The sequence below is a fragment of the Agaribacter marinus genome (assembly GCF_030160655.1).
In the GTDB taxonomy this organism is placed as follows: domain Bacteria; phylum Pseudomonadota; class Gammaproteobacteria; order Enterobacterales; family Alteromonadaceae; genus Glaciecola; species Glaciecola marina.
This window is the reverse complement of the sequence record NZ_BSOT01000011.1, coordinates 115,343-173,013: the sequence shown is the minus strand read 5'-3', so window position 1 is coordinate 173,013 and position 57,671 is coordinate 115,343. Positions and strand designations below refer to the sequence as shown.

At 41.0% G+C, this 57,671-nt stretch carries 51 protein-coding genes (2 of these 51 running past the window's edge); 22 read left to right on the top strand and 29 right to left on the bottom strand.

What is annotated here, in order from left to right; genetic code table 11:
* Positions 1-1,024 carry the 3' portion of a cation:proton antiporter gene (locus QQK00_RS17905; protein WP_348521163.1) on the top strand. 206 nt of this gene lie to the left of the window's left edge, so 1,024 of the gene's 1,230 nt are visible here — the last part of the coding sequence; its start codon lies beyond the left edge, outside the window; it ends in the stop codon at positions 1,022-1,024.
* Positions 1,025-1,056: 32 nt separating this feature from the next.
* Here QQK00_RS17905 and QQK00_RS17900 read toward each other — a convergent pair whose 3' ends face one another.
* The 3 genes from QQK00_RS17900 to efp are packed head-to-tail and all read right to left on the bottom strand — an operon-like array spanning position 1,057 to position 3,301.
* A complete protein-coding gene (locus tag QQK00_RS17900) occupies positions 1,057-1,695 on the bottom strand; it encodes a gamma-glutamylcyclotransferase (RefSeq protein ID WP_284219053.1) in 639 nt (212 codons plus the stop codon).
* Positions 1,696-1,733: 38 nt separating this feature from the next.
* Positions 1,734-2,732, bottom strand: coding sequence for an elongation factor P--(R)-beta-lysine ligase (gene epmA, locus QQK00_RS17895; RefSeq protein ID WP_284219052.1), 999 nt, complete (start codon positions 2,730-2,732; stop codon positions 1,734-1,736).
* Positions 2,732-3,301 (bottom strand): elongation factor P, encoded by a 570-nt coding sequence (gene efp / locus QQK00_RS17890; RefSeq protein ID WP_284219051.1) that lies wholly within the window; start codon positions 3,299-3,301, stop codon positions 2,732-2,734. The genes epmA and efp overlap by 1 nt, the downstream gene beginning before the upstream one ends.
* Positions 3,302-3,335: 34 nt before the next feature.
* Between efp and epmB the strand changes: the two genes are divergently transcribed.
* Entirely contained in the window at positions 3,336-4,361 is a 1,026-nt protein-coding gene (gene epmB / locus QQK00_RS17885; RefSeq protein ID WP_284219050.1) for an EF-P beta-lysylation protein EpmB, read from the top strand.
* A gap of 116 nt (positions 4,362-4,477) precedes the next feature.
* On the opposite strand, the gene QQK00_RS17880 is transcribed toward epmB, so the two are convergent.
* On the bottom strand, positions 4,478-4,648 hold the full coding sequence (locus QQK00_RS17880; RefSeq protein WP_284219049.1) for a hypothetical protein: 171 nt from the start codon (positions 4,646-4,648) through the stop codon (positions 4,478-4,480).
* Between the two features lie 85 nt (positions 4,649-4,733).
* On the opposite strand from QQK00_RS17880, the gene QQK00_RS17875 reads away from it, so the two are divergent.
* A complete protein-coding gene (locus tag QQK00_RS17875) occupies positions 4,734-5,039 on the top strand; it encodes a hypothetical protein (protein ID WP_284219048.1) in 306 nt (101 codons plus the stop codon).
* A gap of 57 nt (positions 5,040-5,096) precedes the next feature.
* On the opposite strand, the gene QQK00_RS17870 is transcribed toward QQK00_RS17875, so the two are convergent.
* The 5 genes from QQK00_RS17870 to QQK00_RS17850 form a co-directional block, all read right to left on the bottom strand.
* On the bottom strand, positions 5,097-6,992 hold the full coding sequence (locus QQK00_RS17870) for an outer membrane protein assembly factor BamB family protein (protein ID WP_284219047.1): 1,896 nt from the start codon (positions 6,990-6,992) through the stop codon (positions 5,097-5,099).
* Positions 6,993-7,065: 73 nt separating this feature from the next.
* Entirely contained in the window at positions 7,066-8,250 is a 1,185-nt protein-coding gene (locus QQK00_RS17865) for an MFS transporter (RefSeq protein WP_284219046.1), read from the bottom strand.
* A 33-nt stretch (positions 8,251-8,283) separates the two neighbouring features.
* Entirely contained in the window at positions 8,284-8,619 is a 336-nt protein-coding gene (locus QQK00_RS17860) for a zinc ribbon domain-containing protein YjdM (RefSeq protein ID WP_284219045.1), read from the bottom strand.
* A gap of 111 nt (positions 8,620-8,730) precedes the next feature.
* Positions 8,731-9,984 carry a hypothetical protein gene (locus tag QQK00_RS17855; protein ID WP_284219044.1) on the bottom strand — a complete coding sequence of 418 codons (1,254 nt, stop codon included), beginning with the start codon at positions 9,982-9,984 and terminating at the stop codon, positions 8,731-8,733.
* A gap of 163 nt (positions 9,985-10,147) precedes the next feature.
* On the bottom strand, positions 10,148-11,038 hold the full coding sequence (locus tag QQK00_RS17850; protein WP_284219043.1) for a nuclear transport factor 2 family protein: 891 nt from the start codon (positions 11,036-11,038) through the stop codon (positions 10,148-10,150).
* 206 nt (positions 11,039-11,244) lie between these two features.
* Between QQK00_RS17850 and QQK00_RS17845 the strand changes: the two genes are divergently transcribed.
* Positions 11,245-13,383 carry a winged helix-turn-helix domain-containing protein gene (locus tag QQK00_RS17845; RefSeq protein WP_284219042.1) on the top strand — a complete coding sequence of 713 codons (2,139 nt, stop codon included), beginning with the start codon at positions 11,245-11,247 and terminating at the stop codon, positions 13,381-13,383.
* A 15-nt stretch (positions 13,384-13,398) separates the two neighbouring features.
* Here the strand turns inward: QQK00_RS17845 and QQK00_RS17840 are convergent, their stop codons facing one another.
* Together QQK00_RS17840 and QQK00_RS17835 are read right to left on the bottom strand one after the other, a co-directional pair.
* Positions 13,399-13,938, bottom strand: a complete 540-nt coding sequence (locus tag QQK00_RS17840; RefSeq protein WP_284219041.1) for a hotdog family protein — start codon at positions 13,936-13,938, stop codon at positions 13,399-13,401.
* Positions 13,939-13,978: 40 nt separating this feature from the next.
* Positions 13,979-15,337: a beta-ketoacyl-[acyl-carrier-protein] synthase family protein gene (locus QQK00_RS17835; protein WP_284219040.1), complete on the bottom strand. Its 1,359-nt coding sequence runs from the start codon at positions 15,335-15,337 to the stop codon at positions 13,979-13,981.
* Positions 15,338-15,545: 208 nt separating this feature from the next.
* On the opposite strand from QQK00_RS17835, the gene QQK00_RS17830 reads away from it, so the two are divergent.
* Complete coding sequence (locus tag QQK00_RS17830) at positions 15,546-16,523, top strand: fatty acid desaturase family protein (protein ID WP_284219039.1); 978 nt, start codon at positions 15,546-15,548, stop codon at positions 16,521-16,523.
* Between the two features lie 22 nt (positions 16,524-16,545).
* Here QQK00_RS17830 and QQK00_RS17825 read toward each other — a convergent pair whose 3' ends face one another.
* The 4 genes from QQK00_RS17825 to QQK00_RS17810 all read right to left on the bottom strand — a co-directional run bounded on the left by QQK00_RS17825 (position 16,546) and on the right by QQK00_RS17810 (position 21,054).
* Positions 16,546-17,403: a sulfurtransferase gene (locus QQK00_RS17825; RefSeq protein WP_284219038.1), complete on the bottom strand. Its 858-nt coding sequence runs from the start codon at positions 17,401-17,403 to the stop codon at positions 16,546-16,548.
* A gap of 95 nt (positions 17,404-17,498) precedes the next feature.
* A complete protein-coding gene (locus tag QQK00_RS17820) occupies positions 17,499-18,191 on the bottom strand; it encodes a cupin domain-containing protein (protein WP_284219037.1) in 693 nt (230 codons plus the stop codon).
* A 234-nt stretch (positions 18,192-18,425) separates the two neighbouring features.
* Positions 18,426-20,072 carry a hybrid sensor histidine kinase/response regulator gene (locus tag QQK00_RS17815; protein ID WP_284219036.1) on the bottom strand — a complete coding sequence of 549 codons (1,647 nt, stop codon included), beginning with the start codon at positions 20,070-20,072 and terminating at the stop codon, positions 18,426-18,428.
* A gap of 85 nt (positions 20,073-20,157) precedes the next feature.
* Positions 20,158-21,054, bottom strand: coding sequence for a LytR/AlgR family response regulator transcription factor (locus QQK00_RS17810; RefSeq protein WP_284219035.1), 897 nt, complete (start codon positions 21,052-21,054; stop codon positions 20,158-20,160).
* Positions 21,055-21,174: 120 nt separating this feature from the next.
* Between QQK00_RS17810 and QQK00_RS17805 the strand changes: the two genes are divergently transcribed.
* From QQK00_RS17805 to QQK00_RS17795, 3 genes are all read left to right on the top strand, one after another.
* Positions 21,175-22,383, top strand: a complete 1,209-nt coding sequence (locus tag QQK00_RS17805; protein ID WP_284219034.1) for an acyltransferase family protein — start codon at positions 21,175-21,177, stop codon at positions 22,381-22,383.
* 68 nt (positions 22,384-22,451) lie between these two features.
* On the top strand, positions 22,452-22,823 hold the full coding sequence (locus QQK00_RS17800) for a VOC family protein (protein ID WP_284219033.1): 372 nt from the start codon (positions 22,452-22,454) through the stop codon (positions 22,821-22,823).
* A 144-nt stretch (positions 22,824-22,967) separates the two neighbouring features.
* Positions 22,968-23,603, top strand: a complete 636-nt coding sequence (locus QQK00_RS17795) for a hypothetical protein (RefSeq protein ID WP_284219032.1) — start codon at positions 22,968-22,970, stop codon at positions 23,601-23,603.
* A gap of 51 nt (positions 23,604-23,654) precedes the next feature.
* Here QQK00_RS17795 and QQK00_RS17790 read toward each other — a convergent pair whose 3' ends face one another.
* The 6 genes from QQK00_RS17790 to nudF all read right to left on the bottom strand — a co-directional run bounded on the left by QQK00_RS17790 (position 23,655) and on the right by nudF (position 29,537).
* Positions 23,655-24,935 carry a YfiM family lipoprotein gene (locus QQK00_RS17790; protein WP_284219031.1) on the bottom strand — a complete coding sequence of 427 codons (1,281 nt, stop codon included), beginning with the start codon at positions 24,933-24,935 and terminating at the stop codon, positions 23,655-23,657.
* 236 nt (positions 24,936-25,171) lie between these two features.
* Positions 25,172-25,495 carry a DUF3718 domain-containing protein gene (locus QQK00_RS17785; protein WP_284219030.1) on the bottom strand — a complete coding sequence of 108 codons (324 nt, stop codon included), beginning with the start codon at positions 25,493-25,495 and terminating at the stop codon, positions 25,172-25,174.
* A 217-nt stretch (positions 25,496-25,712) separates the two neighbouring features.
* Positions 25,713-27,605, bottom strand: coding sequence for a DNA topoisomerase IV subunit B (gene parE / locus QQK00_RS17780; RefSeq protein WP_284219029.1), 1,893 nt, complete (start codon positions 27,603-27,605; stop codon positions 25,713-25,715).
* Positions 27,606-27,817: 212 nt separating this feature from the next.
* A complete protein-coding gene (locus QQK00_RS17775) occupies positions 27,818-28,387 on the bottom strand; it encodes a YqiA/YcfP family alpha/beta fold hydrolase (protein ID WP_284219028.1) in 570 nt (189 codons plus the stop codon).
* Positions 28,388-28,480: 93 nt separating this feature from the next.
* A complete protein-coding gene (locus QQK00_RS17770) occupies positions 28,481-28,912 on the bottom strand; it encodes a DUF1249 domain-containing protein (protein WP_284219027.1) in 432 nt (143 codons plus the stop codon).
* Positions 28,913-28,922: 10 nt separating this feature from the next.
* Positions 28,923-29,537, bottom strand: a complete 615-nt coding sequence (nudF, locus tag QQK00_RS17765; protein ID WP_284219026.1) for an ADP-ribose diphosphatase — start codon at positions 29,535-29,537, stop codon at positions 28,923-28,925.
* Between the two features lie 203 nt (positions 29,538-29,740).
* Between nudF and tolC the strand changes: the two genes are divergently transcribed.
* The 6 genes from tolC to QQK00_RS17735 all read left to right on the top strand — a co-directional run bounded on the left by tolC (position 29,741) and on the right by QQK00_RS17735 (position 39,031).
* Complete coding sequence (gene tolC, locus QQK00_RS17760) at positions 29,741-31,159, top strand: outer membrane channel protein TolC (RefSeq protein WP_284219025.1); 1,419 nt, start codon at positions 29,741-29,743, stop codon at positions 31,157-31,159.
* 255 nt (positions 31,160-31,414) lie between these two features.
* A complete protein-coding gene (locus tag QQK00_RS17755; RefSeq protein WP_284219024.1) occupies positions 31,415-34,399 on the top strand; it encodes a TonB-dependent receptor in 2,985 nt (994 codons plus the stop codon).
* A gap of 118 nt (positions 34,400-34,517) precedes the next feature.
* Positions 34,518-35,774 carry a glycoside hydrolase family 88/105 protein gene (locus tag QQK00_RS17750; protein ID WP_284219023.1) on the top strand — a complete coding sequence of 419 codons (1,257 nt, stop codon included), beginning with the start codon at positions 34,518-34,520 and terminating at the stop codon, positions 35,772-35,774.
* A gap of 50 nt (positions 35,775-35,824) precedes the next feature.
* The gene (locus QQK00_RS17745) at positions 35,825-36,568 is read left to right on the top strand and encodes a SapC family protein (RefSeq protein WP_284219022.1); all 744 of its coding nucleotides are present in this window, start codon (positions 35,825-35,827) and stop codon (positions 36,566-36,568) included.
* Positions 36,569-36,582: 14 nt separating this feature from the next.
* Positions 36,583-38,187: a tryptophan halogenase family protein gene (locus QQK00_RS17740; protein ID WP_284219021.1), complete on the top strand. Its 1,605-nt coding sequence runs from the start codon at positions 36,583-36,585 to the stop codon at positions 38,185-38,187.
* Between the two features lie 100 nt (positions 38,188-38,287).
* Positions 38,288-39,031, top strand: coding sequence for a FadR/GntR family transcriptional regulator (locus tag QQK00_RS17735; protein ID WP_284219020.1), 744 nt, complete (start codon positions 38,288-38,290; stop codon positions 39,029-39,031).
* A gap of 1 nt (position 39,032) precedes the next feature.
* Here QQK00_RS17735 and QQK00_RS17730 read toward each other — a convergent pair whose 3' ends face one another.
* The 5 genes from QQK00_RS17730 to QQK00_RS17710 all read right to left on the bottom strand — a co-directional run bounded on the left by QQK00_RS17730 (position 39,033) and on the right by QQK00_RS17710 (position 43,831).
* Complete coding sequence (locus QQK00_RS17730) at positions 39,033-40,328, bottom strand: TRAP transporter large permease (protein ID WP_284219019.1); 1,296 nt, start codon at positions 40,326-40,328, stop codon at positions 39,033-39,035.
* Between the two features lie 5 nt (positions 40,329-40,333).
* Positions 40,334-40,834 carry a TRAP transporter small permease gene (locus QQK00_RS17725; protein WP_284219018.1) on the bottom strand — a complete coding sequence of 167 codons (501 nt, stop codon included), beginning with the start codon at positions 40,832-40,834 and terminating at the stop codon, positions 40,334-40,336.
* A complete protein-coding gene (locus QQK00_RS17720; protein WP_284219017.1) occupies positions 40,831-41,862 on the bottom strand; it encodes a TRAP transporter substrate-binding protein in 1,032 nt (343 codons plus the stop codon). The genes QQK00_RS17725 and QQK00_RS17720 overlap by 4 nt, the downstream gene beginning before the upstream one ends.
* An 89-nt stretch (positions 41,863-41,951) precedes the next feature.
* Positions 41,952-42,794 (bottom strand): 5-dehydro-4-deoxy-D-glucuronate isomerase, encoded by an 843-nt coding sequence (kduI, locus tag QQK00_RS17715; RefSeq protein WP_284219016.1) that lies wholly within the window; start codon positions 42,792-42,794, stop codon positions 41,952-41,954.
* Between the two features lie 122 nt (positions 42,795-42,916).
* A complete protein-coding gene (locus tag QQK00_RS17710) occupies positions 42,917-43,831 on the bottom strand; it encodes a DUF4861 family protein (RefSeq protein WP_284219015.1) in 915 nt (304 codons plus the stop codon).
* Positions 43,832-44,014: 183 nt separating this feature from the next.
* Here QQK00_RS17710 and QQK00_RS17705 point away from each other — a divergent pair, with 183 nt between their 5' ends.
* Together QQK00_RS17705 and QQK00_RS17700 are read left to right on the top strand one after the other, a co-directional pair.
* Entirely contained in the window at positions 44,015-45,715 is a 1,701-nt protein-coding gene (locus QQK00_RS17705) for a DUF4955 domain-containing protein (RefSeq protein WP_284219014.1), read from the top strand.
* A 79-nt stretch (positions 45,716-45,794) separates the two neighbouring features.
* Positions 45,795-47,423, top strand: coding sequence for a sulfatase family protein (locus QQK00_RS17700; protein WP_284219013.1), 1,629 nt, complete (start codon positions 45,795-45,797; stop codon positions 47,421-47,423).
* Between the two features lie 36 nt (positions 47,424-47,459).
* Here QQK00_RS17700 and QQK00_RS17695 read toward each other — a convergent pair whose 3' ends face one another.
* Positions 47,460-48,410 carry an exopolyphosphatase gene (locus tag QQK00_RS17695; RefSeq protein ID WP_284219079.1) on the bottom strand — a complete coding sequence of 317 codons (951 nt, stop codon included), beginning with the start codon at positions 48,408-48,410 and terminating at the stop codon, positions 47,460-47,462.
* Positions 48,411-48,710: 300 nt separating this feature from the next.
* Here QQK00_RS17695 and QQK00_RS17690 point away from each other — a divergent pair, with 300 nt between their 5' ends.
* Positions 48,711-49,490 carry a hypothetical protein gene (locus QQK00_RS17690; protein WP_284219012.1) on the top strand — a complete coding sequence of 260 codons (780 nt, stop codon included), beginning with the start codon at positions 48,711-48,713 and terminating at the stop codon, positions 49,488-49,490.
* Between the two features lie 87 nt (positions 49,491-49,577).
* On the opposite strand, the gene QQK00_RS17685 is transcribed toward QQK00_RS17690, so the two are convergent.
* The gene (locus QQK00_RS17685) at positions 49,578-50,183 is read right to left on the bottom strand and encodes a hypothetical protein (RefSeq protein WP_284219011.1); all 606 of its coding nucleotides are present in this window, start codon (positions 50,181-50,183) and stop codon (positions 49,578-49,580) included.
* Positions 50,184-50,546: 363 nt separating this feature from the next.
* Between QQK00_RS17685 and QQK00_RS17680 the strand changes: the two genes are divergently transcribed.
* Positions 50,547-50,939 carry a BlaI/MecI/CopY family transcriptional regulator gene (locus QQK00_RS17680; RefSeq protein ID WP_284219010.1) on the top strand — a complete coding sequence of 131 codons (393 nt, stop codon included), beginning with the start codon at positions 50,547-50,549 and terminating at the stop codon, positions 50,937-50,939.
* Positions 50,940-50,950: 11 nt separating this feature from the next.
* Positions 50,951-52,612, top strand: coding sequence for a M56 family metallopeptidase (locus tag QQK00_RS17675; protein ID WP_284219009.1), 1,662 nt, complete (start codon positions 50,951-50,953; stop codon positions 52,610-52,612).
* Positions 52,613-52,836: 224 nt separating this feature from the next.
* Here QQK00_RS17675 and QQK00_RS17670 read toward each other — a convergent pair whose 3' ends face one another.
* Positions 52,837-53,436 (bottom strand): TetR/AcrR family transcriptional regulator, encoded by a 600-nt coding sequence (locus QQK00_RS17670; RefSeq protein ID WP_284219008.1) that lies wholly within the window; start codon positions 53,434-53,436, stop codon positions 52,837-52,839.
* A gap of 155 nt (positions 53,437-53,591) precedes the next feature.
* Here QQK00_RS17670 and QQK00_RS17665 point away from each other — a divergent pair, with 155 nt between their 5' ends.
* The 3 genes from QQK00_RS17665 to QQK00_RS17655 form a co-directional block, all read left to right on the top strand.
* Positions 53,592-54,143 (top strand): carboxymuconolactone decarboxylase family protein, encoded by a 552-nt coding sequence (locus QQK00_RS17665; RefSeq protein ID WP_284219007.1) that lies wholly within the window; start codon positions 53,592-53,594, stop codon positions 54,141-54,143.
* A 56-nt stretch (positions 54,144-54,199) separates the two neighbouring features.
* The gene (locus tag QQK00_RS17660) at positions 54,200-55,240 is read left to right on the top strand and encodes an alkene reductase (RefSeq protein ID WP_284219006.1); all 1,041 of its coding nucleotides are present in this window, start codon (positions 54,200-54,202) and stop codon (positions 55,238-55,240) included.
* A 195-nt stretch (positions 55,241-55,435) separates the two neighbouring features.
* Positions 55,436-57,671: the 5' portion of a sialidase family protein gene (locus QQK00_RS17655; protein ID WP_284219005.1), read on the top strand. It continues 1,001 nt past the right edge of the window; 2,236 of the gene's 3,237 nt are visible here — the first part of the coding sequence; its start codon is at positions 55,436-55,438; its stop codon lies off the right edge, out of view.

Genomic DNA, 57,671 nt, shown 5'->3' with positions numbered 1-57,671 from the left:
TATTGTTTTATTATTCCTTGATGCTTCTCAAATCAACTTAAAACACTTACTTAAGCAAAACGCTTGGCCTTTGCGTATGTTGCTCATTGGACTTCCATTATGTATTGCCATCGGCACACTGGTTGGACTATTGTTTTTCCCAGATTGGCCATGGGCGATGGTTGCGTTGGTTGCCGCAGTAATGTCACCCACTGATGCTGCCTTAGGCGAAGCTGTCATTAGTAACAAAGCGGTGCCTGAAAATGAAAGACAATGCCTAACCGTAGAAAGCGGACTAAACGACGGCTTAGCGCTACCCATCATCCTATTTTTTGCCAGTGTATTAGCAATGACGAGTTCCCCAGAAAACGATACTTTGCGCTGGTTAGCCTTTGGAGCTAGTCAGGTTGCTATCGGCGTAGCAGTAGGATTGATTATGGGGTGGAGCAGCGGTCGTTTTTTCATTCTCGCAGAAGCACGTAAAATGACCTCGAATATTTATGAAGGTATTGGTGTATTGGCGTTAACAGGCACGTCATATCTCATGGCGGCAATTTTGGGTGGCAATGGGTTTATTTCTGCGTTTATTGCCGGCTTAGCCTTTGGAAACATGGTAAAAGGTCACTGTCGATTTATTTACCAATTTACAGAGAGTGAAGGCCAAATATTAGTGTGGTCTGCGTTCACCATCATCGGCCTTGGTTTGCTACCAGAGGCAATTGAGCACATTAGTTGGCCTGTTGCTGCATACATTTTAGTAAGTTTACTGATCGTGCGTCCTTTAGCCATTTACATTTCTCTCTTAGGGACCAAAACGACCTTATATACTCGCCTGTTTTTAGGTTGGTTTGGCCCAAGAGGCTTAGCAACCGCATTGTTTGCACTTATCGTCGCCAAAGATATACTGAATGACTATGGCCATTCACTGCTTGTAGTAGCCATCAACGCTGTATGGATAAGCACATTGTTACACGGTATTACTGCAGCGCCAGCGGCTAACTGGTACGGCCGTTATAAGCGCAGATTAAAAGCAGACACTGAATAAGAGGCTGAAGTATTTCTTATCCAGAGTTGAGGTTACTTGGTTTTACGGAAATGTTGACTAATCGCTTCAAGGAAGTGCTTAGTCATGTCACTTGGTATTGACGCTGCTCGCGGATATTTAGGTTTTTCGACATCCATATCAAACACTGATTCACTCAAACCAAATGTGCTACGCATGAAGTCGTCGATACCCTTGTTACCCTGTTTTTCGTAACAACCAATTAAGCATGTTGCGATGTATGAAAAACTCACTTTATACGTCTCTGTTGCTAAATTACTTTCGAGTGTTTCGCAAATATAGATGGGAGTATTGCGTATTATTTCACGAACGTTTGTTACGTCGTTTAAAAACAAATGACTATCGTCAATATCAATGTCATTGATATCAACGCGGCTAAATCGATAGTCCTGTTCTCGCTTTTCTAATGCAGGGTCGATTTTTGTCGGCACTAATTGCGCGTTTAGCCAAGCACCACGTTTAGGTATCGCACCAACATACGTTTGGTTTTCGTGAAATGCTCGCGTTACCCAACCACGAGACCAATTATGCACCTTTACACCCACCGTAGGCGCATGAATGCCACTGAACCGCTGTCGACTGTCTTGGCTAAGCAATGAACCATAACCGGCAATAAGTACTTTCCCGGAAAGCGTGTCTTTGTTTACAGTCAACTAGCCGTCCTCACATAAACGCTCAAAAGCTTTCATTTTTAACCCAATTGAAATGGCATCACAGACGCTATGTCGTGTTTGCGTTCCACTAACATGAATAAACGATCGACACCCAAGGCAACACCTGAACATGCAGGTAAACCTGAACGCATAGCAGCAATAAATTCATTATCAATGGGCTTCGGTACTTTTCCGATCCTTTTTCGCAACGCATTGTCTTCGTTGAAACGTTGAACTAATTGCTCAGTATTGATCAATTCTTCATAGCCATTGGCTAGCTCAACTCCCTGAAAATACAACTCAAACCTTAATGCGCTACGTTCATCGTCTGCCAACTTGGCAAGCGCAGCTTGGGATGCGGGAAAATGACTAACTATTATCGGCTTTTCAAGGCCAATATCAGGTTCAATACATGTACTAAACAAGAGTTGCAGTAGCGCATCAATGCCGCCTTGATGCTCACCATAATCGCGTAAACACCTGTCTGCATATTCGCCAAAACCCTTCGTTTTTGAAAGCGCTAACAATGATCCTGTGGTTGCTTCATGCGGGTTTATCCCAAGTTGTTGTTCAAATAACTGCTGGTATGTTGCGGTCTCAGTATCTAAACCAATAAGCGCTTGCACAAGTGCAGACACCTCGTTAATTAAATCGTCCATCGTGAAGTTAACACGATACCACTCAAGCATCGTAAACTCTGGACTATGGATACGTCCAAGCTCGTCATGTCGAAAACACTTACCTAATTGATAAATATCGCCGCTACCGGCCGCAAGTAAGCGTTTCATATAATATTCTGGTGAGGTTTGTAAATACAACGGTGATAGGCAAGCATTTGCTACATTTTCGTCATCGATATCGGCGCCATTTGCTATCACCATTGCTTCAAGGTGAACATCGGTAATCGTATTTGCCGACAAGCACGGGGTGTCTACTTCAAGCACACCGCAGTCGGCAAAAAATTTACGTATAGAAGTAAAAAACGCTGCGCGTTTGCGCAGCGTTTCTATGCTTGCTGAAGGTCGCCAATCAGTCATTATTTTTGTGCGCGAGACGCATATTCTCCGCTGCGAGTATCCACTTTAATGACTTCGCCGGTCTGCACAAACAAAGGGACTCTAACAACAGCGCCCGTTGCCAATGTTGCTGGTTTACCGCCGGTACCGGCTGTGTCACCTTTTAACCCTGGGTCGGTTTCAGTAATTTCGATTTCTACAAAATTTGGTGGCGTTACGGCAATTGGATTACCATTCCAAAGAGTGATGGTACAAACGTCATTTTCTACCAGCCATTTCACATTTTCACCCACCGCTTTTTCGTCAGCCGCAATTTGTTCAAATGTTTCATTGTTCATAAAATGCCAAAACTCACCATCGTTGTACAGATACGCCAAATCAGTATCCATTACATCTGCACCTTCAACACTGTCGCCAGATTTGAAAGTTTTTTCGAGTACTTTGCCCGAAATCAGCTTACGAATTTTTACGCGATTGAAGGCTTGGCCTTTGCCCGGTTTTACATATTCATTTTCCAAAATTGAACAAGGTTCGCCATCAAGCATGATCTTAAGACCGCCTTTAAATTCGTTGGTACTGAAATTTGCCATGTATTCCTCTAATTAATGCAGATAAACTATATACATGCAGATAATACAAAAAAAATTGCTTGAAGTAGAGAGCGACTGGCAAAAAGAATTGGCTGAGTCTTTCACGACACCCGAGTCACTCCTTTCTTATCTAGGCTTTTCGCCTGAAGAATACCAAGCGCACTTTAAGGCCAGAAAGCTATTCCCTATGCGCGTACCCCGTTTTTTTGCGAATTTAATGCGTGCAAAACATTGGGATGATCCCCTATTGCAGCAGGTAATTCCGCGGGCAGAGGAGTTTCTAAATGTCAGAGGCTTCAGTGAGGATCCACTAAAAGAACGAAGTAACGATACTGCTGGAATGTTACATAAATACAAAAATCGCGTCTTGCTTATCGTTAAAGGCGGCTGTGCAATAAACTGTAGATATTGTTTTAGGCGCCATTTCCCCTATCAAGAAAACTCGGTAAATAAAGCACAATGGCAAAACGTTTTTGACAAAATTGCCGCAGATACCAACATTGATGAAGTCATATTTTCGGGCGGCGATCCGTTGATGGCAAAAGACAAACAACTTGCATGGATGGCCGAAACCCTTGAAAAAATCCCCCACATTAAACGCTTGCGTATTCATACTCGCCTACCTGTAGTTATACCATCACGGGTGACAAATGAATTTTTGTCTTGGATGTCCAATACTCGTTTACAAAAAGTCGTTGTGTTCCATATAAATCATGCCAACGAAGTGAGTCCGGCATTAGCCGAGGCTTGTAAAAAGTTAAAATTGCAAGGCGTCACGTTATTGAATCAGGGGGTGTTTTTAAAGGCAATCAACGACTCACCCACTGCCATTGTAAATTTGAACAATGCGCTATTTGAAGCTGGCATCATGCCCTATTACATGTATTTACTAGACAAAGTAAAAGGCGCGGCGCATTTTGATATTCCAGACACATCGGCTATCAACATCATGCGAGAGGTAATAAGCCAACAATCAGGCTATATGGTGCCCAAGTTAATGCGCGAAATTAGTGGAAGAGCAAGTAAAACACCGATTGATTTGAACCTAGGATCACAATAAAGCGAGCTATATTGCGATCCTAGACACCATGTTTTCACGCTACAATAACTTTACAACGTGACGCAAATTTAACGCCTGCCCTTGCCTCTCGCAAAAGCAAACGTCAAAAACCCGCATTAGGCATAGGTGTTTATGTTAAATCCGGAACTGCCAGTAGGCGGCGGTGGCGCAGCAGACTCTAGGAGTTGCTGAACGGCTTGACCTTCCTGCTTTTGTTGGCTGTTCGCTAAATTAATGGATTTAACTTCCATAGCATAAGCAAGGTTTGGATTACCTTGAATATCCATAGTTTTTCCTTAATTGCTTGTAGCAATAAGTAAAAGTCGGCAAAATTGCCAACCATTAAAAGATATCGACCGATTTATTACACTCATGAACAAGCTCTTAGAAGCACTACACACAAACTTAGAACAAACCTATCGAAAAGCGGTAGATGCAGACAACTCGCTCAATGCTTTGCAACAAGATGGAAAAGGTAAGTTCAGCACCATTTTTGGTGATGACTCACCTTTTACGACACGCAGTAAACGCTTTATTGGTTATGTACAAGAGCTTGCTGAAGATATTCAGGCACTAAAAGCACTTGATGAAGATGCACTTAAAGCGCAACTTCCAACCGTAGTAAAAAAACTAGAGTTACTTTTGGCGACATTAAGCCAATTCAAACAAACGGTGTAAATTAATACTGCTCGAATCCATTATTTAACAATAATGTAGTAATGCCTTGGTCGCGATTTATTTAGTTGCAATTGCAATAAGCTCTTTTATACTGCGGTGGTATAGCATGCCACTCGCGTAAGCCATGGCATTTAAAGACGCCGTCTGATTTTTTTCGCCAATGTCATTAAGCGATACAAATGCATTTGGACCAAATGGTACCGACGTATCGATAACATATGTTAATCCATGGGCGTTCGTGAAATAAATGTATTGATTGACGACGATTGGTGTACCCAAAAATGCTTTTTGCGTGCCATCACCCAGCGCTCTGTTTTCTGTATTATGTCGCTGTCCTGACGTGTTTAACATGTCGGTGGTTTGTTGCGTTTTCCAAATGTTTTTGTCCGCAGTGTCACCCGTTCTGTGTACCTCAGTCGGTATCTCTAAATGAATGTTCTTACCACTTTTTAAATCATGAAAAGCGATAAATGGTTGGTAACGCACCATATAGTAAAGTTTGTCGTTCACAACCACCTGTGTATAGGGCTGTCGATCCATTTTTTTTAGTTCAACATCTTTTGCTAATTCGTAGCGCGTGGTATCTAGATTGAACGACCACACATCTGCTGTATTGAGACTATGAACCGCCTCGCTCATACCAGTATTGGGATTGATTTGATACATATCGAAACCTTGTCCGGCGCTTCCCGACGTCCATACCACCCGTTTTTCATCGATAGTTTGGATATCTGTGCCCCCCCACTGTTTTTTGCCATCTTCTGGGGGTTGCCATTGCCAGATAGACTTACCTGCATCTTCACCGTCTAAACCGATGAGGCTCACACCATTCGGTCTCTCAGGGACTGAGTGCGGCCCACCTCTTCCAATTGCTAACACACTTTTTCCACTCGCAACTTTGCCAATCATTGGCGTGTTGTAATGCGTTAAGGCGTCTTCACTTACCCATGCAGTGTCACCTGTATACTTATTGATTGCATGAAGATAATTCCACTCATGGTTTCTACGCTGATCCCCCGCCAACGGCGGGGCAACATTAAATATCCAATCTTTGTATGCAATCGTATCGTACTGTTTATTAAACGGTCGCTTAGCAGAAGGAGTCCAAGTCTTACGCCACTTTTCATTACCGTCCATATTAAAAGCCGCAATCCCGCCACTGGCATTGACTACCCAAACATAGTTACCATCAGTAACGGGGCTTGGGGACGTTGCATCACTAAAAGTATAATTGTACATAGCGGGCGTCACGCCAGCGACCTTACGCTGCCACAACAACTCGCCCGAATAGCGGTTCACGCAATATAGCAGTACATCCTTTCCGCGAAGTGATGTGTTTAGTTTTTTGTATGTAGATTCCTGACGCCGGTAATATTCTTGCAGTCTAGGCTCTTGAGAAAATAAAAACGTTCTCGCGTTTTTTTCACGCGTAGTAACGGCTTGATAAACAGGATGTTTCAATTTTTCCCAACGATTAAGTTGGCGAAGCTTCTGTGTAGATCTTTCTAAAGAAAATTGTTCTCGCGCGTCTTTTGCGGTCTCAATTTCATCTAACAAATGCTGAAAATGCTCAACATGCTCATTATTCAGTCTTGCTATCGTTTGCTGACGAGAGCGTTGATATTCAGCCTTTGCTTGCTCATATTGTTTTTCTAACAACGCGCGAGGCTCTGTGTCGGCAGGCATGTTAATCGTAAGAAACAATTTGTCGCCCCAAATACTGATGCCACTTTGCCCACCTGCGGGCAGGGACAAACGCCACTGAATGTTTTCGTCTTTACGCACAGACCATCGTGTCGGTACGTCTTCTTTCGTTTTTAATTGGTTGTTGCCGTTTGGCCCGCCAAAACTAGGCCAATGTTGTTGTGTTGACGATGTTAAAAGACCGCATGAAGAAACGAAAAATACGGTGAACAGGCAAATTATTTTTATAGAGAAAACAGTAGAGGGCATATTTAGCTTAGCAGAAGTAAATTATGAATACTTAGTATTGTCACAACGTTACCAAACGTTTCCAGAATATAACTTAACGCTCGCTTATACTCTCTAGCGCACTTTGTTTTGAACTGATATAAACGGCAATAACCGCAAATAAAACGAAGGGGATCATGATTAAGTTAAGTACTTGCCAACTAAATAAACTCAGCAGTAGTCCAGCGAACACACTGGCGAGCGCAGCACCGCTAAAAACAAAAAAGTCATTGATACCTTGCACTTTTGCTTTTTCGGCAGGACGGTAAGTAGACGTCAGCATGTTGGTAGCGGCAATAAAGGTAAAATTCCAACCAACCCCCAATAGCACTAGCGCAGAAAAGAAATGCCAATAACTTTGACCAAATTGATTTAACAGAATGCAGCTCAAGAGTAATAAATAGCCAAATTGCATCACACTCGTATTGCCATATTTTGCAATCAACCTTCCGGTGACAAATGACGGCGCAAACATACCCAATACGTGCCACTGAATTACGGTTGCTGTACTAGAAAAGTCAAAACCACAACTCCCCATCGCCAGTGGCGTTGCCGTCATGACTAAGACCATCACGCCGTTGCCAGTCACGCCCGCGACAATGGCAGAAAAAAGTGTCGGCTGTTTTAGCAAGCTTGAATAACTGCGACCACCCTTACCGACTTCATCAAAACTTGCTTTTTTGAGTGGTAGCAAGGCAATAAGTATGGTCGTTAACACGTATAGACCAATCAGCGCAGCAAACGCTCCTAAATATTGTACGTCGGTAATAAAAAATTCAGACCAAATAGCGAGGTTTGGCCCCAGTACAGCGGCGACTATGCCACCAGCCATAATCAAACTAATCGCTTGAGAGCTTTTATCAGCAGAACAATTTTCGACGGCGGCAAAGCGATATTGTTGTGCAATACCAATGGCAAAACCTAGCAACAGCGTGCTAATACAGAATAGTACGAAATGTTCATTTTTTAGCGCCAGATAGGCAATTAGGGCACCAAATACACCTATTAGATTGCCGAAAAGGAAAACGCCTTTTCTTCCCCATCGTTTGACAAGTAATGCCGCTGGCAGGGTGATCAACATCAAGCCAATAAATTGCAAGGCAACTGGTAGAGTAGACAATTCAGGCGACGGCGCAATAATTAATCCGATAATCGCCGTGACAGAAACGAGCAAAATATTGCCTGTAATCAATAAAGCTTGGCCAAGCGCTAACCCCCATACTGTAAAACCAAGATTCATCAAATTATTTGTCTACTTTTTTAAAAATTGAAATCACGCTTTTTTAACAAATTTTGCGGTTATCATCATTTCGCCGGCACCGTCTACTTTACAGTCAAGCTCATGGTCTTTTTTATCGAGCACACGCCTAACGATTGCTTTAGTACCTATCTTTATTATCTCGGAACTTCCCTTTACCTTAACATCCTTTGCCAAGGTGATCTTATCCCCATCACAAAGGGCAGTCCCATTTGCATCCTTAACAGTAAAGTCTTCGTCGGCGAGCACTTCCTCAGGATTCCATTCGTGTGCGCATTCTGGACAAATAAGTTGACTCTGATCTTGATACACGTATTCAGAGCCACAATTAGGACAAGGAGGGAGAGACATAATTTACCATCATAAGTTTCTAATTCAGCGCTGAATAATACCGACTATTTAACATTTTGTAATGTGCATATTAAGCATAAATGATACGAATCACGGCAGCATTGACGTCAGTTAAACCTTAAATAGGGTTCTAGCTTTGTGAAACAACCTTGTTCGAAAAGAGGCATTTTTTGTAATGAACTCACTCTTCGGCGCATCACTAGCATAGCCTTCCATCATTTTCAAAACCCAGCCATATTGCTCTTTGTCGTCGCTACTTCTAAATTTCATCTTAAAATGAGAGGCCGCTATATACTTGGATGCTAGCTTTTGAATCTCTCCCACTTTAGCCACTGAAGCCATCATAGAGGGTCCCGCAATGACGTTGTTTGCATTTGATAACACTGACGTCAAATTAAAATGACCAATATAATTAGCAGCGCCAAGGAAAACACATCCAGCAAATGGTGAGTCAGAGCAAATCGTCTGAAACTCGCTGGCAGACGGCATAGAGTCATTTTCCATTTTCTTGCGACAAAAGTCTGTTGCCTTACCAAAACACAATGCTTGAAAAGCATTGAACGCGAACGAACTAACTGCCTCAAATACTTTGGTCGCAAAATCGAAAACGGACGACGCGCCAGCGGTAAAAATTTGCAGTAATACACTTGTGAGCGTTTTTGCAAAGGTATAAGTAGTTTTCAAACCAGAGCGCACGTATTCTGCATTGGCGTATCGCTCGAATGCATTTAGCGCTTCCATAGGAAATCCGCTCGCGATATGACCAGACGCTTGCTTCAAGGAATCCCATGCCGTATGGTGACTGCGCGTTTCTAACGCTCCCTTCGCACCATCAATCAGTCCTTTCGCGGCGCCATAAAATGGAATCAAATTTGCCAACAATTCTTTCGACAATACCATGTTTTTCAACCAGGTTAGTACTGCACTTATACCCATATTGAGTACCTTAGCTAAACGACCAATACGCTCATCACTCGCTATTTTACCCTCGACTTTTTTCCAAGCGGCGCCGAGCAAGCCCGAAATGCCGTCTGCTGCAATTTCATCTTGCGTGGTAGACACTCGCTCCTTTCTACTTTTCGGTGCTGAGTCGTTATTGGCAAACACTTCGCCTGCAACAAGAGAACTTGCACTGCTAACCGCGCTGAATGCAAGCGCTTCCCAATCGTATGTCAGACTCGCCAATAATAGAGTTCCACGCTTAATGCCTTCATTTTGCACGTTAATTAGCAGTGAACGTTCTTTCGCCGTTAAGTGCAATTCTGATGCGCTTGGTTTAGAGCCTAAGCCTGGTAGTTGAATACGAGATTCATTGCCAGTAAGGTTATACCCGTTTTCGCCAATCGTCGCAGTTGTCGTGGCCATAGTTACCGTCCTAAATTTACCGGTTTGTTACGCAGAGTAATTTGGCGAATACACTACATCTTAAATTGTTGATGCACCAGCTTAATTCAAAAAAAATGCTAACCGCGACATTCATCATTCGGTTAGCATTCACTTAGCACTGTCGAGTCGTTTGTACGTTTAGCTAAAATACGTCCCAATGTTCGACAATTTTGTTGGTGTTGTTGTCCACTCGCCATAAATCAACAACAGGCGCATCATCTCTGAAAGTCCACACTAAATCATCTTCGGCTAGGCTTAGAAAGACAGAAATGTTTGCGGCCGGACTGTTGCCAACAAAATTACGTAATGCATCTCTCCCATTCGGCACAAAATAGTTATGTTGAATGTAATTTTCGTCGATCGTATTGTCAATGAGGGCTACGTTATTATTGTTAAATGCCTCAATGTAAAAATCTGTCACCAAGGTTTTATTGTCTTCCTCTATCTGAACGTCATTATTCGCACGCGCGCTTCCATAGTCATATAAATCGCTGAACACCGAATTTCCGCTCGCAGTGACTGCATTTGGTGTCATTGAATATGGCCTCATTTCAATAATTTGGTCATCAAATAATTTAAATAAATCTACATGTGCGGTTCCAGTAAACTCATCCTCAGGGGCATTTGAGTAGTGCCAATGCACCGCAACGTAGTCTCCGTCGGCAACGATGTGTTTAACGCTCGCTTCATGATTAGGATTGTCCATCAACAAACCGTCATAGTAGCTAGATAAGCCCTCTATCCCTGCCATGATATCTTCACTATGCTGGGTAAAATCCTCGTCAAATAAACTATCGACTAAACCTGTTTGACCACCATTAATAATATCTTCATAAATTTGTACCACGAGAACTTTATTGTTGTCTTCACAAGCTACCGCTTCACATGGACCGGCTGGTTCTGGCTCTGGTGTTGGTGCAGGCGCTGGGGTTGGCGCTGGCATAGTAACAACGTCAGGTCTTGACGAATCATCGTTGCAGGCTGCAATGCTGCCAAGAATGAATAGTGGAATAAATAATTTATGCGTGCGCATTTAACTTCCTTTATATAGATTGGTTTAAATAAAACAGAAAATAACCTTTCCATGCAAACGGACAACTGCCATTCTTTCAGCTTGGTTTCTTTCTGTTTTTGCTTTTTCAAGCGAATAATGTGGTAAAGTAAAAACGAAGCACATATAAGACTTATCAATAAAAGATAATTTTTTTATTGATAATAAAATCAAAGAGATAAACCTTCTTGTTTAAAATAAACAATCAAAAATTTGCGTTTGCTGATTGCGTAATAGACCCCCAAACCAATTTACTCGTACGAAACTCAAACCAAAAACGCATTGAACCCAAAACAATGGCTTTGTTGATTTTATTAGTTGAACAAAAGTCGACCGTAATATCACGCCAAGAAATTTTTGACGCACTTTGGCCATCTGTTGTTGTTGGGGATGAAGTGATATCTCAACTCATTTATTCATTGCGAAATGCATTGGGTGACGATGCAAAAAACCCCAAATACATCGAGACTATTCCTAAAAAGGGCTACCGCTTTATTGGTGATGTAAAACTTGTTCAAGCAGTTAAAGATGGCAGCAATGATAAAGACGTTTCTCAGGCAACTGTTAAGTTAAACAAGTATAAAATTCCTGTCGCTTTCAGCGTGCTACTTTTCACTACAATTGCTGCCATTTTGTTGGTGAATCGTATTTGGTTGGCGAATAGCCAAACTAATCACTTTACGATTGGGAATATATTGCCCGTTACCCAATCTAACGGCGTCGAATCTGATTTTGCCATCAACAACAAAACGAATGAGATCATTTATGCGCATACAACAGAAAACACCGTCGACTTATACCGTCGCGCGTTAGATAAAAACCAAGCACTCAGAATAACGAACAATGACTGGCGAGAATATTCTCCAACTTGGCTCGACGATAAGGTAATTTTATACATTCGCGAAAAGGGGAATGAATATCAAATCGTAAAACACTCACTACCGCATGATATTCAAGTACTGTATGAATCCACTGCGCGAATTTTTAGTATAGCCGTCACAGAATATCGTCCCGATGAAGTTATTTTTATTGAGTTTGATGATTTCCAACACAATCGATTTAATGAACTCAAATCATTAAATATGAGCAACGGGAATGTCGAATTTTTACATGACCAATACCTAAATTTACCCAAAGAGGTATATCTCGCGAGCTTTTCTCAAAACGGTAAAACACTGTATTTTGTCGACCATAGCAAAAAATCGAATGTTCTTAGTGCCTTGCAGCTTAAACAAAATACTATCGAGCAAATAAACAGTCACTTCAATGCAATTGAACATGTTTCTCAACTCGACGACAGTGCATTACTCATCGCGGGAACCTACGGCGCGACAAAAGGTATTTGGCAAACTGACTTACTAGGTACTCCGCCGATTTTATTGTTGCCAATGTCTGCAGGATACAAAGTTACTCAAGCGCAGTTATACAATGACAATATCTACTACAACACTTACAAAGCCCCCATTAATTTATCCGTGGCACACACAACCCATGAAGTAGTAAATGACTTACCTAAGTTAAATAGTGAAGCTAACGAAATATCCGCGGTATTTTCATCAGACGGCAATATTATGTACTTTGCATCAGACCGCACCGGATATTATGAATTGTGGCAATATGACTTCTCGACAGAACAAATTGCGCAAATTACTCAAATAGAAGCGTCTATGATTCATCGCCCAATTATCTCTTCAGATGAGTCAAAATTAGCAATGGTTTACGAAAAAAACACTCTGACGTTAGGCGTGTTTTCCATACAAAATGGTAAGCTATTGGGTAAAAAATCTATCCCCAGAATGAAGTATCCCTTATCTTGGAGCAAAGATGATAAAAACCTCTACGTAAGTGAGCATGTGCGAGACGTAAATATTTATCACTATGATGTCAGCACGTTGTTGCCCACGTTGATACAGAAAAAAGCGGGGTTATTTGCTACAGAAAGCGACGACGGCCAATTTCTAACGCTAGTGGATTACAAACATCACGGCGTAGTACAAAAGAACCTGAATACCGGTGAAGAAATCAAATTAAATAATAATATCGATAATTTGGATTATTTAGTGCCGGGTCAACTATCCGTTATAGGCGACACTATTTTTGCTTTAAAATACGAGGGTGAGCAAAGATATTTATATCAATATCCACTATCACTTGACGAAAATGCGTTTAGTAAAAACGCAGTTATGGCATTGCCAGCTTCATCTTTCATATTAGACATTAGTTCAACTGATGAGTCAGCAAGTATAGCAAGTGGCCAAAAAATCATTTTCAAAAGGCAGGCTCCCTCTCAGGGAAATATCATGCTAGTAACATTGCAAAAAAATTGACTGAACACCTTAAGTTTATTTGCGTATTCTATTTTTTAAGCGCTGCTTACATTCGATATGAACAACTTTATCTACTTGCGCATATTTCTTCATGTTGGCGTCTACAATATCTATAGAACAGGTATACAAGTAGTGACCTGTTAGCTCGAGTGATTGATTCATCGTTTCTTTTTCTTCATCAAACAATTCTAAAATGGCATACAAGCGGCGCTTACCTGGCCGAATGTATTTTATCGTCGTAGTTTTGTCGATTGGAACATATTTTTTCCAGTTTATATTCAAAAACGTTAGCGCCATACCCATCGGGTCTGTTCCTGCAAACATACTACCGCCAAAAAAATTACCAAACACATTAATCGTGCGATAACAATATGGAAGGGTCACGATACCCTTCGTCATGCACGGGGACAAATAGATTACCCGCCCGCCTGAAAAATAATGATTTGGAATAAAATTGAAAGCACGCCGTATACATCTGGTCTTAAAGGTTTCTTTGCCTTTTTGATGTTGTTTTACAAAGCGTTTTGCCTCTCGCAGCGATAACCAACTTAACATGGACGTGTCCGTTGCTTGTTTTTTGCCAAATGATTCACGTCTAAGAGTCATCCCAACGTTTGAGGACTAATGTAATGTTATGCCCGCCAAATGCGAAAGACTGAGTGAGTCCATATATCGCATTTATCTTCTGTGGTTCAATCGCATAATTTAAATCATTTATTGGGTCTGCCAAATTTGGCATCCCATGCGTCTCACTATGATATAGTGTTTTCGTGCAAACAATGGCTTCGATTGCGCCCGACGCGCCAATTGAATGACCCGTAAGTGCTTTAGTGGATACAACCGACGGTTTGTTTCCAAAAAGACGTGCAATTAAGTTAGATTCAGCCTCATCTCCGCTTAATGTGCCAGTGCCATGCGCATTAATATAATTGATATCTGCGGGTTTAATACCGGCCATGGTTAATGCTTGCTCTATCGCCACCTGGCCTTGCGCACCCGAAGGGTCTGGTTGCATCATGCTATACGCATCAAACGTATTGCCATAGCCCACGATTTCAGCATAAATAGTTGCTTTGCGAGCGACAGCGTGTTCATACGACTCAAGAACCAATGCGCCAGCCCCTCCTTCGCTAAGTAAAAAGCCGCTGCGCTTATTATCGAAAGGCCTATTGGCCGCTTTCATATCGCCCGAATGCTGAGTCAATGTACCCGACACGTCAAAGCCCTTGAAGGATGCGCCATAATCATCGTTTAAGTATTCAGAGCCGCCCGTCAATGCCAAGTCAATCGCCCCACTCTGAATCGCCTGACATGCATTTAGGATTGCACTAGCGCCAGCCGCACAAGCTAAATCTGTCGTATGATTAGGGCCATTCAATGAAAATTGAATACCAATAAACGCAGACACCGCATTAGACATCAACATCGGTATGGCAAAGGGCGTTAATTTACGTGGGGTTTTCCAGTCCTCGAAATTGAGCATTCGTTTTTGAGTTTCATCAAGGCTCGTATTCAAAATTTTCTTATTTTTACCCAAGAGTAATTTTGAATGGTTATTAAATGCAGTATTTACACCCCCCACTGCGGTTCCCATATAAACACCTACTCGCTGGGTATCAGCGAGTTCATTGATTTTATAAGCGCGTTTACTATCGCCTTGAGAAAACGTAAAGCCCGCATGTAAAAGCGCTTCTTTTACACTTATGTACTGGTGAATTGTGACCAAATCAGCTTTCATTAGATGTGACTTTGTCACGCCATTCTTCGCATAATCGATATCGGCTAATGGCGCCCAAATATTGCATCTAAAATCATTGAATAAACGCCAACGCTCTGGAATTTCGCTAACGTTTGATTTGCTTTTTAACGCGTTATTCCAGACTTCGTCAAGGTTTGAACCGATGTTGCACAGGGCACCCATCCCTGTAATAACGACACGTCCACTAGACGCCATGTAACTTCCTTAGGTAATTTACGATATAACTTTCATTAATGAGCCAACGGCGATGATGCTTAGATTTGCAATTTCATCTTATTGTCACACGCATTTAGTTCTATAACCAAGACGCTGTGGTATTATTCTCAAAAAAATAGTGAATTTGCAACATGCTTTCTCTTTCTATTTGGAAAGTGCAAAAAGGAATTATTAGGGTATTCACCGAGTGAAACAACTATCAACTGAGCAAAAGCACCTAGTTCGAAAAGCCAATGAATTCGCTAGTGAAGACTTAAGCAAAAGTACGCTCGCGGTACTCAGCACATTTCTCATGTTTATTGCTTGCGCCTTTGCCGCAAGTATATTACCTATTTTATTGCTCAATATCGGTTTTTCTGTCGTGGCCGGTTTATTACTTCTTAGGCTCTTTGTGCTGTATCATGACTACATGCACGGGGCGATTTTGCGTAAGCAAACGTGGGCAAATTATTTTTTCTCATTGTTGAGTGTGATTATACTTACGCCAAAGAATGTTTGGCGTGAAACACATAATTATCACCATGCGCACAACGCAAAAATTCCGTCATCTCATATTGGTTCTTACAAAGTGGTGACTAAACGCCAATGGCAAAAAATGAGTCAAGGTCAAAGACGTTTTTACCTATTTTTACGGCATCCACTCAATATGTTGGCCGGTGTATTTACGGTGTTCGTCCTAGGAATGATTGTCTCGTCCATAATTAGAAATGTAAAAAAGAACTACGATGGCATTCTGGTAATCATCGCTTACCTTGGACTAAGCACATTGATAATAGTAAACCTTGGCATCTCGACATATGTGTATAGCTTGTTTATCCCGCAAGCAATAGGTGGATGTTTAGGCGCATATTTATTCTACGCACAACACAACTTTCCGAGTGTACAGCTAAGTTCTAATGCTGATTGGACACCTGTGCATGCTGCCTTGCATTGCTCAAGTTATATGAAAATGTCACCCTTGATGCACTGGTTCTGCGCCAATATTGGTTACCATCATATTCACCATTTAAACCACCGAATTCCATTCTATCGTTTACCCGAAGTCATGGAAAAAGTGCCAGAGTTAGCGTCTACGCATGTGACCTCTTGGTCTTTCAAAGACGTACGTAGTTGCTTAGCTTTGAAAGTGTGGGACGAAGATAAAAACATGATGGTTGCGATCTAGTCTTGATTCGTCAGGCATTACCTTAACTTGGGGTTGGGTAACCCTCGTCAATCGGCAATACGTCTTCTCTCGACCATTCATTCCACGAACCAAAATAAGTTGACACATTGCTAAACCCAGCTTGCTTTAAGGCAACGTAAGTATTCGACGTTCGAGCGCCTTTAAAACAATAAAGGTAAATAGGTTTATTGAAGTCTAATCCGATATTGTGACATTCTGCGATAACTTCCTGAGGACTTTTAATCCGAGGACCATCATTTGTTGGCTTCATCATACGGTACCACTCTAGCCACTTGGCTCCCGGTAAACGTCCTTTTCTAGGCGCAAAATCTTTACCATATGGCGAACTACTATTGCCAATCCATTCATCGACGTCTCTCACATCTAATAAGGTTACATCTTGAGAATCAATAGCATCAAGTACCTGTTCCTTATTTACGATTAACCCTTTACCGTCTTCGCTCAATGCAAATTCAACAGGAGCAAGTACTTCAATATTGTCGCTAACGGCTCCACCCGCATTACGCCAAGCCGACAATCCGCCGTGTAACACTTTAGAATTGGGTAAGCCAATGTAGTCAGATAAAAAATGTCCTCGGCATGATTGCCCATACCCACTGTTCATTGCGTCTTCATAAAATACAACGGTATCACTATTACTTATGCCCGCGTTGCCAAATACTTGGGCGAAGTGAGTTCTCATGGCATCAGTACCTGAGTTTGTAGAAGAAGACAAATAAGTAAATACGTCGTGTATATTAATAGCGCCTTTAATATGTACTTCCGCATATGCTTCAGGTGCTCGCGTGTCTACTACAATCACGTTTTTTGTTTCTAATAAATGTTTAAGTTCATCAACTTCTATTAAAATTTTATCCATTGCAATTACCTTTAACCGTTAATTTAAAACACTGCTAGTAACACCCTGCAACTTGTGGCTGCCCAGTTAAGCAGTAATTTGTTGTGATATTAGTTCTAACGATTAGACACGTTACTAATGTCTCGACTAACTTGTGTAAGGTGGCCCGTTTTCAGCCAAACTTTTGCTCCATATTTACCGGCATTGGCATTTAGCTCACTGCCAACAGGCAATCGTAACCAGCTATTTTTTTTGAGTATGTCGCCACTCTCTTCAAGAGAGCCACTCAGTACTAACACTTCCGCTCCATCCGGCACTGAGAAACGTACATTGGTATTTGCATCCCAAACTTGTAGAGACACATTTTCATTTTCATCTTGGTATAATGGGGTCACTGCAACGCCCGGTACATCTCTATGTGGAATGGCAGCCATATGATCAGTACGTAAACGCACATGGGTTCTATCCTGTAAATCAAATTGCCATAACTTCACAAATATAGTGCAACCGTCATCAGACCTAGGTGTGTGACTTGATTGTGGAGGGTTTCGAATATAAGACCCCTCAGGAAAATCGCCATGTTCATCTTGAAAAACGCCATCTAGTACCACAAATTCTTCACCACCCGTATGAACATGGGATGAAAATTTACTGTTTGGTGCATAGCGAACAATCGTTGTTGCCCTAGCAACCTCGTCGCCAACGCGGTCCAAAGCTCTGCGATCTACACCTGCCATTGGCGACGCAACCCATGCCATTTCTTCACTATGAACGACAACACGCTTTTCGAATTCTGCATTAATTTTCATATAAGGCTCCCACTTTTCATTCAATGAACATATGAACTTGTATGTAGCTCACTTAGCAAAGTATATATTGAGCTACACATCAAGCTACCTACCGATAGGTATGTATATTATTCGCAATAGTGATACGTGTCAACAAGATGCTCAAATATTAAACTCAACTTTACGTTAAGTGATTGTTTTAAATAAAAACTATCTACAGGTAGGTATAGGCAATAAATACCTACGTCTGTATATTCAATCGATTGACAACGGAATGAATTTATTGAGTGTTTGGATAAGCTGATTCTGCTCTACAGGTTTAATTAGTGTGCCATCTAAAAAATCTGCAAATTCACCTACTTCAGCATCATGGAAGGCATCAGCCGTCATAGTAACTATCGCTGTATTCTTTGACATTGATTTAATAATACGCGCAGCGTCTAAACCATTAATACCCGGTAGGTGAATATCCATAAATACAATGTCATAAGGTAGCTTATTTGCGAATTCAATCGCTCTCTCACCACTTTCAGCAATTTGTATATCAACGCCTATATTATTAAAGATGTTTTTTGCGACAACTTGATTTATTTCATTGTCTTCAACAACTAATATGCGTTTATCTCTTGCAAAATTTGGCGCAAAGGTTTGATCGCGAGATATAAAAGGTATATCTACTGCGTCATTGAGGGGTACTTTCACCGCCACATGGGTGCCTTTTTGAATTTTTGAAATTAACTTTATTTCACCACTGAGTAATTCGACAAGTGCCTTGGTAATCGCCAATCCAAGACCCGTACCCTCTTGATTTTCACCTTGTTTAGCTTGTTGGAATTTTCCAAATAAACGTGCCTGATCTTCATCTCCAATGCCTATCCCTCTGTCTTTTACGCTAATATTAAGATAGTTTCTGTCAGTACTGATATTCACATTTATTTGACCATGCGCTGGACTAAACTTGATGGCATTGGTGACTAAATTAATCAAAATTCTAGCCACTTTGTCTTCATCTATTACGATAAAATCAGGCAGGTCTTCATTGATACTTAACTGTAAACTTTGTGCCTTTTCTTCCGCTTTAACTCGCAACATTTTGTAAAGTTGACCAAAGAAAATTTCACAACATACACGGCTCAAATTAATTGGCATTTGGCCTTCTTCGATTTTGCTTAAGTCGAGTACCGAATTAATCACGCTTAACAGTCTTTTACTACTATATTCAAGACTTTCGACATAGCCTGAGAACTTCTTATAACTAGTATCGTTAGTTTTCCCTGAGTGATTCAATAGGCTTAATTCGTCAGTCATTAAGCGACTAAAACTTACAATAGCATTTAGCGGTGTACGTAGTTCATGGCTCATGTTCGACAAGAATTCAGTCTTATGGTCGTTAGCTTTTCGTAGCTCTTTAATATTTTGGCGTAATTCTAGTTGCGATATAACTTCTCGACTTAAGGTTTGTAACGCTTTTCGCTGCTGATCGTTCAGTTTTTTAGGTTGGTCGCTAATTGCGCACAAGGTACCAATCGCATAACCGTCTGGTGTCACTAACTGCGCACCGGCGTAAAACCGAATACAAGGTTGCCCTGTTACTAAGGGGTTGTCGTGAAATCTTTCATCCAAATGCGTGTCTTCAATCTCAAAGATTTCCCTGTCATGAATAGCATGAGCGCAAAAAGCGATATCCCTTGACGTTTCTTCGGCATCTATTCCCACTTTTGACTTGAACCATTGCCTGTTCGGGTCAATCAAACTGATAAGAGCGATTGGCGTTTCACAAATTTCTGACGCTAATTCGGTCAAATCATCAAAAACTCTTTCTGCATCAGTATCTAGTACATCGTACTCGTACAACGCTGCTAGCCTAGCTTTCTCATCAGGTGTTTGTGGTGCTTTTATCATATCTACCTTTTTACAGTTAATATTTGATAAGGCGTCATTTAAATGGAATTAAGCTGACGCAACATGCTAAAAAAACAATAGATAACTAACGCAATTTATCCTTCAACATCTCGCGGTACCGCCTCGATAAACTTATGACTTTTCCGCTTTTAAGCTGAATTTCACCATCCCCAGAAGGCAACGACGACAAGCTATCCACACAATTTACATTAACGCCATATGAGCGGTGTACTTGAGAAAAATGTTGCTCAGACAAACGCTTCATTAACCCACTAAGCGTAGCACGTAGAGGATAGATTCGCCCTCCACTATGCAAATTCACATAATTTCCTGCTGATTCAAGCCACTCAATATCGCTAACTTTAATAATAAACTCTTTGTCCAACTTCTTTACAAGCAAATGCTCCGGCGATTTCATTTGCGTAGAATTGTCACTGACTTTCATTGCTGTTGGCGCGTTCTCAGATTCCTGAACAAAACTAGCTTCACCTTTAAGGCGCTGATAAATAAACGTAAAAGCGTAATAGATGCCCATAAACCATATAAAACCCATCAAGTCTTTGCGATACTCATAAATGAATTCAGAGAGGAGATCACCGAAATCATATTGACCTTCAGTTAACATATAAATCAACTTTCGCAACGACACCATTAAACCAACGTGCGCCATTGAATATAACAATGACGCTAATAATTGTAGGCTGATCCAACGACGAATACTTTGAAATGTGGTATGAGAGGTTCTAAACCACCAGTATAATAGCGGCAATAACAATAAGTTGCTTATTGCACTTGTGTATTCCCAACTAAAGGGTTCCCACAGCTGAAAAGGTGGGACTTCGCCATTTCTTGACGCTTCAGTCCAATCAGAGAAAGCGTTCATTGAGCTATTAACGAACAAATAAATAGCCAATATTAGCCACAAATAAAATAATGGCCGCTTATCGAATCTTTCAAATAAGGTTTGATGTGTTTTATTCATCCCTGTATTCCACCGCTTATCACTCAAGCCCTCGTGTAACCTACTTTCCGCTTGGATTCCACTATTGTTGATAGCAGTCTACGCAAATGAAGTGTTTTTGCAAACTAAAGGACCTTAAACGTGAACTCTAATAAGAATTATATGCAACCATCGGCAAACAAAAATCGTCGATACGACATAGACTGGTTAAGAAACTTAGCATTATTACTGCTCATTTTTTATCACTTAGGTATGTACTATGTGGCGGACTGGGATTGGCATATAAAGAGTGATACACAAAGCACATTGCTACAAAATTTCATGGTCTTTAGCAACTTATGGCGCATGAATCTTTTGTTCTTTATTTCAGGCATCACACTTGCGCTAGTCAAACATAAATATTCGGCTAAACAACTCATCAACACTCGCACAAAGCGTTTATTCCTGCCATTGCTATTCGGCATGCTCTTAATTGTCCCCATTCAAGTGTATTACGAATTCAAGGCCGATGGCATGTTTGACGACTATGGTGAAATCCAGAATTTTTGGGATTTTATGTTGGCATACGTAAATGTAAATACTGATTTCGCGACAGACAAGCAATCTATTATTGGACTACTTACATGGAATCATCTTTGGTATTTGGTATACCTCTTTGCCTATACATTTGTGTTCTTAGCCTTACGTCCATTGCTTGAGCGGTTTATCTTCACAAAGGCATTTCAGTCCGTACGGTCTATCCCATTCTTTGTCATATTTAGTTGCTACTTCCTGATAGCTTGGGTGTATATTCGTCCGCAGTATGCGACGACACATGCATTGGTAGACGACTGGTGGAGTCATGCAAAATATTTTTCAATCATGCTGATGGGTTATTGTTTCGCGCATCGCAAAGACATATGGAACAAGGTGATAAAACATAGACGCATACTCGTATACATAGGTTGCACTACCTATAGTTTAGTTGCCTTAGATAGAAATGGCGCCTTTCCTTTTATGGGTGACGCGTTTCAATCATACATTGTTGTTCAATTTGCCTATGGGGCTGTGATTACACTAAACATGTGGTGCTGGATGCTTGCATCGATAGGGTATGTCGGACGTTATCTCAATAAACCATCGAGACGACTTAATTACGCAAATGAAGCTGTACTACCCTGGTACATTTTGCACCAAAGCTTAATTATATTGTTTGCTGCAAACATTAAAACATTTGATTTCACACCGTGGCTAGAAGCTGTATTCATTGCACTTATGACTATAGTTAGCAGTTACTTACTATTTGAGATAATTCGACGTTTTAACCTATTGAGATTATGCTTTGGTTTGCCTAATCCAAACAAATCTTAGTTTTTCGTTTGTCTCCTGCTCTCTTTACGCTACGCTAAAGTTCAGCAAAAACAAAAAATAGGTATTACATGGAAATCCAGCGTTTACTGACAAATATAGTGACAACCGACTTAGAAGCATCAAAACAATTTTATACTACATTATTTTCACTCAATGTTAGCTATGACAGTGATTGGTTTGTGCATTTAGTTTCTCTTGAAAGTAAGCTGGAACTTGGCCTAGTTAACCAAGATCATGATATTGTGCCTGCGCAAGTTAAAAGCAAGGTATCAGGCATGTATCTTACCTTTGTAGTAGAAGATGTTGAGGCAGTGTATACAGCACTTCAATCGCTTACATATGAGATATTACAAACACCAGAATCTACATTTTACGGTCAAAAGCGCATGCTCGTGCTTGCGCCAGAAGGCACGGTATGCGACGTGTCTTCGCCGACATAGTTCACAATCAACATGTCATGTTTTTTTACACAAATTAAACTAAAAATTTTAAATGCATGATTTTCAAACCATTTCTTAGTGGTCCAAACTTTGCTTAACACCTTAAAGGTTAATAAAATGTTTGAATTATTTTAAGGAAACAAGATGAAAATCAGATTATTTACAGTGTTTGCGTTTTTAGCTTTATCGCTAAACGCTAATGCTAGTTTAATAGGCTTTGCGGACGCTGTGCTTGGATATGAAGACAACAGTGATAATGTTAAAGGCGTGCTCGGCGCTGGCGGGTTTAGGGACTTGTCGTTTACTAGAGCGCTTGACGGTTCTGTCACCGGAGAAGTTGCCGACGCAGTATTAGGCGATGATGACACAAGTTACTTATCTCTTAAAATCGGACAATCGATTATTTTAGCTTTTATAAATGAAAATATTATTGATGGCGTCGGGGATGATATTTTTGTGAGTGAATTGGGTTCAGCCAGCGAAACTGCTGACGTGTCGGTTAGCTCTGATGGTATCAACTTCACATTTTTAGGCAGTGCTAACAATGCAAATGGTATCTCAGCATTTGATTTATCAAGCATTAGTTTTGCGGATCCAGTAACGGCAATAAAAATCGAAGGTCGCAGCAATGGCGGTTCAAGCCCAGGTTTCGACTTAGAATTTGTTCAAGCACTGAATAGAATCATTGTTGACCCGACGCCTTCTGTCAACACACCAAGTATTGCCATATTGTTCTCACTAGGCGTTTTAAGTTTACTTGCAAGGCGTTTTAGTAAGTAGTACGTATGATAAGACATTTACGTACCCAAATTTTGGTGGGTACGTAAATGATCAATAATACAATGGTAAGCTATGTAAACGCTTATCAATCATAGAAACAACCGCTAAGTACTCTTTGCTATCTACTTGCTTGTATTTAATTGCAAATTCGTTTTTAGACATGCCCTCTTCAAGGTTATCAATTGCTGGGAAAAAAGCATTTTCTCTGTTAACGCTAATCACTATTTGTTGCACACGCTCAGCAGTTTCAGGGCTAACGGCTAGCGCAGCAAATTGCGCACCTGCCATATCAGCGGCTAGATCAACAAAGCTATAACCTGAGCCACCTTGCCCCCGGTCCATCAGCTCTTTAAATTCTCCTACAGCGATGCTAATCCCTTGCTCAGAGAGTAGCTTAATCGCAGCTGAGAAAATAAAATGTTGGCTGAGGTCCTGACGGTTTGCTAAGGAAGGCTTTCTGCGTGCTTGTGGTATTTTCTCAATGGCAAAATCTAAATTTCCTACGATAGTCGCAAACCGGCGATGCCCAGCATAAATCGATAAAGCTAACAGCACCGCTTCGTTCTCTAATGTTGCAGACCCACCAACTAAATTGCTCATTGCTTGAGCCTCTATCATTAAGGGCACTAACAGAGTATTTAAAGAATAAGTACCAACGCCAGATGCGTTAACATACATACCGTCGAGCATTCTCAAATAGTGAGCTACTCTAATTTTTAACAACTGAGAATTATCATCAAGCGTACCTGTTTCGATGTTCTTAATATCTCGTAACAAGCCATCTAAAGGGTTTAATGATAGGGTTAATATATTGCCTTCAAGATCTATTTTATCAATGCTTTCAATTGCAGTGCTCGCTACCTTCGTTTTCGTATAACGATTAGCAGCTAATTCTGCCATAGACAACACCCAATTGCCCGGCAGGTTAAGCGCGCCAACACGCACAGTATCAACATCAACGCCACTACCTTCATTTACAACAACGTGCACGTTGACAAACACATCAATCAAAGTATCAAAAATTTTATAACTGATTGAAATTGTAAATTGTCTTTTATCATAACTAATATTCGCTGCAGCTTGATTTTTTGCTCGTTGAATAAAGCCAGCTAAGCTATTTGCTTGCATTTCACTCACGTCTAATGTGTGTGAATTATAGCGCTTTCGGAAAACAAAACGGACGTCCTGTAAGAGCGTGTTAACCGTCTCAGCATTGTCGATTTGCGTACTACTTTGCTCAGTTACATCAGGCGACAACTCCAATAACAATGCCAACAGTAACGCAACCAACAAAAAAGTGGAAAGAAGAATATATCGAATTATTTTTCGCATGTTTTACCGAAACAAGGTCTCGTAAGATAAATCGTGAACAAATCAAACTGGATTATCTCTTATTCTTCACTGATTAAAAGTAGAAATTTGTAAAAACCTCTAATTTCACATAAAGCGTATTTTTCAAAAATACCCTATCCCGATACACAACGTTGCTGTAAAATCTAAATCGACGCCAAACAAAAAGGGTTACCAATATGATAACCCTCAGTCCATGCAACTTGATGCATGTTTACTTATAATTGTGCAACCTGAACGTCTTTGCGATACGATTTATTACTCAAGTAATCATTAATTTTTTGAGGTTTTTTACCATTTTTAGCGACGAAGTCAGTTAACTTTTCGCCGTTACAAGTCATTTTGTTGAGAACATATTGCTTATCCACATTTGCATTTTTCATTGCTTTTGCAATCTTTAACTTACTTCCTGATACTGCCGCCATACAAATTTTTGTACCGGCTTCAGAATCCGCTGCTACAAATTTTGATGATGCGAATGACTGTGTTGAAAATGCGATAACTAGTGATAATCCAGCAATTATTTGTGTACTTTTTTTCATGGTTACTACCTTAAATGTATTTACTGCGAAAGTACTTAAGGTATAGCAATGAGGATGCCAAAAAATAATACCTATATAAAACAATTGGTTATGGATTTCACTTTCGTTTACTTCGTATACTTAAGAAACAGACCAACTAACGAGTGGTCAAAAAAACCAATATTTCGTTATTTTTTAATCATGTGCTTTTGGGAAGGAAAATATGCAAACTATCTTACTACTCAACCACAGCTAAATTACCTTTGCTTTCAAGCCAAGCTCTGCGATCTGCTGAGCGCTTTTTCGCAAGTAGCATGTCCATCAACTCCAACATTTGTTCGGCTTCATTTGATGTCAATTGCACTAGACGACGGGTATTTGGGTCCATGGTAGTTTCGCGTAGTTGTAAGGGGTTCATTTCTCCCAAGCCTTTAAAGCGTTGTACATTTACTTTGCCGCGCTTTTTCTCTGCTTCAATACGATCCAGAATTCCTTGCCGTTCTGCTTCGTCAAGGGCGTAAAAGACTTCTTTACCGACATCAATCCTAAACAACGGCGGCATAGCAACATACACGTGGCCTTTATCAACCAAGGTTCTAAAGTGTTTTACGAACAACGCACACAATAAGGTGGCAATGTGTAAACCATCAGAATCGGCATCGGCTAATATGCAAATTTTTCCATACCGTAAATCACTTAAATCATCTGAATCAGGGTCAATCCCCAAGGCAACAGAAATATCATGTATTTCTTGCGAAGCAAGTACTTGAGAAGAGTCTACTTCCCAACTATTTAGAATTTTACCTCTTAGCGGCATGATCGCTTGGAACTCACGATCTCTGGCTTGTTTAGCTGACCCACCAGCCGAATCACCCTCTACCAGAAACAGTTCAGAGCGATCATTATCCTGCGTCGAACAATCGGTTAACTTACCGGGCAATGCAGGGCCTTGCGTTACCTTTTTACGCGCAACTTTTTTACTTTGGCGAAGCCGACGTTGTGCATTTGCAATACACATTTCCGCGAGTAATTCAGCAACATCTGTATGCTGATTTAGCCATAAACTAAAAGCATCTTTGACTACGCCAGATACAAAAGCTGAGGCCTGTCTAGACGACAAGCGTTCTTTAGTTTGGCCTGCAAACTGAGGATCATGCATTTTGGTCGACAATATATAAGTACACCTGTCCCAAATATCGTCAGCGGTGATCTTCACACCTCGCGGCAGCAGGTTTCTGAATTCACAAAACTCACGCATTGCATCTAGTAGCCCCTGACGTAAACCATTTACATGAGTCCCCCCTTGCGCAGTGGGAATAAGGTTTACATAACTCTCGGTGACCATTTCACCACCTTCAGGCAACCATAAGACTGCCCAATCGGCAGCTTCACCGTTACCCGAAAACTGGCCGACAAATGGTGTATCATCAGGAATGGTAATGAAGTCTTTGACTGACTGATATAAGTAGTCTTTTAAACCATCTTCGTAGTACCACTCTTGGCTTTCTTTAGTTTGCTTATTGTCAAAACGAATTTTTAAGCCCGGGCACAATACTGCTTTTGCACGAAGTAAATGTAGCAAACGACTCACAGAAAACTTAAATGAGTCGAAATATTTCGGGTCTGGCCAAAAATGCACTCGTGTGCCGGTATTCCGTTTGCCACACGAATCAACAACGGCCAGTTCTTGCGTTTTGTCCCCATCACCAAACGTCATGGCATATACATCACCACCGCGTCTAACGGTCACCTCTACCTTTGTTGACAGGGCATTTACGACAGAAATACCAACCCCGTGCAAGCCACCCGAAAATTCATAATTTTTGTTGGAAAATTTTCCACCGGCATGCAGCTTTGTCATAATAAGTTCTACACCAGAAATGCCTTCTTCTGGGTGAATATCAACAGGCATACCTCGACCATCATCCACCACTTCCAATGAGTGGTCTTCGTGCAAAATAACTTTAATGTTCCGCGCATGACCTGCCAAAGCTTCATCCACGCTGTTGTCAATCACCTCTTGCGCAAGATGATTTGGTCGCGTGGTGTCCGTATACATACCTGGACGGCGCTTTACTGGGTCTAATCCGTTGAGGACTTCAATAGCTTCGGAATTATATTGGCTGGTCATAGAGTATATTTCTTGATTTATTATTATTTCTTACCGTCAGGGTATAAGGTTAATAACTAAACGGATGACGTGTACACGAACACTAGCAGTCAATAGTAACAAGGTAAGGGCGTGAAGTGAATAACTGAAAATGTTGTCAATGCCGAGCTGATGCACTTCTTCATTCTTAAGTCGCCAAAACTGCGTCATATTAGCGATATAGTTAACGCGAATTACCTTAAGAAACTAAAGATATCGGGCAAATGTTTATCATAGTCGACAAAGCTATGGTTGCCGCCATCTTCAATATACATTTTGCTGTGTTGATATTTTTTTTCTGCCAGACGGTAGTCCAATGTTTCATCACCTGTTTGCAGTAAAACAAAGTAATCCTCTGGCTTACGGAGTGCAGTTTGATGCGCTTGAACTAAACGTTCAATCTGGTTATACGTGATATAAAAAATTTCACCTGTGTACGGATTAAGGTGTTTCCCCATGTAGTGCTTTAACAAATTGAAAGGTTCTACTGCGGGATTTACTAACACTGCTTTGCCGCCATATTGCTCGACAAAGTAGGTAGATAAAAATCCTCCCATAGAGCTTCCTATAAAGCGTAATTGCTTTTGTGGCAAGGTATTAACCAATGATTCAATTTGGGTAATCGCGCGCCCTATATCCCCAGGTAGTTGCGGAATATGAATATTGACCGCAGGAAAGTGAGCTTTAAAAAATGCTAAGGTTTGTTGAGCTTTTACAGATTTTGGCGAGCTTAAAAATCCATGTAGGTAAATAATATGCTGCATATTTTTATCATTCAAACAGATGTAGTTTTGACGTGCATTCTACGCAATCTAGGCAAAATTTACATATGTTCTCATCGCGTTGCGGACGCGTGACTATTGAGTTGAAATAGTTGGTTGATTTTTTTGACTCAAACAAAAATGCAACCATTCTGCTAAGAATATGTTGACCATAAACTTTTCATTTCGTTGGTGCATATGCAAATTAGGGTATTCGTAGACAGGTTTTAACCGAGAAATTCTTTGTGACTCTAACACTTCAGCCACCTTCGCATCATGATATAAACGAATACTCATCGAAGGGCGCAAAAACGTTGGCGAGTTCCCAGCAATTTGTGCCATCAGCAGTGTACTTGTATAGCGGGTTGACTCCACTATTTTTACCCGATATTCCAGTGATGAGCTAATACTGAAGGTGTAAGACAAATCTTCAGTATCACAATCTGGTAATAACTTCATCATACACACATAGTTGTTCTCGCATGTAGCGAGTATTGTGGGTAAATGTGGTACGTAACGCTGTTTCAAGTATCTGTCTCTAGTAGTGTTGCCATTCGTTTAAAAGTTTGGCTTTGTTCAAAAAAAACCATTGTAGCAAAATAATTGCGGTCGAATTATCGATCTTTCCAGAATCCAACCAGTCTCTCGCATGCAGTTCTGGCACTCGAAGCACTTTAATATCCTCTGTTTCTTCGTCAAGCCCATGTATACCATCGGCTTTAGTCGAATCAACTTTACCGACGTAAGCATACAATCGCTCAGTTGAGCCACCGGGGCTCATTAAAAACTCACAGGCCTTGGTTAACTTTTCAATCACTACGCCCGCTTCTTCTTGCGCTTCACGGTGACAAACATTTTCATGTGTTTCACCCTCATCTATAATGCCTGCGACAACCTCAATTAACCATGGCGTTTTAGCCGTTTCCATAGCAGGAAATCGAAATTGCTCAATTAACACGAACTCCTCGGTCGTTGGGTCATAAAGTAACACCGCTACCGCATGCCCTCGCTCAAAGACCTCTCGAGTAAACACCTCGGTCCAACCGCCGTCATATTTACGGTGCTTTATATAGTATTTATTTGTATTAAAATAGCCATCGTGCAATGACTCTTTTTTTATCACTTCAACATCATCTTTTGTAAAACTTGTCATGTATTCCCCTGAAGTACGTATCGAGAATAAAATAATAGGTAAAGAAACAATCTAAATCAGTGTTTTACACATATTCTGTTACACTTAAGCAAGATTTGATACATGCAATACGTATTATATCTCGCTTGTTTATTTTAGACTCGACAGAATACTTAATAGAAAATCATAATCAGATTTAAAATTCAAAAAAAAGGCAATCAGGAATGAAAAAGACCCTAATTTCCATCATGCTTGGATTGAGCTTTGCAAACACCGCTTTTGCTGATGACTTAATGACAGTTTACCAAATCGCTGTGGAAAACGATCCGCTAATTAATAGAGCTGAAGCGCAAAAAGACGCAGCGTATCTAGGAATTAATTTAAACCGTGCGGCCTTGCTGCCGCAGATATCTGGCAGCATTTCATACACTGATTCATTTAGAGAATCACAAAGGCAACAATCGGATCGAAACGATAGTGGTGAATTGGAGTTTTTCGAAGTTGCAATAGATACCGATACAGAAGCACTTAGCTACGGCATAGATCTTAATATGTCGCTATACGACCATTCAAATTGGTTAAATATGGACAGAGCAGAATTAGTCGCCCAACAAAGTGACGCCAGCTTAGCCGCCGCCCTGCAAGATTTAATGACTCGCACCGTTAACGCTTATTTATCGGTGTTACGTGAACAAGATAGCGTAGAATTTGTAAAAGCTGAATTGCGCGCCATTGCGCGACAACTTGAACAAACAAAGCAACGCTTTGAAGTTGGATTAACAGCCATTACGGATGTGCACGAAGCGCAGGCCAACTATGACAACACGGTCGCTAGTCAAATTAGAGCTGAGAATCAACTAGAACTGCGTTTAGAGGAGCTTCGTGAAATTACTGGGAAATATCACGATCGTATTCACGTGTTAGATACCGACCGCTTTTCACCCTCTCAGCCGACGCCAGCATCAGCATCAGAGTGGCTTGATATTGCGAAGGACTCAAATTTAAGTCTATTGTCACAACGATTTGCCAAAGACATCGCAAAAGAAGATATCAACCTAGCACGATCTGGGCATTACCCTACGCTAGGCTTACGTGGTTCTTATGATTTTGATGACAATGAAAGTAGTTCTGATTTTTCTCGAATTGGCGATCCTTCAGGCGCAACAGATACAGTTGTTGACGCACCGGGTGCATTAAATAACTCAAGTCTAACATTGAATCTGAGTATTCCAATTTATCAAGGTGGCTCTGTAACAGCACAAACAGAACGTGCTCGGGCAAACTATGTCATTGAAAGTGAGAACCTTGAACTTACCTATCGACAAACTGTACGTATTATTCGTAGTTCGTTCAACGACGTAAAAGCATCTATCTCCACGATCAAAGCACTAGAACAATCAGTAGTGTCTGCACAAAGTGCATTAAATGCAACTGAAGCGGGGTTTGACGTCGGTACACGGACGATTGTCGATGTGTTAAACAGTACAAGAAACTTGTTCGATGCTCGTCGCAACTTAGCTGATGCTCGCTACAATTTTGTCTCAGCAATTGTCAGATTAAAACAAGCGGCTGGTACATTAACAGAAGACGATTTAAAAGCGATAAACAAATCACTTAAACCTGCACCGACTGCGCAATCTTAGACAGTTAATTCTGATATTTCTGGCGCAAATCACGTATTCACATGCTGATTTGCGCCACGACCTCAAGATAACAAAATATCATAACACGCCTTAAATCATTGTTTTAAATAGTATAAAAATCAACCCAATAGCTATTGAAACATCTTGTAAACAAATGCTTTACAAATATGTTGTATGATAACATATTACAAGATATCATTATGTTAACTTGATGTTATTTATTTGCACAACTCAACGTGATAGGGACGTATTGATATGACGAAAAATACACAACAATTTAAAGTGAATAAACTTGCACTGGCACTTATAGCCGTAATGGCGCCTATGAGCTTCAATGCAATTGCCCAAACCAATGACAAAACAGAGGTCATTGAAATTAAAGGGATCAAAGGAAGTTTAGTTCAATCATTGAACAACAAGCGCTTTGATTCTTCTGTTGTAGACGGTATTTCAGCCGAAGACATTGGTAAATTTCCGGATCAAAACGTTGCAGAATCATTGCAACGGATTACAGGCGTTACAATAGACAGAAGTGCGGGAGAAGGCACTACGGTATCAATACGTGGTTTCGGTCCAGAATTTAACACCGTTACATTGAATAATCGCGTAGTGCCCACCGACAACGGTGGTAGAGCCTTTTCTTTCGACCTTTTAGCATCAGAATTGATAAGTGGTGCAGATGTATATAAAACCGCCGAAGCATCGCGTGTTGAAGGTAGTATTGGTGGTTTGGTTAATGTAAAAACTGCTAAACCATTAGATCTTGAAGATGTGACTGCTGCAGGTAGCATTAAAGGTGTGTACGACTCTTTAGTTGGAAAAACTAACCCTTCTCTCTCTGCACTCGTTGGAAAAAACTTTGATGATAAGTTTGGTATTTTGGCTACCTTCGCATATCAGCAACGTGACGCGAGAGCTGACCGAATCAGTGTAGGTGGATATAGACGTGACACAGTGATAACGTCAAATGATCCAAATGCAGCTAATCCAACAGTATCAGACCCCGTATGGCGCCCGCAATCTGCCGTACAAAGCTTAACTACACAAGATAGAGAGCGCATTGGTTCAACGATTACTGCGCAATGGGCACCTTCAGACAACTTAGTATTAACCGCTGATTTGATTTATTCAGCACTTGAAGTTAAGGACAACGAAGCGAACTTGTCACGTTGGTTCTCCAACCCACTTTACAATGCTGTTATTGACGAAAATGATACTGTCCGTTCATTCACTCGTGTACCCAAACCGCTCGTGTCACAAGGTGTGTATCAACTTTGGGATAACGGAGGGCAAGGGCCAGAGGTTGCAGGTCGAGCGTTAGGCACAGGGCAATGGAACAGCTCCAGTCAAGTATCTGACAGCCGCGATGTAGAAACCACAGTCGTCGGCTTTAACGCAAAATGGCAAGCTAGCGATAATTTAGAGCTTGACTTTGACATTCATAAATCTACGACGAGCGCCCGCTCTGGCAATAACTCTAGAGTCACCTTAGCCAACCCTACTCAGGTACCTACAAACTTTGCGCTAAGTGACGAAGCCTTTAAATGGGAAGGCGAAGAAATTGATTTCGTTGGATTACCCACAAATTACTACGCCAACAACGTTCAATTTACTAAAGACGATAGAGACGATGACGTCTTCGAATTTAGGCTAGATGCGAGTTATTCATTTGATGATATGGGGCCTTTAGCATCAGTAGATACAGGGCTTTACTACTCTGATAGAGAAAAAATCGCATCAAATGGTGAAAACCCGTTTGGCTTAATAGTAAGAGCATTTAGTGGCTTCCACTACAACGCACCTGCAAGCATATTGTCTGAAGTATCACCGCGAGGAGGCTTCTTATCAGATCAGGGGGGGCTAGTAGATAATTGGTTAGCCTATGATGTGCAAGACCTCGTTGACTTTTTCTCAAATCCAAACAGTGGAGTAAAAGATCAGGTACAAGGGTTTTACGATCAAGTAATTCATAATTATGAAAATGGCGCGACGGCGAGAGATGGTAGTTTGCTCTACGGATCGCGAGCAGAAGCAGAGGCAGCGGCTGAAGCAGCAAGAGCTACCGCGTTACAAAAACTAGAAGACGCACAAGCATTCACTGACGAACGCACCGCAGGAAACCCATTGGGTATATTTGCACCTGTCCCTAGAGCCGATAAATCGTGGCGAGTAAACGAACAAACCCAAGCGTTCTATTTACAAGCAAATTTAGAAGGTGACAGTTGGTCTGGTAACATCGGTGCTCGCTACATTACAACTGAAACGGAATCCTTTGGCAGCGGCAGTATTGTTAGTCAAATTGACTTTGACAGTGCTGGTGGTGGCGGTAGCTTGACATCAGCATCCGGCCAAAACGTTAGCGATACCAGTGACTACAACAAAGTGCTGCCTAGTGCTAACTTTCGTTATGAAATTGGCGATGACATTCTTCTGCGCTTAGGGTATTCAAAAACACTCACACGCCCTCAGCTTTCGAGCTTGCGTCCAACCAAGAACTTCTCTGGTCGCTTAACACGAGAGCAGGACGGTAATATTAGCTTTGACGGCACAATAAATGGTCAAAACATTAACTTACGTCCTTACCTTTCAACCAATATTGATGCCTCTTTAGAATGGTATTATTCAGACGACAGCGCAGTAACACTGGCTTACTTCGACAAATCGATAAAGGACTGGATTGCGACTGGTAGTCAAACTACTGTCTTGTCGATTCCATACTTTATTGACGGCGTAAACACCGGTAATCAAGACTTTACTTTTGAAGAAACACTGCCCATTAACATCGAAGACTCAGATGCTAAAGGTATTGAACTAGCGGTACTACACGCTTTTGACAATGGCTTTGGTTTGCAAGCAAACTACACCTATATGGATAGCTCATCTGCAGCAACACCGGGAGAAGTTACGCCAGGCGCACTTGCTGGACTTTCAAAAGATTCAGTTAACTTAATTGGCTTCTACGAAAGTGGCCCATTTCAAGCGCGATTGGCTTACAACTGGCGAAGTGATTATGTTAACTGCGCAACGTGTTCACGTAATCGTCAACCGGTACAAACTGAAGCTTATGGACAGTTTGATGCCTCTGCAAGCTATGACATAAATGAGAACATTAGCGTATTTGTTGAAGCCGTGAATTTGACTGATGAAGATCGCAGACAATATAGCACCTTCACCTCAAGGTTCTTGTCATATGAAGATACTGGCGCTAGATTCTCGTTAGGCGTCAGAGCGTCATTCTAACATTTAATTAACAAATAGATTTAAGTACCATCATCACGTATGGTGGTACTTCTTCACTGCAAAATATATGAGTAACAACGGTTTATCACATCTGTATGCAAATTGATTGGGAGATAAAATGCACTACAAAATTAAATTAATTCAATTATTTACAGGTGTTCTCACGCTATCGGCGACATTTATGGGTATCGCTGATGATCGCACAACATGTAAAGAAATAGAAAAACAGTGTATTTATAAAACGCTTGAAAAAGTGTCTAAATGGCAACTTGAACGACTGAATACAGACACATATGTTTTTGAAGGGTACGAAAAAGACGCCCATATGTCACCAGCTAATGAAGGAAGCCACCCACAAGGATGGGTATATGCTGCATTGTTCGTCGGTATGGCGCAAATGGCCGAACTGGCCAGCGAAAAAGGCGATGAAAGCTACTATAAAACGCTGTTCGATATTGCCAAAAACGGACGATACTTGTTCGGTCCACGCATCTATAACGCGGATGATTATGCGATTGGCCAATTATACTTAGACTTATATGATAAATACAAGAAAGAAGAAATTATTACGCCGCTAAAAGTAGTGTTTGACATTACTCTGCTGAGCCCACCTACCGTCAATTTAACGTTTGAAGAAATCACACAAAAATCGAATGTTACCGACAAACAATTCGTTGAACACTTTGGTCAACGAAAGTTTCCTTACCGCCCGTGTAAAAACAGATGGTGCTGGGCAGATGCGCTGTTTATGGGGCCGCCGGTTTGGACACATCTCGCTAAAGTCACTGGTGATAATCGCTACCTTGATTTTTCAAACAAAGAGTTTTGGGCAACAGTAGATTTACTTTGGGATAAGGAAGATCACTTGTTTTTTAGAGATACTCGCTTTTTTGATAAACGCGAACCTAATGGTGAAAAAGTGATTTGGGCAAGAGGCGTGGGTTGGGTAGCTGCTGGTTTGGCAAGAATACTTGAGCATTTTCCGAAGGATCATCCGCAACGTGCAGGGTATGAAGATATATTTAGCAAAATGATGACTCGGCTTGCTGGCGCGCAGCAAAGTGATGGCTTATGGCGCCCTTCCGTTTTAGCCCCCGACCGTCAGCCGTTTAAAGAAACTAGTGGCACAGCATTGATGGCTTTTGCTTTCGCATCGGGTATCAATCAAGGCATTCTTGATAAAGACACATTTATGCCGGTAGTGCTTAACGCTTGGAACGCACTCAATGATGCCGTTCAACCTGATGGCAAACTAGGGTGGGTTCAACAAATAGGACACTCACCTGACAAAGTATCTAAAGATGACACGCAAATGTATGCGGTGGGTGCCTTTTTATTAACGGGAACCGAGTTATACAAACTAGCGGAAAAATAACATAACGACGACACGGAAAAAAAAGTGCAAGGACGCAATGGGAGAAATTTATGGACATCACCATAGAAAATAAACACGTACTGTTAAATAGCAATATCCATAAAGAGATTAGCTATTCGCCTGAAATTGATTTTTATAGTCTGGCGTCTGAACAAATTTTACCTATCGTATTACCTGAATTTGGCGCAATTGCGGGTGAAAACCCTATCATCTTTGTAAAAGACAATACCTCTGGACGATTTAAAGCTGCTGCGTTGTATGGATTAATGCCGGAACAAAATTTATCTGTTACAGCTGAAAAATGGACATCAAACTATATGCCCAAAGCAGTGCGTAACCAGCACTTTAAATTGCACAAATCGATGGTAAATTCGCCTGGACAAGCCTCCTCAAATAGCAATGACGATTTTGACCTGTCTTTCGATGCCTCATTGACGCAATTTACATCACCAAAAGGCGAGCGCTTATTTAGTGATGCAGGTCACGAAACATCTTTCCTTAAAAATATAAAAAATAACTTAATTCAATATCTTCACGCTAGTCATCACACAGATATGTTTTTGCAAACGATAGCGACTTTGGGACTTCTCGCACCAAACAAACTAACGGTGGATGTCTTAGGTAAAAAAATAGATGTCGAAGGATTGTTTTTGATTAATGAAGAAAAATTCAGTCAATTGAGTCACGAACAATTCATCAAACTTAGAGAACAAGACTACTTAAGCGCAATATATTCGCACTTTATTTCCCTAAACCATGCTTTATCGCTAGCTAAGAAAGCCGCCAAAGTATGACTTTGGACGCCAATATGACCGATCACAATTATATCGACAATATTGTCATTGTTGGTGGCGGCACCGCCGGTTGGTTAAGTGCTTGTCACCTAGCCAAAAACCAGCCTCATTGCAATATAACTGTCATAGAGTCTCCAAACATTCCCACTATAGGCGTGGGCGAAGGGAGCGTGCCAAGTGTCGCTGAAAGCTTAAAGGCACTTGGCATTAGCGAAACTGATTTAATTAGAGAAGCTTACGCAAGCCACAAGCAAAGTGTTGAGTTCATTAATTGGAAAAGTACAACTCAGAATGATAGTAAAGCCTTACATCGCTATCACCATATATTCGAAAAACCTGCCTGTGATTTAGACGAGCTTATTGAATATTGGAAACACTCAGGAACAAATTCATCGTTTGTCGACGTTATATCTGCTCAAGGGGCGATTTGCGATAATAACTTGGCACCAAAAGTCATTACGATGCCAGAATACAAGGGGGTATCTGGCTACGCTTTTCACTTTGATGCATTGCGTTTAGCAAAACTACTAAAAGACCATGCATGCAAGACGTTTAATGTAAAACATATAGAAGCGGAACTTGTCGATGTAACGCTTTGCAGCGATGGAAATATTGGAGAGTTGCGCCTTGATACCGGAGAAGGTGTCAGTGCCGATCTATTTGTTGACTGTACTGGGTTTAAAAGTTTATTGCTAGGCAAAGCACTTTGTACCAAGTTCATTGACAAACAAGATGTGCTTTTTACCGACAGTGCGTTAACAACGCAAATTCACTACAAAGGACATCACCCGGAAGAACACCGTCAATCCAGCTCCCCTTATGTGAACAACAATGTGACAGTAGCTAGCTCAACTAAGGCGACAGCACAAGACGCAGGTTGGATATGGGATATTGCTCTCTCAAATAGGCGAGGTGTTGGATATGTATTTTCTTCCAAACATACAACAGCCGAAAAAGTTGAAACCCAATTACGGGATTATTTAGCTAACGATGCAATTGACGATCTTACTTTTAGACAAGTAGATTTTAAAGTAGGTTATAGAGAACTGGCTTGGTCAAAAAATTGCGTAGGCATTGGTTTATCTCAAGGTTTTGTTGAACCCCTCGAAGCAACCGGTATTATGATGATTGACGATGTAGCCAAAGCCCTTGCAGCAATTATACCGCGACATAAATCCTCTATGCCGGCTGCCGCCAGAAAATTAAACCAAATTGTATCCCATCAATGGGCGAGCATCATTGACTTTATTAAGATCCACTACGTTTTATCTGACAGAAGTGAGTCTTTTTGGTGCGACAACCGTAGCCAATCATCAATCCCTGAGACCTTAGCAGATCGACTGTCCTTGTGGCATTCCCGCTTACCTAGTGATTACGACTTTACAAGCCGTCATGATGTATTTTACCGCATTAATTATTTATACATCCTGTTGGGTATGGATTGCTTACCCAATGCAAAAATTAACAACAAAATGAAAGTGATAAAAAAGATGGATTGCGAAAATACTCTCAACTACATCCAACATGTACGATTGAATAAAGAAAAATTGTTACACGTATTGCCGTCAAACACGGAATTACTATACAAAATCAAACTATTTGGCCTGCAATCGGTGTGAAACCGCACATGGTCACGCTATTTACGGCATAATGTGGGGAATTGAACCACACGCCAGTTAAGGCTATGATACAGAAGACGAAATAAGGGTAGGATTCGATTTGAGTAATATTCAATTAAACATCGGTAACATGCAAAAGTCTCGCAGCCTGACAAAGGACCTTGCCGACTCGCTTCGCGCTCAAATTCTCGACGGCAACTTAAATGCAGGTGATAAACTACCTTCTTCAAAAGATATCGAAGAAGCTGCTGGCGTAAGTCGCACGGTTGTGCGCGAATCGATTGCCGTACTGCAAGCTGAGGGTCTGGTTGTAAGCCGTCAAGGTGTTGGTGTGTTTGTTGCAGAACGCGTGAACAACAAGTTGTTTTCAATCGATGAGAAGGAATTTAGTTGTATTCATGATGCAATTAAAATTTTGGAGTTGCGTATGGCGGTCGAAATAGAGATGGCCGGTATGGCTGCCGCTAATCGCTCCGAAACTCAAATGAAAGAAATTGAACGTGCACTTAAAGCCGTCGATACTAAACTAAAAGCAGGCTTAGATGGGCAAAAAGAAGACTTTGATTTTCATTTGGCAATCGCTAACGCCTCAGGAAATCACTACTTCACCCGTTTTATTGAATTCATAGGTTCTGGGGTTATCCCTGCGAGAGAACTCATCACGAAGCATAATGATGTATTTGCGCAAAAAGAATTTTATGACAAAATTTGTAATGAACACACAAGCATAGCCGACGCTATAAAAAAACAAGATGTTAAAGCAGCTAAAAAAGCAGCTGGCGCTCACCTCGGTAACAGTAGAGACCGACATTCGCTGTTGGTCGAAACGTACGCGACTAAATAAGTCACAAACCAAAATAGGCAGGTAAAAACTCGCTCAACATTGGGAAATAAGTAACCAACACTAACGCAATTAGCATCATTGCGTATAACGGTAACATGGGTTTTGTGATGCTTTGAATTGACGTTTTTGCGACCGAACACCCGACAAATAATACTGCGCCAACAGGCGGTGTACAGAGTCCTATTGAGAGGTTTAGTACCATCATAATACCAAAGTGAATAGGCGACATTCCTAAGCTTTCTGCGATCGGTAAAAAGATAGGCGTGAATATTAGCACCGCAGGTGTCATATCCATAAATGCACCAACCACTAACAACACAATATTAATAATTAGCAGAATGACTAAAGGGTTTTCACTCAAATACACCAGTGAGTCGCTAATCGCTTGTGGAATGTTCTCAAAAGACAACATCCACGACATAGATGACGATACTGCGATGAGTAATAGCACAATGGCGGATAGTTCTCCGCCTTTGAGCAAAATATCTCGCATCTGAGATAGTTTAACTTCTTTATAAACTAATACAGAAAGAATGAAAGAATACAATACGGCAATACCGCCCGCTTCTGTTGCAGTAAATATGCCACCAACAATACCGCCAATAATGATAAATATAAGTGCTAATGCGGGTAGCGCGCTCATAATCTTTTGACGAACCACCGACAATGGTAAACGCATCTCAGTCGGATAACCTTTATGGCTAGCATAAACAGCACAAACCAGCATAAGTAATCCAGCGAGTAATAAGCCCGGAATATATCCCGCGACGAACAAAGCAGACACTGACACTCCACCACTAGCAATGGCATAAACAATTAAAATATTGCTCGGTGGAATTATCATCCCAGTTGTCGACGCAGATACCGTAACAGCCGCAGAAAAACTGCGATCGTAGCCTTTTTTCTCCATTTCGGGGATCATAAAACTTCCGATAGCACTCGTGGCGGCGACAGCGGATCCAGAAATACTACCAAATAACGCGCATGACAATACATTCACCAATGCTAAACCACCAGGTAACATGCCAACTAAGGCCATAGCACATTCAATTAAGCGTTTAGCCACCCCTCCTCGCCCCATTAATAAACCAGACAGAATAAAAAATGGGATAGCGAGCAACGAGAAACTATCCAAACCACCTGCCATTCGTTGAGCGATGGTGGTTACCGTTGGTACAAAATCAATATTAAGTAACATAGCCGCTAAGGTTGCAATGCCAATACAAAACGAAATCGGCACATTCAAAAAGAGCAGAATGAAAAAGACGCTAATCAATAGTAATCCGCTGATTTCCATAGTTCTTACCCTTTTGTTGATGCAATTGAGTTGCGCATTTCTGATAACAAAAATACCAAGGCGTTGATGGCGATAATTACGCCAACAACAGGAATCGCCACATATACATAAGCAATTTTTATTTCTAATACTGGGGATAACTGCACAGGTTGTAACGTTAATAGTACGAGTTTAATCCCTCCTACACACATGACTGCAATTGCGAAGCAAAATACCATGACATGACTCAACAATCGTGTGAGTTTTTGTCCAAGCTCAGAAAATTTCTCAGTAAAAAGCGAGAGACTTAAATGCACACGGTGACGATAGCCATGGGCGGCACCAAAGAGACCAATCCAAATTAATAAATATCGTGCTAGTTCACCAGAAATAGCACTTGGTGAACCCAAAATATATCGAGAAAACACTTGCCAGCATATCGCGACAACAATTAATCCCATAAAGCTACTGACTAGGTATTCAACGGCTTTATTTAGAAACATCGTAAGGTTGGTAAGCGCTCTCATTCCTTCTGCCCTGCTATTTGAGATTGATTTATCCGTGAAAGATAAGCCCCAATCACATCATTTTTATGCTGTAAATGCATAGGTTTTACCGCTTCAATGAAAGGCGCTTTATCTGGGTAAGCTATGGTAACACCCGCCGCTTCTAACTTTTTCAACGCATCTTGTTCGGCTTCATCCCATAAAGCAATTTGCAAATTTACAGCATCATCCGTGGCTTTAATTAGCCACTTCTGTTCCTCTTCGCTCAGTGAATCAAATATATGTTTGCTGGCAACGACAACATCAGGAATAGACGTGTGTTCATTTAAGGTATAAAACTTACATACCTCATAATGGCGTGAAGTAAAATAAGAGGGTGGATTGTTTTCAGCACCGTCAACGACCCCCTGTTGCAATGCGGCATAAAGTTCGCCCCACGACAGAGGAGTGCCTGCGCCACCAAAATGTCCGATCATATTTACCGCATTTTGGCTATTCATCACGCGAATGTTCTTGCCAACGACATCTTCTGGACCGTTTACGGCCTTGTCACAAGTATAAAAGCTTCTGCTACCCGCATCCATATATCCTAAGCCGATCAAATGCGCGCCATTTAACGAGGCTAAGATATCGTGCCCTATATCTCCATTTAGCACCTGAAAACGTTGCTCTTTAGACGAAAACACATAGGGTAAACCGTATAACTTCATGTCTTCAGAAAACCCCTCCAGAGTAGCGGCAGACACTTTGGTTATCGCTAAACTGCCGATTTGAAGCAACTCGACCATTTGTCTTTCAGAACCCAACTGACCGACCGGGTATATTTTTACTACCATGCGCCCATTAGAATAATGACTTAACCGTTCTCCCAACTGGATCAGCGCTTGGTGCACAGAATGCTTTGTATCTAAGGTGTGTCCAATGCGAATTATTTTGACATCACTCTTATCTGCACAAGCATTTATTAGCGAGAATAATGTCAATATCGCAGTAACTCTTAATGCTCGACCCATCACTAATCTGGCTAAAAAGGCGGTGCGTAACAACATGTAACATCCTCTGGAATGACAATGCGAGTGCTGAGAACACACGCGTAAACAGCTCGTCAAAATATCTAAAGTCAAGGTCCAGCGTTTAATCAACGCAATGCATCGGCCGGATATTTATCCATGTCGCTGTAATCAAGATTTTCACCGGCCATGCCCCAAACAAAGGCATAACTTGCAGAGCCTGAACCACAATGAATTGACCACGGCGGTGAGATGACAGCCTCTTGATCACCTGCCCAAATTAAACGGGTCTCATTGGGCTCTCCCATGATATGACAAACAGCTTGATTGTCAGGCACGTCGAAATATAAGTACGCTTCCATACGACGATCGTGCTGATGCGCAGGCAATGTATTCCATACGCTGCCGGGTTTAAGGCAAGTAATCCCCATCTGCAATTGACAGGTTTCCACTACACCCTCGATTATCAATTGATAAATTGTGCGTTCATTTGACGTTTCTAATGAACCCATTTCAAGCACAGTGGCATCTTCTCTACCAATTTTCTTGTTAGGGTAATGGTGATGTGCCGGTGCTGAGTTTAAATAGAATGTAGCCGGCTCATTCGCACTGTTACTTTCGAAAGTAACGGTTTTAGCTCCCTTACCAATGTATAACGCTTCTTTGTTGTTAAGTGTATAGCGTTCACCGTCCACACTTACTGTTCCTGTGCTACCGATATTGACAACTCCAAGTTCCCGTCTTTCCAAAAAATAAGCGCTTTTTAATGGGTCAATAGTCTCTAATGGCACTTCTATGGATATAGGCCGCACACCTCCTACTATGTATCTGTCGTAGTGTGTACAGACTAAATTAACCTTATCGTCCTCGAATAACCCTTGTGCAAGAAAGTTTTCACGAAGCGCTTTAGTATCGAATGCCCTAGCCTCATTAGGGCCAATTGCATAAAGCGTTTTATAATTTGTATTCATATTTTGCTATCCATTTTGAGCATTGCTTGTTTGCACATAAATTATCATACGTTGTCATATAAGTTACAACATAATAAGTAAATAATATTTCTATTTATTGGCTATCTAAATTTACATACCTGCTATTTTCTAGCCTGCCGAGACAAATATTGTTGCCATTGTTTCGCGCTAGTAATAACACCTGCTTTTTCCCATCCGTAACCTGCGGAGTAACGCACCTGTCCCTTTTTATCCGTACTGACAATCAATAAGGCATGACTTTTATCTTTTTTGTCAGGCTCATCAATAATTTGTACATCTATAAGTCTACTTACGTCAACAACCACGCCTGTCCCTAGTCCATAACCGTCCTTAACTTCCCAAGCCGCTAACCACCCTTCATTTTTGTCCCAAGTAGGCGCAGCCAATCCATCATGTGTTGCAACCCCCACAGCCACTTGAATGTTTTTTGCTGGTTGGTTATTGATATAGAAAGTTGACACTACACTATAAACACGTTGACCCAATTCAATACTCACATGTTTAGTCTCTTTGTAGGCTTTGCCATCTATGGTATTTTCGTAAGTCAAAACGAATTCAGTTTTAGCGTCACTCTGAGAAAGTATTTTCCAATCGGTGAACGTTTCTAAGGGATTCCTAGTATTGTTTTTCCATATTGCGGTCCCGCCGCAACCAGCAGAGTCACCGACATGATAATTATCTAGCCCCTCACCATTGTCTTCGTGATAACTAACATTGTCTTCTAGTGCTAACTTATACCACTTGTCAATAATTGGGTAATTAACCCGCTTTAACCAGCAATCTATACCTGAGTTTTCGGTTCCGTTTCGCAAGGCAGGTCCGAATGCACGAAAAGCAATGACATCATTTTCCCACGCAAAATCATCCGCTCTTTCGGGGACAAATCGTGCAAACGTTTTAGCCTTCACTCCACCACTAAGTTCAGCGGCGTTTTGCACATCGTCTTGATTGACGCTGCATCCTTGACATAACGCTAATACAATCGCACCTGCTAAAAAATGTCTAAGGGATTTCATCTACCGACTCCATGTAATGTTCTTCTTTGTTGACTCAGGGGTTAATGATATTCATGCAAATTTTATTTTGCGTAAACGTTAGTTTAGAAAACACATGCGCAAATCCACCTAACACTTGTAACTTATCATACAAGTAAGTATGATTATCTTGCAACAAAAATTTTACATTTGGAACCCATATTCATGTTCAGTGCTATATCGTCAGCTTATAAAAAGAAATCAGTCCACCAAACGCACAGAATCGTCGTACTCAGTATATTGTCGCTTGCGTTTATGGCTTGCAGCACAACAAGCCAACACCTAAAAGAGGAAGGTCGCAAAAATGACACTCGGCTTTATCCCAATGCAGTCGACTTTTCACACGCGGGCGTAAATTACTCTGAAAGTGCAATTCCAACTTCCAACTTGCCAATATTTTCTGTATCTGACTATGGTGCTATACCAAATGACGACGTAGAAGATCGAGATGCAATTCAACAAACCATTGACGCTGCTGAAAAGAACAACGGCGGCATCGTATATTTCCCTCCCGGAAAATACCTAGTGAATGAACAAGAGAATAGACGCTTTGGTTTGCGTATATCGTCTTCCAAGATTGTATTAAGAGGCAGCGGTCTAGGTAATGGTGAAAACGGCCTTAGTACGCAATTGTTCATGAAGTACCCGCTTGCACCACAAGATCCAAATAAGCTATGGACGGTACCTTCGATGATCACTTTCTTACCGAAAGGAGAAGCACATCCTACATCCAATATCAAAAAACGCGACTATGTATTTAAAACCCTTGTCACAGCCAACGCAAAGTTTGGTGATCTAGCGATTGTAGTCTCAGACACTTCTGGATTAAATGCTGGTGACGTAATTACGCTTGAAATGGAAAACGTTGAGGCAAACAAAGAGTTTTTACAGGGTAAAACGCCACGAGATATATGGAAACGTATCAATACTCAAGGTGTCATGGTATCTGAAAGCCATGAGATCTTAAAAGTCAGTGGCAAACGTATCACGCTCAAAAAGCCGCTGCTCACAAATATAAATAGTCAATACGGATGGGCCGTTGGTAAAACAAACATGATCAAAAATGTAGGGATTGAAAACCTACACTTTATCGGGAATTTCAAAGAAGAATTTGAACATCACAAAAACGCCATACATGACAGTGGCTACTCGGCAATAAAACTATCAAAAACTAGGCATTCTTGGGCTAAAAACCTAAGGTTCTCTGATATCTCAGGCGCGGTAACGATTACTGGCGGCATCGCAAACAGCATTTTGCTAAATGTCATCGATGGTAATCGCGGTCACAACACCTTCAACGTGACATTTGGTACCCGCAACCTTGTAGGCCTTAATCTAGACGTTACCAATAAAGGACAATGGCATGGTCCGAGTGTATCCCATTTGTCTGTAGGTACCGTAGTTTGGCATTTTAACAGCCCGACATCCCGTGGGTTCGACACGCATTCAGTGTATCCTCGGCATACACTGTTTGATCAAATTGAGTCATATGGCTTTGGCGGCTGGGGCGGCAACTATACAACCTTACCCAATCATCTGGGCGGTTTAGTCGTTTGGAATTTTACCCAAACAGGCGAAAAAGTAGGTGAATGGTTTGATGGCACATTGGATTTTTGGAAAATACCGACACAGGTAGAAAATAGATACGGTTTTCTAACCGCAGTCAACCCTATCATCGTTGGGTATAAAGGGAACATAGAGAATGTAAATGAGAATAACGTTGAATACGTAGATAGCCTAGGAGAACACGTACAACCGCCATCGTTATATGAAGCGCAGCTAGAAAAACGCTTGGGTACTCGGCCTACCTGGATTGGGCAATTGCTTAACGAGTGGGAAACATTCAAAGCCTATTATTTACCTTAAATTTTCTTTTAAGAACAAATGTTTGAATATTTAGCTTACTTACTGAATTATTAAGAAATTCTAATTGACTGAGAACGCAATGAAACGATTAAAAAACATACTTAGCAAGGTTAATAACGATAGCCGAAAGCTAATTTTATCACCTAAAAAACTGATGTACATTGCCGCCGTATCAGCAATGGCACTAACCGGATGTGGGCAACCTAGTGATACGACGGAATCTCAACATGACACAAGTTCGCCAACGGTGGCCGCGAGCAAAAAGTCCACTGACAAACCCAATGTACTCATCTTTTATGTTGATGATTTAGGTTATGGTGATATTGGTGCTTATGGCGCTAAGGTCGCCACACCAAATGTAGATAGACTTGCCGCCGGAGGCATCAGATTTACCGATGCGCATAGTCCTGCGGCAACATGCACGCCATCACGTGTATCAATGTTGACTGGCAGATACGCATTCAGAAACAAAGCTGCCATTCTGCCAGGGGATGCGCCTTTGGCAATTGATCACAACGGCTATACTTTACCCGATTTATTTAGCAAAGCTGGATACAAAACCGCAGTTGTCGGAAAGTGGCATCTTGGCTTAGGCGAAGGTGGCTACTTAGATTGGAATAAAGCAGTAAAACCTGGTCCGATAGAACTTGGCTTTGACTACAGCTTTTTAATGCCTGCGACAGGCGACAGAGTTCCTACTGCTTATTTGGAAAATCATCATATTGTTGGACTTGAAGAAAATGACCCAATCCAAGTCACCTATGACCGCCAGAAGATTGGTCAACGACCCGTCGGAAGAGAAAACCCTGAATTGCTCAAGCAGCAGGCGGACGATCAACACAGTGACACGATTGTAAATGGCATTAGCCGCATTGGTTATATGGCGGGCGGTAAAAATGCCGAATGGGTCGACGAAGACTTCCCCTTTGTATTCACCGATAAGGCAATTGATTTTATAAAAGATGTTAAAGACCAACCTTTCTTTTTATATTTTCCTTTTCACGACATTCACGTGCCGCGTGTACCCAACAAAATGTTTGAAGGTAAATCTGGCATGGGCCCTCGAGGCGATGCAATTCTGCAAATGGATTGGATGACTGGCAAGATAGTCGACGCGCTAGAAGCTGAGGGCTTGCTGGAAAACACCTTGATTTTGTTCTCTAGTGACAATGGACCCGTGCTAGACGATGGCTATGCTGACCAAGCGGTTGAATTACTAGGAGACCATGACCCAAGTGGAGGTTTTAACGGCGGCAAATATAGTGCATTTGAAGCTGGCACAAGAGTACCAATGATTGCTTATTATAAAGGGAAAATTAATGCTGGTGTAAGCGATGCACTATTTAGCCATATTGACTTCTATGCGTCATTTGCAGATATGCTAGGCATTACCTTAAAAAATGATGAAGCAATCGACAGTCAAAATGTTTTACCTGCGCTATTCGACGCAGAAAAAAGTGGCGTAGAATGGAGTTTACAAGAAGCCTTTACCCTCGGTTTAAGACACAATCAATGGAAATACATTGCGCCGTTTGATGGTACAACACCGGCTTGGCTAAGCAATAAAACAGTAGATGCAGCATTGAGGCCTCATGCCATGCTATTTAATTTAGCAGAAGATGCTGCCGAGCAACATAATGTTATTGAGCAATATCCTGATATTCTAAAACGAATGGAAGACAAGCTAAAAAAAATAAAAGCGCGATAGTCGCGCTTTTGAATCCTTAAGTTTATCTCGTATCTTTTAGCCGTCTTGATTGATTTGTGCAATCAAGGCGTCTCTTGTTGCATCGACAACGTCACTATTACCAAATATCTGACAAGTACCGGCCGCCATATGTCCACCACCGCCATAGCGTAAACATAGTTCGCCAACGTTAGTATTGGATGAGCGATTCAAAATAGATTTTCCGATAGCAAATACAGTGTTTTGCTTCCTAAATCCCCACATTTCGTGGATAGATATATTGCATTCTGGGTACGCCGCATAAATCATAAAACGATTGCCAGCATAAATGGTTTCTTGATCACGCAAATCAAGTAGCACTAAGTTGCCGTAAACCGTTGCACACTCTTTTATTTGCGCCGCAAATTTATCTTTATGTTCATAGTAAAGTTCAACGCGTTCCTGTACATCAGGTAAGGCAAGAATTTCTTCAATCGTATGATTACGGCAGTAATCTATGAGTTCCATCATTAGGCTATAATTCGAGATTCTAAACTCTCTAAAACGCCCTAACCCTGTTCTGCTATCCATTAGATAATTAAGCAGTACCCAGCCTTCAGGGTTAAGTATTTCATCTCTGGTGAATTGCGCCGCGTCAGCTTTGTCTACAGCTTCCATCATATCGTCCCAAGACTCTGGGAAAATGTCTTTACCACCGTAATAATCATATACTACACGTGCTGCCGATGGCGCTTTAGGGTCGATAATATGATTAGGATCGTTATTTTCAGAATTACGCGACATTTCACTTAAGTGATGGTCGAAGGCCAAATTGCAGCCGGGTACATAAGGCAAGTTGGTCGTTATATCATTGGGTGTAATTTCCACTAAGCCATCTTGCATATCTTTAGGATGTACAAATTTGATTTCGTCAATCAAACCAATTTCTTTTAATAAAACGGCACATACTAACCCGTCAAAGTCACTGCGAGTAACTAAGCGATACTTATCTTCAACTGAGGCGGTCATGGTAGACACAATAATTCTCCCAATATGGATTTGTTTTTTCAACGATGGTGTTTTTCTTGGTAAGAATCTTAGTTGAATCTGGTGGTAATAGGGTATCAAAATGAATACTGTGATATGCCAGCAAATATTTTACGTGCCAAAAATAGTGGCATGACAGCGGGAAGCCCGTTACCTGTTTAACCTGATCAAAACACAAACATTTACAAATCATTGAAACTTTTCATAAAAATATCAGCCACAATACTTCAAAATTTAAAACATTTGGACGTAAGGTCCGTTGATCATTGTGGTAGAAAATCTATGAAAAAAATAATAGCGCCTTTATCTGTATTTATTTGTTTTTTCGCTTTTAGCGCCTTTGCAGAAAATGACAATGTCACGCGACTAAAAGACGCCCTAAGAAAATTAGAAGGTAAAGCGCCTATTTCAGCGGTTTATGAACGCAATAATACCGAGATAAGTGACGCTGATGACAAAGATGACAGAAAAGAAACCACCGGAAGTATTTCTGTCTCTGTCGCAATTGATGATGCAGGCCTACATATAACATACCCTCAACTAGTGCTAGAAACAATGGAACTTGAAGCGCAAGCACAGGCCGCGGATGAAGAGGCTGACACACCAACACTCAATGCCGTAGGTAGCGTAAATGCAAAAAGTTTCAGTTATCAATTATCTGCAGCTAAAAGCATATTAAGGCGAATAGAAAAAGCAACATTCATTGAGGATGAAAACATAACGTACAACGGCAATCCAGCTACTGTGGTACGTTTTAGCTTGCCGCTTGAATCCATCATCACAGATGCTAAGACCCGTTCTTATGTCAGCAAATTTGAAGGGATTTACTCTATAATCATGGATGAAAACGGCTACCCAATTCAGATAGACACAGAGTTCAATGGGAAAGGAAGAGCCTTTCTTGTGTTATCTGTCAAAGTGAAAAACTCAGAGTCTTCAGTATTTACTGTAATTGACGATCGCCTAGTACGCCTACAACATGAATATGAGAACGAAATACAGTCAAGTTTTGGTGATAACGTCTCGATTGGTAAGAATACTATGAAACTCTCCGTTGATTAGGCCGTAATAATCTTTGCAGTATGAATTACTGCGACAATGAAACTGCAGAGCCATGTTCAATTGTTCCCATGGCTCTGCACTTAAAATCTAGATATGGTCATCTTTGTTTACGGTCGCTTGTTTTTGTTTGTGTTCTTCCTTTTCTTTCCAGGCAGGAAGGTACTTACTTAACTTAGCTTTAATGGATCCCAAATTTTCTTTCGCCCAACTTAGTGCCGCATCTCCTGCTACAACTAAACTAGTATTGGCATCAATTTTTTTGAACTCTTTTGATTCGTAGGTAAATTTACCGTCTTTACCTTGATGCCTTACAGGGTGCATTGAGAAGCGAGCTTTCCAAAACCCCATTCGTGGGGAAACAACAGAAAAATAAGTCTTGTTAGCAAGCATATCCGCTTTTAGGAAATCGGCTGATTCGCCTACTACCATAAACATACGCTCTCCCGGTTCAACGGTATACGCAACTTTTGTGTCATTCGAAACAATACCAATAAATTCAGGCGTTCCAGACGTTACGTCAAAAACAGATGCTTGAATAGCCTGACCAGTAAATGCTGACCGCATGAATATCATTTGTGCTTTATCGGTTGGTGCATTTATAGATAGTGGCTCTTGAGAAGGTTGCATCAAGGTGGATTTACAACCACTTACGAAAATAATTACGCCAAGACACAATAGAATTTTTTTAAACATATTACTAAGTTCCATTTTAATTTTTAATTGAATACGTTTGGGGAAATTTACCCAAACCAATATAGGGATTTCTCTTCCCCACCGGAATAGTCTAATCCATAAAAATTTTTATGGATACCGCTATACCCCTCATTTCGATATTTTTCATTAGTAGTTAATCTTAGTTTTCTGCCGATGAGGGGCTAATAGAATTTTATCTTTTTGAGCTAGCACATGAGTCGTATTCACATGTCTAACCTTTACAGCAACCTTAAGAACCCTCCGCCATAGTCACAAAAAATATTCCCCGATGTATTTGACAGCCCTAACTCTATAATCTACATTTGTAGATATAAAAACTACAAATGTAGAGAAGGATTACCCATGAACAAAAAACTTAGTGATTTTGAACTCGACGTAATGAGTATATTTTGGCGAGTAAACAAAGCATCCGCGCCACAAGTGCATGAACTTATTACTGAAAATAAAGAAGTTAGTTACTCGACAGTAAAAACCATTGTCGATAGGTTGGAGCAAAAATCGGCAATTAAGCGTGAAAGCTTGCAAGGAAGAACCATTTTCTATGCGCCAGCCATAAAACAAGAGTCGTTATCTACACCACTGCTCAAAGGTTTTTTACGGCGCTTGTTTTCAAATAGACCTCAACAACTCATTGCGCAATTGATTGAAAACGAAGAACTGAATAATGATGATATTGAGAAGTTAGAAAAGATGTTGGCAGAAAAGAAGTCAACGCAACGTAAATCTAAAAAATAGGGAGCCAGCCAATGGAACGCTATTTTATCCTAAATTTATTGTTAAGCCTATTGTGTGCATTAGCCCTAATGGCACTGGCTAAATCTCCTGCGAGACTTCGCTTCTATGTTGGCATTACAATGTTAGTAAGCTGGTTAATACCTTGGCATATATTGCACATTAGTCTGCCACACACCATGGCCAACTCCCCCTTATTTGCTTTGCCGCAAATTGACGCCAGTAACATTGCTATGCCTGCCATCAATGCGTTAAACAATACAGCGCTTCAAACAAACATGCAGATAAATTGGTTAACGGTATCTTTAGACTACTTATGGCTTGTCGTTGCAGCAATAGGCCTAAGCTTATTTGCACGAGACATATGCCGTTATCGCAAACTAATGCGTGCATGGCTTGCAAATTCGCGACTAGACAACGCACTTTGGCAAACCCTCAAGCATGACAACACAGCACATGCCGCTCAATATCCTATTCGACGAATAGCTAGCCAAGGCCCAGGCATGGCAACAGGGCTACTTCACCCGTTGATTTGGATAGACGAAACCCTGCAAGACACCGAGCAACTTAGCGCTACTGTGTTGCATGAAGTCACGCATATAAAACAAAACGACCCTCGCTGGTTATGGGTTATCTGCATTCTACAACGCCTACTTTGGTGGAACCCTATCGCATGGTGGGCAAGTAATTATACCAAACAGCAAATGGAGCTCAGTTGCGACGAAACTTGTCAGTCGCAGATGCCGGAGAATAGTTATCAACAGTTGTTGATTCAAATAATGCTAAATCAACAAACAACTATCGATAAACGTGTTGTCAATCAGCCAATAGCCAGTATTCGCTATGGGCAAAAATTTAACCTTAAACGAGTCTTAATATTAGACGAGGAAATACAAATGAAAAAACGACACAACACAGTAATAGTAGGATTATTTTGCCTCTTTGGCTGGATAGGGCTATCAAACGCAACTGGAGTAGTTGATAAAGTTTTAAAGAATACTCCACCAAAATCTACACTAATGGTTGCATCAACTCCCGAGCTAGATGCTTTTAGTACAGCAATATTCGGCAAAGAGCAAAACCTAGCACTTGCAGAAGATATTTTGAACCCTATTTTAGAAAACTTAAGCGCCTTCTCTAAGCAAAGTCAGTTAGAGATTTTGGCGGCAAAACATCTCTTAACTTCATTGCAGAAACAACATAAGCAAGTAGTAGTGACATCAGATCAGATAATGAAATTATTAGGTGACGTTGACATTTCGAGCCACAATTTGCACGCCATGATAGTCCGAACAATAGCCTCAGCAACATACTTGGAGCGTTGGGATAAGATTATTGAGTATGCATCTCATTGGCGAGAAAACTTCAGTCATAAAGAAGTTGAAATAGAAGCAGCGCTCGCTAACGGACACTTTAGATTACAGAATTTCGAAACGGCAATAGATATTTTGGAACAGTTAATGGCAGAAACCAAACTGCAGGGTCTTAACGCCCCCGATTATTGGGCAACGTTGCTCGGGACAAGTTATTTCGCGAACGGTGATACCGAAAGTGCCTTGCGTTGGTTCGAAGAGGCTGTGATTATTTCACCCACTGAACTTAATATTAAAAATTTAGAGCAAACGAAAAAAATGATTGGTACATATGAAGGAAAGCCCATCATAGTAAGTAATTAAACTATATTATTTATGTGAATCACGCTCCGGCCGTTGATTTAATCACTAGAAATACATAAATCAGCGGCTTTATTGCGCATTAATATTAAAAGCTAAATGACTGATTTTTAGCTTACGCAAACTCATCAACTGATGTAAGCATTATTTTCTTCGAAAACCGATCACAAAGCTCAATACCCCCACAGTCAAAAACATCAGTGTTGGCAGTAGCACTATAGCAAAACTTATTCACTCAACGCCTGTGTTTCAGGCCAAGCACTAGTTAAATCGATGAATAACTTATCAACCATAAATTTGATGCCCATGTCATCATCATTGATTGACGCATAAGCGCGTAAACCAATAAATTGATTCATCAGCCAATCTGCCGCATTGCTCACGGGTGTATTTGCGGGCAATTCATTCTTATCAATAGCACTTTCTATCACCAAAATAAAACATTCACGGGATGTTGTAATTCCCTCCATAACCACTTGTTGGCAATTTATGCCAAGAAGATCTAACTCAGGAATAGTTTTAACTAATAAGCACTGCCGTGCATAGCGTTTGTCTTCCGAACCAGTGAGCGGTGTAATAATAAACTCACGCAAGGCGTTGATTGGAGACACCGCATTTGCTACCTCGACCAGTTTTCTTCTATTGCATTCGTTATATTGTTCAACGACAGTTTGAAATAAAACGTCTTTACTTTTAAAGCGCGCATAAATACTGCCAGGCCGCATATCTAAGGCATGTTGAATGTCACGCATACCCGATGCTTGAAAGCCTTTCTGCCAAAACAACTGCGTTGCCTTTTCTATTGCCTCAGTGTGGTTATATTTCATAAAGATATACCGTAGATTACAAAGTTTTGAACACCTGTTCAATTATTACTTGAACAAGTGTTCAAGTAAAGCTAGATTATAAAATCAAAACAAATATACAAGCCCTCAAACGTCAGAGCTTATATAAATATTATTAAACGACATCGGAGTTCAACATGCATAATTTTACACTACACACCAAAGAAAGCGCTCCTAGTGAAGCAATACCATTGTTTGAAAACTCAGAGAATGCCTTTGGCATGATCCCAAACCTGCATGCAGTAATGGCAGAGTCCCCTCAACTACTTGAGGCTTATCAAACACTGCACACATTGGCACAAAAAACATCATTTAACGCGGAAGAGTTAACAGTTGTTTGGCAAACAATCAATGTTGAACATGCATGCCACTATTGTGTGCCAGCTCATACCGCTATCGCTAAAAGCATGAAAATAAACGATAAGTTAATCAATGAGTTACGTAATAACGAAGTACTATCTGACAAAAAGCTCAATACGCTAAAAACCACGATACTCGCTATAACTCGCGCAAGAGGAGTTGTCGAAGACGCGCAATTGACCGCCTTTTTTAACGCAGGATACCAGCAACAACAAGTACTCGACATTATTTTGATTCTTGCTCAAAAAGTAATGAGTAACTATACAAATCATTTAGCCAATACGCCGGTTGATGACGCCTTTAAGCCTTTTGATTGGCAAGCAAAATAAATTTGCACATCATAATTTACAAGCAATTATGCTCAAAATTTTTATAGGATTGACTAGTGGAAAACCTTTTCGAGACATTTTCATTAAATGACACAATTACATTAAAGAATCGCATTCTGATGGCGCCATTAACGCGTTGCATGGCAGATGATAACTTAGTCCCTACTCAGCAAATGGCAGACTATTATTCTCGCCGTGCCGATGCAGGCCTTATTATTTCAGAAGCCACAATCATTCGTCCTGACGGACAAGGCTACCCCAATACACCCGGACTTTTCTCACCTGAGCAAATAAAAGGTTGGCAAGTGGTAACGCAAGCCGTCCATAAAAATGGCGGTAAGATGTTTGCACAGCTTTGGCACACCGGTAGAGTTGCCCATCCTTATTTTTATGATGGCGATGAGGTGCTTTCAGCGTCCGCGGTGGGCGTAGAAGGAAATGTCCCTAGAATGCGCGAATTAAGATATCAAACGCCAAAAGCAGCGACCAAAACAGACATACAAAACCTTGTGAATGACTTTGTAAAAGCGGCTGAAAACGCTATAGAAGCGGGCTTTGACGGCGTAGAAATCCATGGCGCAAATGGCTATTTGTTGGACCAGTTCTTACATCATGATAGCAATAAACGTAACGATGAATACGGGCAAACGCCAGAAAACATGGTGCGCTTTCCGTTAGCAGTGGTAGATGCAATAACTGACAAAATTGGCGCTGACAGAACCGCATTACGGATTTCTCCGGGCGCATACTTTAACATGGCTGGCACGGCTGAAGATCGAGACGTTTTTGATCATTTATTAGCGGCGCTTGAAAAACGCGATTTAGCGTTTCTGCATATTGGTATTTTTGATGACACTATGATTTTTGACTATTTAGGTGGTCAAGCATCTAGTTATGTCAGAGCCAACTACAGTAAAACATTGGTTGGCGTTGGCGGATATTCAGCAGAAACAGCCAGTACCGCAATATCCGAAGATAAATTTGATTTAGTAGCTATCGGCAGACCATTTATTGCAAACCATAACTACATCGAAAAAGTCAAAAAAGGGGAAGCGCTTACACCTTACAGTGAAGATATGTTAGCGGAATTAGTGTAAAACTTAATTTGAAAAGTCGAATGACACATTGCGAAACAGCTTATGAGGATAGTGCAACCACACAGGCCACAATACTTTTGTCGGATGATACATTTCGAATCTTCAAAAAAGTAACGCTCTCTGTTATTATCGCGCAAATAGTGTGCTAAATATTAAGTACATTATTTGCATCGATAAACAAACAGGGATGTTGTAATGAAAAGTCATTCGTTAGAAATAAAAAAAATATCAATTGTAATCGCTTCTGCCTTAATGATGGCTGCATGTGGTGGCGGAGGTGGTAGCGATTCAGGGACCTCTCCAAACCAATCGGCCCCAAGTCAACCTGCTACCAATCCCCCCCCAGAACCTGTGTATAGCATTGAAGGTGCCGGTGTAAAAGGTCCACTAAAATATGCTGATGTGTCCTTGTACAAATTTGCTCCTGGAAATACTAACGGTTTAGGACTGTTAGTCGCAAGTGCGACTACAAATGAAAATGCTCTCATTTCTGATATGCAATTAGTAGGCGAGCCTGACGATTGGTATGTTATTCAATTTACGGCGAATGACGGAACAATCGACATGACAACGGGTTCTTCGCCTGTTTTTTCTGTTTTACGTAACTTAGTAAGCGCAGAGCAAATTAAAGAAAAAGACTTCTTATTTGCGACACCACTATCTACTTTGACACTAAAAGTGATTCTGTCAGATTTAACAGGAGAAGGCATAACTGAAGACACAATTTCTGCATCAAGTGCACTTGTTAGATCAGCATTTGTACGGCAAGTTTCAAGCCAATTCAATACGCGCTTAACGGTGCCAATAGTCTACGGAGACACAAATGAAGACAGCCTCGAAAAACTTTGGGAAGCGCGACTTTCTAATGAAATTTTTGCGGCTCAGCTTTTTCAATTCAGGCGGCAGTTAAGTGGTGACACGGTGGTGTTGGATCAGTTAATGAATGCTCTAGCATCCGACTTAAAAGATGGTTCAGTAGATGGTGTGTCCAAAAACGAATTACCCTATAGCAGTGATGAGTTGGCATTTTTCTCTCAATCAGTAAACAAATTGAACTTTGCCGGGGCGAATAACAAGAAAATATCATTATTACTCGACGAACTAAAGACAGAAATCACGGAAATGGGGATAGCGGATATAGAAATTCCTGCGGATGCGTCATTGTCTAATATTTCAGATCAAACTCGTATTTTGTTGAACAGTGATATTGATGACGATGGAGTACTGAATAGTCTCGATAGTGACTTGGATGGCGACAATATTGAAAATCAGATGGATTTATTCCCAACTTTAGCATCAGAGTGGCGTGACAACGACTTAGATTTCGTTGGTGACAATGCAGATACTGATGATGACAATGACGGCGTATTGGATATCGAAGATGCATTTCCATATGATAATAGTGAATCAATAGACAGCGATAATGATGGTATTGGTAATAACGCTGATATAGATGACGACAATGATAATGTTGAAGATTTAAATGATAGTTTTCCACTAGACAGCACTGAATTCCAAGACAACGATAAAGACGGTATTGGTGATAATGCAGACCAAGACGATGATAATGATGGCGTTGCAGACATAAACGATGTCTTTCCGCTAGACAGTACTGAGTCTGTGGATAACGATGAAGACGGCGTCGGTAATAATGCGGACCAAGACGATGACAATGACGGAGTTGACGATGTCAATGATGTTTTCCCGCTCGACAACACCGAATCAGTAGATACGGATGATGATGGTATTGGAAACAATGCGGATACAGATGACGATAATGACAATGTTGAGGATGTAAACGATAGCTTCCCACTAGATGACAGTGAGTATCTAGATAACGATGAAGACGGTATCGGGAATAATGCAGACCCAGACGATGACAATGACGGAGTTGACGATGTTAGTGATGCATTCCCCTTAAACAGCGCCGAGTCTATAGATACAGATGAAGATGGTATTGGAAACAATGCGGATACAGATGATGACAATGACGGCGTATTCGACATCAATGATATGTTTCCCTTCGATTCGACAGAAACTTTCGACTTAGACAATGACGGTATTGGGGACAATTTTGACAACGATGATGACAACGACACAATAATTGATGCCCTAGATAATATTGAGGTAGCGCGGGTTAAAGATGATTACTTGGCAGAAGCTCAAATAGAATGGTTAGTGCGAGGTAAAACAACTCAAGGTGGCAAAGCAAGCTCAAGTATGGGGTATCACGTTCAGTATTACACCTATGACGAAACAGATCCAAATAATCGAATTCAAAGATACACTGAAGAAAATTTCTTCAACGGTTTATATAACCCGATTAAAGAAGCTTGGGAAGTTACATTTCCTGCACCAAGTTATGAAGGAAACTTCAGAACAGACGTATCCTTTTATTGCTCTAGAGCAAACAATATCTGTAATGGCGAGA

Excerpts from the sequence above, each read along its gene's own strand:
- QQK00_RS17705 (WP_284219014.1), top strand. The coding sequence starts at position 44,015 with ATGTTCAGTGCTATATCGTCAGCTTATAAAAAGAAATCAGTCCACCAA.
- QQK00_RS17690 (WP_284219012.1), top strand. The coding sequence starts at position 48,711 with ATGAAAAAAATAATAGCGCCTTTATCTGTATTTATTTGTTTTTTCGCT.
- QQK00_RS17810 (WP_284219035.1), bottom strand. The coding sequence starts at position 21,054 with ATGAATAAAACACATCAAACCTTATTTGAAAGATTCGATAAGCGGCCA.
- QQK00_RS17860 (WP_284219045.1), bottom strand. The coding sequence starts at position 8,619 with ATGTCTCTCCCTCCTTGTCCTAATTGTGGCTCTGAATACGTGTATCAA.
- efp (WP_284219051.1), bottom strand. The coding sequence starts at position 3,301 with ATGGCAAATTTCAGTACCAACGAATTTAAAGGCGGTCTTAAGATCATG.
- QQK00_RS17745 (WP_284219022.1), top strand. The coding sequence starts at position 35,825 with ATGGACATCACCATAGAAAATAAACACGTACTGTTAAATAGCAATATC.
- QQK00_RS17700 (WP_284219013.1), top strand. The coding sequence starts at position 45,795 with ATGAAACGATTAAAAAACATACTTAGCAAGGTTAATAACGATAGCCGA.
- QQK00_RS17800 (WP_284219033.1), top strand. The coding sequence starts at position 22,452 with ATGGAAATCCAGCGTTTACTGACAAATATAGTGACAACCGACTTAGAA.
- QQK00_RS17865 (WP_284219046.1), bottom strand. The coding sequence starts at position 8,250 with ATGAATCTTGGTTTTACAGTATGGGGGTTAGCGCTTGGCCAAGCTTTA.
- QQK00_RS17835 (WP_284219040.1), bottom strand. The coding sequence starts at position 15,337 with ATGGCGTCTAGTGGACGTGTCGTTATTACAGGGATGGGTGCCCTGTGC.
- QQK00_RS17680 (WP_284219010.1), top strand. The coding sequence starts at position 50,547 with ATGAACAAAAAACTTAGTGATTTTGAACTCGACGTAATGAGTATATTT.
- QQK00_RS17785 (WP_284219030.1), bottom strand. The coding sequence starts at position 25,495 with ATGAAAAAAAGTACACAAATAATTGCTGGATTATCACTAGTTATCGCA.
- QQK00_RS17875 (WP_284219048.1), top strand. The coding sequence starts at position 4,734 with ATGAACAAGCTCTTAGAAGCACTACACACAAACTTAGAACAAACCTAT.
- QQK00_RS17855 (WP_284219044.1), bottom strand. The coding sequence starts at position 9,984 with ATGGCCACGACAACTGCGACGATTGGCGAAAACGGGTATAACCTTACT.
- QQK00_RS17750 (WP_284219023.1), top strand. The coding sequence starts at position 34,518 with ATGCACTACAAAATTAAATTAATTCAATTATTTACAGGTGTTCTCACG.
- QQK00_RS17755 (WP_284219024.1), top strand. The coding sequence starts at position 31,415 with ATGACGAAAAATACACAACAATTTAAAGTGAATAAACTTGCACTGGCA.
- QQK00_RS17825 (WP_284219038.1), bottom strand. The coding sequence starts at position 17,403 with ATGGATAAAATTTTAATAGAAGTTGATGAACTTAAACATTTATTAGAA.
- QQK00_RS17815 (WP_284219036.1), bottom strand. The coding sequence starts at position 20,072 with ATGATAAAAGCACCACAAACACCTGATGAGAAAGCTAGGCTAGCAGCG.
- QQK00_RS17795 (WP_284219032.1), top strand. The coding sequence starts at position 22,968 with ATGAAAATCAGATTATTTACAGTGTTTGCGTTTTTAGCTTTATCGCTA.
- epmB (WP_284219050.1), top strand. The coding sequence starts at position 3,336 with ATGCAGATAATACAAAAAAAATTGCTTGAAGTAGAGAGCGACTGGCAA.
- parE (WP_284219029.1), bottom strand. The coding sequence starts at position 27,605 with ATGACCAGCCAATATAATTCCGAAGCTATTGAAGTCCTCAACGGATTA.
- QQK00_RS17710 (WP_284219015.1), bottom strand. The coding sequence starts at position 43,831 with ATGAAATCCCTTAGACATTTTTTAGCAGGTGCGATTGTATTAGCGTTA.
- QQK00_RS17820 (WP_284219037.1), bottom strand. The coding sequence starts at position 18,191 with ATGAAAATTAATGCAGAATTCGAAAAGCGTGTTGTCGTTCATAGTGAA.
- QQK00_RS17880 (WP_284219049.1), bottom strand. The coding sequence starts at position 4,648 with ATGGATATTCAAGGTAATCCAAACCTTGCTTATGCTATGGAAGTTAAA.
- QQK00_RS17870 (WP_284219047.1), bottom strand. The coding sequence starts at position 6,992 with ATGCCCTCTACTGTTTTCTCTATAAAAATAATTTGCCTGTTCACCGTA.
- QQK00_RS17840 (WP_284219041.1), bottom strand. The coding sequence starts at position 13,938 with ATGTTAAGTTGGTTATCGCTGCGAGAGGCAAAACGCTTTGTAAAACAA.
- QQK00_RS17775 (WP_284219028.1), bottom strand. The coding sequence starts at position 28,387 with ATGCAGCATATTATTTACCTACATGGATTTTTAAGCTCGCCAAAATCT.
- QQK00_RS17685 (WP_284219011.1), bottom strand. The coding sequence starts at position 50,183 with ATGTTTAAAAAAATTCTATTGTGTCTTGGCGTAATTATTTTCGTAAGT.
- nudF (WP_284219026.1), bottom strand. The coding sequence starts at position 29,537 with ATGACAAGTTTTACAAAAGATGATGTTGAAGTGATAAAAAAAGAGTCA.
- QQK00_RS17695 (WP_284219079.1), bottom strand. The coding sequence starts at position 48,410 with ATGACCGCCTCAGTTGAAGATAAGTATCGCTTAGTTACTCGCAGTGAC.
- QQK00_RS17725 (WP_284219018.1), bottom strand. The coding sequence starts at position 40,834 with ATGAGAGCGCTTACCAACCTTACGATGTTTCTAAATAAAGCCGTTGAA.
- QQK00_RS17790 (WP_284219031.1), bottom strand. The coding sequence starts at position 24,935 with ATGCGAAAAATAATTCGATATATTCTTCTTTCCACTTTTTTGTTGGTT.
- kduI (WP_284219016.1), bottom strand. The coding sequence starts at position 42,794 with ATGAATACAAATTATAAAACGCTTTATGCAATTGGCCCTAATGAGGCT.
- QQK00_RS17740 (WP_284219021.1), top strand. The coding sequence starts at position 36,583 with ATGACCGATCACAATTATATCGACAATATTGTCATTGTTGGTGGCGGC.
- tolC (WP_284219025.1), top strand. The coding sequence starts at position 29,741 with ATGAAAAAGACCCTAATTTCCATCATGCTTGGATTGAGCTTTGCAAAC.
- QQK00_RS17675 (WP_284219009.1), top strand. The coding sequence starts at position 50,951 with ATGGAACGCTATTTTATCCTAAATTTATTGTTAAGCCTATTGTGTGCA.
- QQK00_RS17665 (WP_284219007.1), top strand. The coding sequence starts at position 53,592 with ATGCATAATTTTACACTACACACCAAAGAAAGCGCTCCTAGTGAAGCA.
- QQK00_RS17720 (WP_284219017.1), bottom strand. The coding sequence starts at position 41,862 with ATGTTGTTACGCACCGCCTTTTTAGCCAGATTAGTGATGGGTCGAGCA.
- QQK00_RS17850 (WP_284219043.1), bottom strand. The coding sequence starts at position 11,038 with ATGCGCACGCATAAATTATTTATTCCACTATTCATTCTTGGCAGCATT.
- QQK00_RS17730 (WP_284219019.1), bottom strand. The coding sequence starts at position 40,328 with ATGGAAATCAGCGGATTACTATTGATTAGCGTCTTTTTCATTCTGCTC.
- QQK00_RS17670 (WP_284219008.1), bottom strand. The coding sequence starts at position 53,436 with ATGAAATATAACCACACTGAGGCAATAGAAAAGGCAACGCAGTTGTTT.
- epmA (WP_284219052.1), bottom strand. The coding sequence starts at position 2,732 with ATGACTGATTGGCGACCTTCAGCAAGCATAGAAACGCTGCGCAAACGC.